This is a genomic window from Chroococcidiopsis sp. CCALA 051 (genome assembly GCF_003015105.1).
In the GTDB taxonomy this organism is placed as follows: domain Bacteria; phylum Cyanobacteriota; class Cyanobacteriia; order Cyanobacteriales; family Chroococcidiopsidaceae; genus Chroococcidiopsis; species Chroococcidiopsis thermalis.
In genome coordinates this window covers 1-56,314 of the sequence record NZ_PYCI01000027.1, presented here as the reverse complement: position 1 = coordinate 56,314, position 56,314 = coordinate 1, and the positions used below count along the sequence as shown (strand labels likewise).

At 44.0% G+C, this 56,314-nt stretch carries 60 protein-coding genes and 1 tRNA gene; 30 read left to right on the top strand and 31 right to left on the bottom strand.

Annotated elements, in window-relative coordinates:
- Positions 1-151: 151 nt before the first annotated feature.
- Both gndA and C7Y66_RS09130 read right to left on the bottom strand, forming a co-directional pair.
- Positions 152-1,648 (bottom strand): NADP-dependent phosphogluconate dehydrogenase, encoded by a 1,497-nt coding sequence (gene gndA, locus C7Y66_RS09135; protein ID WP_106545322.1) that lies wholly within the window; start codon positions 1,646-1,648, stop codon positions 152-154.
- A gap of 177 nt (positions 1,649-1,825) precedes the next feature.
- On the bottom strand, positions 1,826-4,036 hold the full coding sequence (locus C7Y66_RS09130) for a transglycosylase domain-containing protein (RefSeq protein WP_106545321.1): 2,211 nt from the start codon (positions 4,034-4,036) through the stop codon (positions 1,826-1,828).
- 184 nt (positions 4,037-4,220) lie between these two features.
- On the opposite strand from C7Y66_RS09130, the gene folK reads away from it, so the two are divergent.
- A complete protein-coding gene (gene folK, locus C7Y66_RS09125) occupies positions 4,221-4,739 on the top strand; it encodes a 2-amino-4-hydroxy-6-hydroxymethyldihydropteridine diphosphokinase (protein WP_199197328.1) in 519 nt (172 codons plus the stop codon).
- 158 nt (positions 4,740-4,897) lie between these two features.
- A complete protein-coding gene (locus C7Y66_RS09120) occupies positions 4,898-5,449 on the top strand; it encodes an NUDIX hydrolase (protein ID WP_015152449.1) in 552 nt (183 codons plus the stop codon).
- A 123-nt stretch (positions 5,450-5,572) separates the two neighbouring features.
- Here the strand turns inward: C7Y66_RS09120 and C7Y66_RS09115 are convergent, their stop codons facing one another.
- The 12 genes from C7Y66_RS09115 to C7Y66_RS09055 form a co-directional block, all read right to left on the bottom strand.
- Positions 5,573-6,241, bottom strand: coding sequence for a hypothetical protein (locus C7Y66_RS09115; protein WP_146149759.1), 669 nt, complete (start codon positions 6,239-6,241; stop codon positions 5,573-5,575).
- Between the two features lie 153 nt (positions 6,242-6,394).
- Positions 6,395-7,273, bottom strand: coding sequence for a serine/threonine-protein kinase (locus tag C7Y66_RS09110; protein ID WP_015152447.1), 879 nt, complete (start codon positions 7,271-7,273; stop codon positions 6,395-6,397).
- 458 nt (positions 7,274-7,731) lie between these two features.
- Positions 7,732-8,718, bottom strand: a complete 987-nt coding sequence (locus C7Y66_RS09105) for a tetratricopeptide repeat protein (RefSeq protein WP_106545319.1) — start codon at positions 8,716-8,718, stop codon at positions 7,732-7,734.
- A gap of 101 nt (positions 8,719-8,819) precedes the next feature.
- Complete coding sequence (locus tag C7Y66_RS09100; RefSeq protein ID WP_106545318.1) at positions 8,820-9,293, bottom strand: allophycocyanin; 474 nt, start codon at positions 9,291-9,293, stop codon at positions 8,820-8,822.
- Between the two features lie 160 nt (positions 9,294-9,453).
- Positions 9,454-9,936, bottom strand: coding sequence for a 2Fe-2S iron-sulfur cluster-binding protein (locus C7Y66_RS09095; protein ID WP_106171630.1), 483 nt, complete (start codon positions 9,934-9,936; stop codon positions 9,454-9,456).
- Between the two features lie 30 nt (positions 9,937-9,966).
- Positions 9,967-10,635 (bottom strand): V4R domain-containing protein, encoded by a 669-nt coding sequence (locus C7Y66_RS09090; protein ID WP_106545317.1) that lies wholly within the window; start codon positions 10,633-10,635, stop codon positions 9,967-9,969.
- A gap of 55 nt (positions 10,636-10,690) precedes the next feature.
- Positions 10,691-11,176, bottom strand: a complete 486-nt coding sequence (locus tag C7Y66_RS09085) for a hypothetical protein (RefSeq protein ID WP_015152442.1) — start codon at positions 11,174-11,176, stop codon at positions 10,691-10,693.
- A gap of 12 nt (positions 11,177-11,188) precedes the next feature.
- Positions 11,189-11,710, bottom strand: a complete 522-nt coding sequence (locus C7Y66_RS09080; protein WP_106217467.1) for a hypothetical protein — start codon at positions 11,708-11,710, stop codon at positions 11,189-11,191.
- Positions 11,707-12,429 (bottom strand): V4R domain-containing protein, encoded by a 723-nt coding sequence (locus tag C7Y66_RS09075; RefSeq protein ID WP_106217466.1) that lies wholly within the window; start codon positions 12,427-12,429, stop codon positions 11,707-11,709. Before C7Y66_RS09075 ends, C7Y66_RS09080 begins: the two co-directional genes overlap by 4 nt.
- Positions 12,430-12,912: 483 nt before the next feature.
- Positions 12,913-13,137 carry a DUF167 domain-containing protein gene (locus tag C7Y66_RS09070; protein ID WP_015152439.1) on the bottom strand — a complete coding sequence of 75 codons (225 nt, stop codon included), beginning with the start codon at positions 13,135-13,137 and terminating at the stop codon, positions 12,913-12,915.
- Between the two features lie 293 nt (positions 13,138-13,430).
- Positions 13,431-13,976 carry a DUF2231 domain-containing protein gene (locus tag C7Y66_RS09060; RefSeq protein ID WP_106166190.1) on the bottom strand — a complete coding sequence of 182 codons (546 nt, stop codon included), beginning with the start codon at positions 13,974-13,976 and terminating at the stop codon, positions 13,431-13,433.
- Positions 13,977-14,086: 110 nt separating this feature from the next.
- The gene (locus tag C7Y66_RS09055) at positions 14,087-14,827 is read right to left on the bottom strand and encodes a DUF2993 domain-containing protein (protein ID WP_106545316.1); all 741 of its coding nucleotides are present in this window, start codon (positions 14,825-14,827) and stop codon (positions 14,087-14,089) included.
- A 368-nt stretch (positions 14,828-15,195) separates the two neighbouring features.
- Here C7Y66_RS09055 and C7Y66_RS09050 point away from each other — a divergent pair, with 368 nt between their 5' ends.
- Complete coding sequence (locus C7Y66_RS09050) at positions 15,196-16,236, top strand: hemerythrin domain-containing protein (RefSeq protein ID WP_106545315.1); 1,041 nt, start codon at positions 15,196-15,198, stop codon at positions 16,234-16,236.
- A gap of 100 nt (positions 16,237-16,336) precedes the next feature.
- Here C7Y66_RS09050 and C7Y66_RS09045 read toward each other — a convergent pair.
- Positions 16,337-16,423, bottom strand: a tRNA-Ser gene (locus C7Y66_RS09045).
- Positions 16,424-16,552: 129 nt separating this feature from the next.
- Between C7Y66_RS09045 and C7Y66_RS09040 the strand changes: the two genes are divergently transcribed.
- Complete coding sequence (locus C7Y66_RS09040) at positions 16,553-16,915, top strand: 2Fe-2S iron-sulfur cluster-binding protein (protein ID WP_199197327.1); 363 nt, start codon at positions 16,553-16,555, stop codon at positions 16,913-16,915.
- 14 nt (positions 16,916-16,929) lie between these two features.
- Here the strand turns inward: C7Y66_RS09040 and C7Y66_RS32855 are convergent, their stop codons facing one another.
- On the bottom strand, positions 16,930-17,064 hold the full coding sequence (locus C7Y66_RS32855; RefSeq protein ID WP_255409948.1) for a hypothetical protein: 135 nt from the start codon (positions 17,062-17,064) through the stop codon (positions 16,930-16,932).
- 36 nt (positions 17,065-17,100) lie between these two features.
- On the opposite strand from C7Y66_RS32855, the gene C7Y66_RS09035 reads away from it, so the two are divergent.
- The 6 genes from C7Y66_RS09035 (at position 17,101) to C7Y66_RS09005 (ending at position 22,700) form a co-directional block, all read left to right on the top strand.
- Positions 17,101-17,490 carry a thermonuclease family protein gene (locus C7Y66_RS09035; RefSeq protein WP_199197326.1) on the top strand — a complete coding sequence of 130 codons (390 nt, stop codon included), beginning with the start codon at positions 17,101-17,103 and terminating at the stop codon, positions 17,488-17,490.
- A gap of 6 nt (positions 17,491-17,496) precedes the next feature.
- Complete coding sequence (locus C7Y66_RS09030) at positions 17,497-18,327, top strand: inositol monophosphatase family protein (RefSeq protein ID WP_106545313.1); 831 nt, start codon at positions 17,497-17,499, stop codon at positions 18,325-18,327.
- Between the two features lie 97 nt (positions 18,328-18,424).
- A complete protein-coding gene (locus C7Y66_RS09025; RefSeq protein WP_106545312.1) occupies positions 18,425-19,384 on the top strand; it encodes a J domain-containing protein in 960 nt (319 codons plus the stop codon).
- A 10-nt stretch (positions 19,385-19,394) separates the two neighbouring features.
- Complete coding sequence (locus tag C7Y66_RS09020) at positions 19,395-20,672, top strand: ATP phosphoribosyltransferase regulatory subunit (protein WP_106545311.1); 1,278 nt, start codon at positions 19,395-19,397, stop codon at positions 20,670-20,672.
- Positions 20,673-20,800: 128 nt separating this feature from the next.
- On the top strand, positions 20,801-21,796 hold the full coding sequence (locus tag C7Y66_RS09010) for an ROK family protein (protein ID WP_106545310.1): 996 nt from the start codon (positions 20,801-20,803) through the stop codon (positions 21,794-21,796).
- A 94-nt stretch (positions 21,797-21,890) separates the two neighbouring features.
- Positions 21,891-22,700, top strand: a complete 810-nt coding sequence (locus C7Y66_RS09005; protein WP_106545309.1) for a creatininase family protein — start codon at positions 21,891-21,893, stop codon at positions 22,698-22,700.
- Positions 22,701-22,789: 89 nt separating this feature from the next.
- On the opposite strand, the gene C7Y66_RS09000 is transcribed toward C7Y66_RS09005, so the two are convergent.
- The gene (locus tag C7Y66_RS09000; RefSeq protein WP_106545308.1) at positions 22,790-23,656 is read right to left on the bottom strand and encodes a 6-carboxytetrahydropterin synthase; all 867 of its coding nucleotides are present in this window, start codon (positions 23,654-23,656) and stop codon (positions 22,790-22,792) included.
- Positions 23,657-24,215: 559 nt separating this feature from the next.
- On the opposite strand from C7Y66_RS09000, the gene C7Y66_RS08995 reads away from it, so the two are divergent.
- Both C7Y66_RS08995 and C7Y66_RS08990 read left to right on the top strand, forming a co-directional pair.
- On the top strand, positions 24,216-25,439 hold the full coding sequence (locus C7Y66_RS08995; protein WP_106545307.1) for an MFS transporter: 1,224 nt from the start codon (positions 24,216-24,218) through the stop codon (positions 25,437-25,439).
- Between the two features lie 332 nt (positions 25,440-25,771).
- The gene (locus C7Y66_RS08990) at positions 25,772-26,200 is read left to right on the top strand and encodes a hypothetical protein (protein ID WP_015152426.1); all 429 of its coding nucleotides are present in this window, start codon (positions 25,772-25,774) and stop codon (positions 26,198-26,200) included.
- Between the two features lie 8 nt (positions 26,201-26,208).
- On the opposite strand, the gene C7Y66_RS08985 is transcribed toward C7Y66_RS08990, so the two are convergent.
- Positions 26,209-27,264 (bottom strand): potassium channel family protein, encoded by a 1,056-nt coding sequence (locus C7Y66_RS08985; protein WP_106545306.1) that lies wholly within the window; start codon positions 27,262-27,264, stop codon positions 26,209-26,211.
- Positions 27,265-27,757: 493 nt separating this feature from the next.
- On the opposite strand from C7Y66_RS08985, the gene C7Y66_RS08980 reads away from it, so the two are divergent.
- From C7Y66_RS08980 to C7Y66_RS08955, 6 genes are all read left to right on the top strand, one after another.
- Complete coding sequence (locus C7Y66_RS08980) at positions 27,758-27,997, top strand: hypothetical protein (protein WP_015152424.1); 240 nt, start codon at positions 27,758-27,760, stop codon at positions 27,995-27,997.
- Between the two features lie 59 nt (positions 27,998-28,056).
- Entirely contained in the window at positions 28,057-28,281 is a 225-nt protein-coding gene (locus C7Y66_RS08975) for a hypothetical protein (protein WP_106545305.1), read from the top strand.
- 306 nt (positions 28,282-28,587) lie between these two features.
- Positions 28,588-29,244 (top strand): phosphoribosyltransferase, encoded by a 657-nt coding sequence (locus C7Y66_RS08970; RefSeq protein ID WP_106545304.1) that lies wholly within the window; start codon positions 28,588-28,590, stop codon positions 29,242-29,244.
- Between the two features lie 128 nt (positions 29,245-29,372).
- Positions 29,373-31,424: an FAD-dependent oxidoreductase gene (locus C7Y66_RS08965; protein ID WP_106545303.1), complete on the top strand. Its 2,052-nt coding sequence runs from the start codon at positions 29,373-29,375 to the stop codon at positions 31,422-31,424.
- 187 nt (positions 31,425-31,611) lie between these two features.
- Positions 31,612-31,905, top strand: coding sequence for an ATP-dependent Clp protease adapter ClpS (clpS, locus tag C7Y66_RS08960; protein ID WP_233222595.1), 294 nt, complete (start codon positions 31,612-31,614; stop codon positions 31,903-31,905).
- Positions 31,906-31,958: 53 nt separating this feature from the next.
- Entirely contained in the window at positions 31,959-32,249 is a 291-nt protein-coding gene (locus C7Y66_RS08955; protein WP_106166181.1) for a DUF2103 domain-containing protein, read from the top strand.
- A 69-nt stretch (positions 32,250-32,318) separates the two neighbouring features.
- Here the strand turns inward: C7Y66_RS08955 and C7Y66_RS08950 are convergent, their stop codons facing one another.
- The 3 genes from C7Y66_RS08950 to miaA form a co-directional block, all read right to left on the bottom strand.
- Positions 32,319-32,642: a hypothetical protein gene (locus C7Y66_RS08950; protein WP_039717311.1), complete on the bottom strand. Its 324-nt coding sequence runs from the start codon at positions 32,640-32,642 to the stop codon at positions 32,319-32,321.
- A 224-nt stretch (positions 32,643-32,866) separates the two neighbouring features.
- Positions 32,867-33,451: a DUF2459 domain-containing protein gene (locus tag C7Y66_RS08945; protein WP_106545302.1), complete on the bottom strand. Its 585-nt coding sequence runs from the start codon at positions 33,449-33,451 to the stop codon at positions 32,867-32,869.
- Positions 33,452-33,454: 3 nt separating this feature from the next.
- Positions 33,455-34,423 carry a tRNA (adenosine(37)-N6)-dimethylallyltransferase MiaA gene (gene miaA / locus C7Y66_RS08940; protein WP_106545301.1) on the bottom strand — a complete coding sequence of 323 codons (969 nt, stop codon included), beginning with the start codon at positions 34,421-34,423 and terminating at the stop codon, positions 33,455-33,457.
- Positions 34,424-34,551: 128 nt separating this feature from the next.
- Here miaA and gyrB point away from each other — a divergent pair, with 128 nt between their 5' ends.
- From gyrB to lipA, 3 genes are all read left to right on the top strand, one after another.
- Entirely contained in the window at positions 34,552-36,489 is a 1,938-nt protein-coding gene (gyrB, locus tag C7Y66_RS08935; RefSeq protein WP_106545300.1) for a DNA topoisomerase (ATP-hydrolyzing) subunit B, read from the top strand.
- Between the two features lie 41 nt (positions 36,490-36,530).
- Entirely contained in the window at positions 36,531-37,430 is a 900-nt protein-coding gene (locus C7Y66_RS08930) for a tRNA (5-methylaminomethyl-2-thiouridine)(34)-methyltransferase MnmD (protein WP_106545299.1), read from the top strand.
- 105 nt (positions 37,431-37,535) lie between these two features.
- Positions 37,536-38,405 carry a lipoyl synthase gene (gene lipA / locus C7Y66_RS08925; protein ID WP_106545325.1) on the top strand — a complete coding sequence of 290 codons (870 nt, stop codon included), beginning with the start codon at positions 37,536-37,538 and terminating at the stop codon, positions 38,403-38,405.
- A 199-nt stretch (positions 38,406-38,604) separates the two neighbouring features.
- On the opposite strand, the gene C7Y66_RS08920 is transcribed toward lipA, so the two are convergent.
- Entirely contained in the window at positions 38,605-39,300 is a 696-nt protein-coding gene (locus tag C7Y66_RS08920; protein ID WP_015152412.1) for a TrkA family potassium uptake protein, read from the bottom strand.
- 140 nt (positions 39,301-39,440) lie between these two features.
- Positions 39,441-40,775 (bottom strand): TrkH family potassium uptake protein, encoded by a 1,335-nt coding sequence (locus C7Y66_RS08915; protein WP_015152411.1) that lies wholly within the window; start codon positions 40,773-40,775, stop codon positions 39,441-39,443.
- 131 nt (positions 40,776-40,906) lie between these two features.
- Between C7Y66_RS08915 and C7Y66_RS08910 the strand changes: the two genes are divergently transcribed.
- The 3 genes from C7Y66_RS08910 to psb35 all read left to right on the top strand — a co-directional run bounded on the left by C7Y66_RS08910 (position 40,907) and on the right by psb35 (position 43,156).
- A complete protein-coding gene (locus C7Y66_RS08910; RefSeq protein WP_106545298.1) occupies positions 40,907-41,758 on the top strand; it encodes a methyltransferase domain-containing protein in 852 nt (283 codons plus the stop codon).
- On the top strand, positions 41,758-42,780 hold the full coding sequence (locus C7Y66_RS08905) for a homogentisate phytyltransferase (protein WP_106545297.1): 1,023 nt from the start codon (positions 41,758-41,760) through the stop codon (positions 42,778-42,780). Before C7Y66_RS08910 ends, C7Y66_RS08905 begins: the two co-directional genes overlap by 1 nt.
- A 151-nt stretch (positions 42,781-42,931) precedes the next feature.
- Positions 42,932-43,156 (top strand): photosystem II assembly protein Psb35, encoded by a 225-nt coding sequence (psb35, locus tag C7Y66_RS08900; RefSeq protein ID WP_041462317.1) that lies wholly within the window; start codon positions 42,932-42,934, stop codon positions 43,154-43,156.
- Positions 43,157-43,331: 175 nt separating this feature from the next.
- On the opposite strand, the gene C7Y66_RS08895 is transcribed toward psb35, so the two are convergent.
- From C7Y66_RS08895 to miaB, 7 genes are all read right to left on the bottom strand, one after another.
- Positions 43,332-43,754, bottom strand: a complete 423-nt coding sequence (locus tag C7Y66_RS08895; RefSeq protein ID WP_015152407.1) for a TerB family tellurite resistance protein — start codon at positions 43,752-43,754, stop codon at positions 43,332-43,334.
- 64 nt (positions 43,755-43,818) lie between these two features.
- Positions 43,819-45,270 carry a 16S rRNA (cytosine(967)-C(5))-methyltransferase gene (locus C7Y66_RS08890; protein ID WP_106545296.1) on the bottom strand — a complete coding sequence of 484 codons (1,452 nt, stop codon included), beginning with the start codon at positions 45,268-45,270 and terminating at the stop codon, positions 43,819-43,821.
- A 104-nt stretch (positions 45,271-45,374) separates the two neighbouring features.
- On the bottom strand, positions 45,375-46,286 hold the full coding sequence (locus C7Y66_RS08885; protein ID WP_106545295.1) for an NADP-dependent oxidoreductase: 912 nt from the start codon (positions 46,284-46,286) through the stop codon (positions 45,375-45,377).
- Between the two features lie 34 nt (positions 46,287-46,320).
- The gene (locus C7Y66_RS08880) at positions 46,321-47,193 is read right to left on the bottom strand and encodes an oxidoreductase (RefSeq protein ID WP_106545294.1); all 873 of its coding nucleotides are present in this window, start codon (positions 47,191-47,193) and stop codon (positions 46,321-46,323) included.
- Positions 47,194-47,469: 276 nt separating this feature from the next.
- The gene (locus C7Y66_RS08875) at positions 47,470-47,865 is read right to left on the bottom strand and encodes a VOC family protein (RefSeq protein ID WP_106545293.1); all 396 of its coding nucleotides are present in this window, start codon (positions 47,863-47,865) and stop codon (positions 47,470-47,472) included.
- 100 nt (positions 47,866-47,965) lie between these two features.
- Complete coding sequence (locus C7Y66_RS08870; RefSeq protein WP_106545292.1) at positions 47,966-48,628, bottom strand: antibiotic biosynthesis monooxygenase; 663 nt, start codon at positions 48,626-48,628, stop codon at positions 47,966-47,968.
- A gap of 86 nt (positions 48,629-48,714) precedes the next feature.
- Positions 48,715-50,079, bottom strand: coding sequence for a tRNA (N6-isopentenyl adenosine(37)-C2)-methylthiotransferase MiaB (gene miaB / locus C7Y66_RS08865; protein WP_106545291.1), 1,365 nt, complete (start codon positions 50,077-50,079; stop codon positions 48,715-48,717).
- 211 nt (positions 50,080-50,290) lie between these two features.
- Between miaB and C7Y66_RS08860 the strand changes: the two genes are divergently transcribed.
- The 5 genes from C7Y66_RS08860 (at position 50,291) to C7Y66_RS08840 (ending at position 54,191) form a co-directional block, all read left to right on the top strand.
- Entirely contained in the window at positions 50,291-51,325 is a 1,035-nt protein-coding gene (locus C7Y66_RS08860; RefSeq protein WP_106545290.1) for a glycosyltransferase family 2 protein, read from the top strand.
- An 82-nt stretch (positions 51,326-51,407) separates the two neighbouring features.
- On the top strand, positions 51,408-51,590 hold the full coding sequence (locus tag C7Y66_RS08855; protein ID WP_106545289.1) for a DUF2281 domain-containing protein: 183 nt from the start codon (positions 51,408-51,410) through the stop codon (positions 51,588-51,590).
- On the top strand, positions 51,577-51,969 hold the full coding sequence (locus C7Y66_RS08850; RefSeq protein ID WP_106545288.1) for a type II toxin-antitoxin system death-on-curing family toxin: 393 nt from the start codon (positions 51,577-51,579) through the stop codon (positions 51,967-51,969). The genes C7Y66_RS08855 and C7Y66_RS08850 overlap by 14 nt, the downstream gene beginning before the upstream one ends.
- Before the next feature lie 118 nt (positions 51,970-52,087).
- Positions 52,088-53,593: a UbiD family decarboxylase gene (locus C7Y66_RS08845; protein ID WP_106545287.1), complete on the top strand. Its 1,506-nt coding sequence runs from the start codon at positions 52,088-52,090 to the stop codon at positions 53,591-53,593.
- Positions 53,594-53,960: 367 nt separating this feature from the next.
- Positions 53,961-54,191, top strand: coding sequence for a hypothetical protein (locus C7Y66_RS08840; RefSeq protein WP_199197325.1), 231 nt, complete (start codon positions 53,961-53,963; stop codon positions 54,189-54,191).
- Between the two features lie 125 nt (positions 54,192-54,316).
- Here C7Y66_RS08840 and C7Y66_RS08835 read toward each other — a convergent pair whose 3' ends face one another.
- The gene (locus C7Y66_RS08835) at positions 54,317-54,802 is read right to left on the bottom strand and encodes an allophycocyanin subunit alpha-B (RefSeq protein ID WP_015152396.1); all 486 of its coding nucleotides are present in this window, start codon (positions 54,800-54,802) and stop codon (positions 54,317-54,319) included.
- A 110-nt stretch (positions 54,803-54,912) separates the two neighbouring features.
- Between C7Y66_RS08835 and rlmD the strand changes: the two genes are divergently transcribed.
- Complete coding sequence (gene rlmD / locus C7Y66_RS08830) at positions 54,913-56,295, top strand: 23S rRNA (uracil(1939)-C(5))-methyltransferase RlmD (RefSeq protein ID WP_106545323.1); 1,383 nt, start codon at positions 54,913-54,915, stop codon at positions 56,293-56,295.
- Positions 56,296-56,314 lie beyond the last annotated feature (19 nt).

Sequence of the window (56,314 nt, the reverse complement as noted above, 5' to 3'; positions counted from 1 at the left end):
TCCTACAATCTTTATAATTGTGTAAAAAGATACCACCGCCGCTACAGGCACGGACGATACTACTATCCACGCCGTAATTCCGTGCAAATTAGAATTGGTTTTTAATCAATAATACTTAAAGGGTGCGTTATCAACGCACCCTTTATCTTTCCTAACGACTTCCCGTTGGTTGAGGAGTCGTCGGCTGATCTGCTTGTAGCGGTTCTGGGGTAGAAGTTTGTACTGATTCTTCGGAGAACTTCGTCCACTCGGTATGGAAGAAGCCTTCCTTATCAGTACGTTCGTAAGTGTGAGCGCCGAAGTAGTCGCGTTGAGCTTGCGTCAGGTTTTGGGGCAAGCGATCGCGTCTGTAGCTGTCAAAATAATCTAACGACGCACTAAATGCAGGTACGGGAATGCCGAGTTTCGCCGCCGCTGCTAAAACTTCCCGCCATGCATCTTGGCGATCGAGAATTGTTTGTTTAAACTCTGGAGCCAATAGCAAGTTGGGTAAGTTCGGATTTTCAATGAAAGCACTCTGAATTTTACCTAAAAATCCAGCGCGAATAATACAGCCACCTTTCCAAATTCGCGCCATTTCGCTCAAATTCAGGTCGTAAGAATACTCTTTGGAAGCTGTTGCCAACAGTGCCATTCCTTGAGCGTAAGAGCAGATTTTAGAACAATACAATGCATCCCGCACCATATTGACGAATGCCTTCGTATCACCCTGATACGTTCCTGTAGGACCAGGCAGCATTTGAGATGCAGCTACCCGCTCTTGCTTGTACGAGGACATAATCCGGGCGTTTACCGCTGCCGTAATTGTAGGAATACATACTCCAAATTCCAAAGCACTTTGCACCGTCCAGCGCCCCGTGCCTTTTTGTCCGGCAGAATCGAGAATCATATCGACCAAGTGATTTTTGGTGTCGGGGTCGATATAGCGAAAAATATCTGCGGTAATCTCAATTAGGTAGGAATTGAGTTCGTCGGTAGTATTCCACTCGGCAAAAATTTCGTGCAGTTGCCGATTATCCAAGCCCAAACCATCCTTGAGAAGGCTGTAGGCTTCGGCAATCAATTGCATATCGCCGTACTCAATGCCATTGTGAACCATTTTGACGTAATGACCTGCGCCCCCAGGACCGATATAAGTCACGCAGGGACCATCTTCTACTTGAGCGGCAATTTTATTAAAAATCGGTGACAAATATTCGTAGGAACTTTTCGTTCCCCCTGGCATTAAGCTAGGACCATTCAATGCCCCTTCTTCGCCTCCACTTACGCCCATACCGATAAAGCGGAAGCCTTCTGGTTCTAATTCGCGAGTGCGTCGCGCCGTATCGTCATACAGCGAGTTGCCCCCATCAATGATAATGTCGCCTTCATCCAACAAGGGTTTGAGCTGCTGAATTACTGCATCCACTGGCGCACCAGCTTTAACCATGATCAAAATCTTGCGGGGGCGTTCTAGCGCATTGACAAATTCTTCTAAAGAGTAGGTAGCGACGGCATTTTTGCCCTGCGCCCGCTCTGTCATGAATGCATTGGTTTTTTCGGGAGTGCGATTGTAAACTGCGATGGGAAAACCATTACGCTCGACATTTAGGGCAAGGTTTTCACCCATAACCGCTAGTCCAATCACACCAAAGCTTTGCTGTGCCATAAGATTCTACGCTAAGCTCTGCACTTTCCAAGGAGAGTTCCCCTTCAGTCTAGCTCGTCATGTTTTTTTGGACTCTTACAAATTCCTTAAACATCAGTTGTCAGTGAGGAGTGGTAATTGGTAATTGGTGGTTGGTAGTTGGCAAGAGAGCGCTGATAGCTGGTCACTGATAACTGGTCACTGGTCACTGTCAAGGGTTGGTTGGCGAGGAATGCGATTTTGACGCAAGCGATCCATGAGTCGATTGTAGCGTTGTGGGTCGGCAGTGGGGGTCTGACGCTGCAAACGCGATCGCCAGCGACTGTGGCGCAGTTCTTGGCTTTGTCGATCGCGTCTGCGTCTTCTGCGGGTAGGTTGGTAATTTTCTGAGTTTTCTCCTTGGCGTAGAGAACCACCTTCGCTATTTTGGTCGGTGATTTTGCCAATCGATATTCTTCTGGGTTTAACTGGTTGTCGTTTAATCGTAGGTTTGCGGTTGTCTAAGTTAGGTAAAGCGGCAAATTTCTCTACTTCCATGCCTTCCACGGCTTGCACCATAAACCGATTCCAGGCATAGGCTGCCGTACTGCTACTACCTGCCGTGGGTTGATTGTTATCGTTTCCTAACCACACTCCGGTTACGAGTTGGGGAATGTAGCCGACGAACCATAAATCGCGAGCTTTATCCGATGTCCCAGTTTTACCTGCAACAGAACGATCTACCAAAGCTGCCGCACCACCAGTTCCAGCAGTGATGACATTTCTTAACATCCAAGTTGCGATCGCCGCACTGTCTGGGTCTAAAACGCGCCGAGATGTAAACTTGGCATCGTAGATAATATTACCACTGCGATCGCGGATTCGCCGGATGCCATGAGCTTCTGTATGCATTCCCCCAGTTGCTAGGGAACCGTAGGCGCTGCTCAATTCCAACAAATTGACTTCTGCCGAACCTAAAGCTAGGGAATAGGCGGGGATCAAGGGGGATTTAATTCCCATCGATTGCGCGAGTTTAATTGTAGGGTCGAAGCCGACATCCATTAACACCTTGACTGCGACTACGTTAATTGAAGCAGCAAGAGCATCCCGCATCGACATTTCGCCCCGAAATCTCTCGCTGAAGTTTTTCGGTTCGTAACCATCGACTTTGAAGGGAGAGTCAAGGTATTGTTTGTAAGGAGAAAGACCGCTAGCGATCGCAGCTGTATAGACAAATCCTTTAAATGTCGATCCTGGTTGTCTTTGGGCTTGGGTGGCGCGATTGAACTGATGTTTGCCGAAATCCGTCCCTCCTACCATTGCCCTGACTTCGCCGTTACGGGGATCGATCGCCACTAGTGCTGCTTGCCCGAATCTTTGCCATTTCCCATTCTCGGTTACAGTTTTTAACACAACTGCTTCCGCTGCTTGCTGCCATTTGGGATTGAGGCTAGTTTCTACAGTCAGTCCGCCTGCTTTAAGGACATCCGCAGGAACGTATTTAGGTAGTTCTCGTTGAATGTAGGTAGTAAAGTAAGAAGCTTTAGCTTGAAGCCGTTTAGGAGAACTTGTTTTTACCGTTAAAGGTGCATTTTTCGCTGCCATCGCCTCAGATGCATGAATGACTCCATCCTCCTGCATCCGCTGCAATACCATGTTGCGCCGCCCAATTGCTGCCGATTTATTCACTGTAGGAGAATAAAAATTTGGTGCTGGCGCTAATCCGGCAATTGTTGCCATCTCAGATAGTGTCAGCTGGTTAACTGACTTGCTGAAATAAACCCAAGCCGCATCTGCTACGCCATAAGCCCCTTGTCCCAAATAAACTGAGTTGAGATAACGCTCTAAAATTTGGTCTTTACTTAAATTCTCCTCAATCTTCATGGCAACGCGGATCTCTTTCAGTTTGCGCCACAAACTCCGCTCTTGATTTAAAAAGAGAATTCGTGCTAATTGTTGGGTAATGGTACTACCACCCTCCACCAAATTAGCCGAACGCAAATTCGCCCAGACTGCCCTGAAAATTCCCTGGCGATCGAAACCGCGATGTTGATAAAAGCGCCTGTCTTCCGAAGCAATAAAAGCTTGAACTAGAGGTTTGGGAATTTGCTCTATTTTCAACGGTTCTCTAGTTGCAGGTCCTTGCTGCTGTAAAATTGTGCCGTCTCCAGCCGCGATCGTTAGCGTTTGACTCCGCACAGTAGCCAATAGTTCATTGGCTGGTGGTAGACTACCCTCTATAGATAACCAAACACTACTCAATGCCGCTAGCCCGCCGCCAAAACCCACAAGCAACCAAAACCAGAACCGAAAATAGAGGGGTTTGTAGCGAGATTTAATAGACGATTTCTGGGAACTACCTGAAGATCGCCCATGGTGGCGGTCGGAAAATTTTCCAGATGGACTTTGCCCTGTTGAATCTGGTTCCATCAGCTTTGGTTGCTCACTCCTCAAAATAGCGGATAAATCCGATCGCACCAACGCGATCGCGCGTAACTACTACGAATCCCATTTCAAAGCTATAACCGTCTTGCATATTTTAATCCCTGTTTAAGATTTGAGTCTTAAGTGACACACTATTAAACAGTTATCAGTTGTCAGTTATCAGCTATCAGTGACCAACTACCAACTACCAATTACCAATTACCAATTACCAATTACTAATTGCGCGATCGCCCTGGGAAGTAATCTTGGTGATTCTTTGGCTATTGTGGAGGCTGCTTTAGCAACTTTAGCCGGGATGCCTGAGATTGCGATCGCAGCAAAGTCTAGCTGGTATCGCACGAAAGCAGTGGGACCACCGCAGCCAGACTATATTAATGGTTGTGCAGTACTTCAGGTTCAACTGTCTCCCCAGGAATTGTTAGATATTCTACTGGCAACTGAAGCAAAATTTGGGCGCGTGCGCCAAGAACGTTGGGGCGCGAGGACGCTTGACATTGACCTGCTGTTGTACGACGATCTTATTCTCGATACTCCTAACCTTACCCTACCTCATCCCCGCATGAGAGAACGCGCTTTTGTTCTCGTCCCATTAGCAGAAATTGCTCCGAATTGGATCGATCCTGTATCCGGTAAAGCGATCGCCATGCTACTTCAAGCTGTAGACTGTACTGGAGTCAGTTATCCGTGAACAGTTATCAGTGAAAAATGGTAATTGGTAGTTGGTAGTTGGTTGACAGTTGACGGTTGTTAAGTGGTGCGTATTTTAAATGCAACTTGTGACTTGCGACTTGTGCTTGTCCCAATGCGTGAATTTTGAATTTTGAATTTTGTTCCCTACTCCCTCACATGATGCAAGAACCGCCACAATTGCTCAAACATCGCCTATTTTACCAAGGGCGTAAATTTAGTTTTGAAGTCAATCGCTATCGTTTACCTAACCAAGTTGAAGGCGATTGGGAATGCGTCCGTCACCCGGGAGGCGCTTTAGCTGTTCCTATTACTCCAGAAGGTAAATTAATTTTATTGTGGCAATATCGCTTTGCCACACAAGGCAGAATTTTAGAATTCCCTGCCGGGACTGTAGAGCCAAACGAAGAACCGTTTGACACGATTCAAAGAGAAATTGAGGAAGAGACAGGCTATCGCGCTCAAAAATGGCAAAAACTAGGACAATTCTTTCTTGCCCCTGGTTATTCTGATGAAATTATTTATAGTTTTTTAGCGCAAGATTTAGTTCCTTTGGATGCGCCTCCTAGTCAGGATGCGGACGAAGATATAGAAACAGTCTTCATGACACCCCAGGAATTTGAACAAGCCATTCTCGTCGGACAACCAATAGATGCTAAATCTATTGCTAGTTTTGTCCTAGCTAAACCGTTTTTATTTCCTTCCCAATAAATAACTTTGTGTTGGGGAGTCGGGAGTCGGGAGTGGGGTTTAGTGAGTGGCTTGTGGCTAGTGACTAGTGGAATCAGATTCAATTCTTGTCACTAGTCACGGATGACTGATAACTGTTAACTGTCAAACTTGTGCCGATCGCGGTTTTGCAGCAACCCAGTGAGAGTAAGAAGTAACTTGAGTAATTAATACCCCTTCCGGTAATTCACCAATTTTTTTATATTCAATTGTAGTTGTAAAGTCGCGGATGAACTGAGCGACTTGACAGACGTAACCAACGATCCATTCTTGTATCCAATTGAGTTGTTCGACATTGGCTACATCCTTTCCTTGTCCGGCAAAGGTGATTTTGCCAAACCGATCGAATTCAAATAAATTTAGCCATTCAAAATCAGGACGAGTTGATTTCCATGTGTTGATAGTCAACGTGCGCCCTATGTAATTGATACTATATTCATTCAATTGAACCAGGGCTTGAACTATATCTTCAATCTTGACAGCTACTCGCTTAAAACCTAATATCCATAAGATCTGGCGTTTAATCTCGCCTAGTCCTTGATAGTTATGGGGACTTTCTACAGAAATTCTTTGATGATTGGCTACTAACACTTCCAGTTTTTCAACTTTAGTAGAAATTTCAGTAGTATCGGCATAAAGAGTTTGTAAAAGTTGTTCGATAGTTTCTTCCAGATAAATTCCTCTTAAAAGCTTTTCTAAAGTTTCTTGTGTGTTGAAACAAAAACCAGCTTTTTGACTCAATATTTTTTTCAATTCCTCTTCGTTTTGCAGCAAGAGCTTACGAATATAATAACAAGTCGAGAATCCAGGTTTAACTAAGTAGCTCATGATATTAATTGATAGTAAAGATAACGTGATGTCGTCAAAAAATAAGTAAATTCTTAAACAAAAAATGTGGCGATCGCAATTTATTAGTTTATTGGTCTACTAGGCTTGTGTACTATTTAGGTAAGAGAATGAAGGAATATTAGAAGGTATATTTAGAGGAGGAATATTACCGTACGTTACTTTTTCTACTTCTATGGCTAATTGCACTGACTTCATCATCTCAGCTGCTGATGGAAACCGCTTGTTAGGGAATTTTTGCATGGCAGTGGAGATTGTAGAACGTAGTAAGAGCGGAACAGCGCTAGGAATTTCCACAGCTTGATTCATGTGAGCTGTCATCAATTCTCCTGGCATTCCTGAAAAAGGACGAAAACCCAAAACCAACTCGTACAGCATGACTCCAACTGCATAAAGATCTGACGCTGGAGAAGATTTACCATAAAATCTTTCTGGAGCCATATATGCAGGAGAACCAGTACAGATAATTTTATCTGTAGAAATTTCTTGACAAACTCTTGCTAAACCAAAATCAGAAATCCGAGCTAAGTAGCTAGTAGAACCTATACTAATTAAAATATTTTCTGGCTTAATATCGCAGTGAACGACACCACGAGTGTGTGCGTGTCCCAGTCCAGCAAGAATATCTGTAATAAATTTCAAACCGTGAATGAGATTAAAGTCATCGCTTTGCATGAAATTACGCAAAGTTCCGGCTTCGCAATAGTCCATAACCAGAAATCTTGCATTTTTTATATGTTCTATACCTTGGAAAGAAATAATGTTTGGATGCTGCAAGCTAGATAAGAAATGTAATTCTCGTAGAAACTTTTTCGTGGGAAACTTTTGTTGGTCGAGTTCTTTAAGTGCTACGGTTTTACCATTTTTTTTATCAATAGCACAGTAGACTCGTCCGAATTGCCCTTGTCCAACTAGCTTTAAAATATGATATTTGGAGGAAATTGGTAAAGTTTCACTCATAGTTTTTAGGATAAAAGTATCTTAATTTTTGTGTCGGTTGCAACGATTAGAGTGATATAATGCTTTGTATCAAATCTGTTATGACTGCTCTGCTATCTGCTAGTTTTAATTTTAGATATTAGTCTTTTAGCGGAGTTTCTATAAATGCTTGAAATACCAAAACAGGCTCGATCCACTGACTGACAGCTCAAAAATTGAAAATAACTGAGAATTGGGGTAATGTAACCCCAATTCATTTTGGTCAACTTTGCCTTAGTCAGGAGTTACGCACAAGAAAATCTGAGATCTCGATCCCCCCTGGTTCCCCCTTTTTTAAGGGGGGACTTTAAGCCTCCTTTTTTAAGGGGGTTTGGGGGATCGACTGCGTAAGTCCTGCTGAGTTTTGGACTAAACAAAGATGACGTTACATAAATCGGGCAGATTTCGTTACGGCGCGATCGCCTCCCAATTGACCTAAATTAAGAGAACAAAGACTCTAAGGCAATATCTTCAAACGATCCTGCCATTGAGCTTTCGTAAGCCACCTCTGTGAGCGCTTCTGCTTCACTAGGCGAATCTAAATCGTGAAACTTCTTGCCGAGGTCGCGAGCAATTTGATATTTATCAATCTCACCGCTCTCAAAGAATAGTCTGGCGGCTTCGCGTAAATCCCGTACTGCCGCTTTTTTGTCACCGAGATCGGCATGGGCAAGACCGCGACTTTGAAAAGCTTCTGCATATTGAGGATTAACTCGAATTGCTTCTGTAAAATCGCCAACTGCTGCTTCGCGATCGCCCAAGCGTTGGTAACTCAAACCGCGATTGAAGAAAGCATTAGCAGAAATCGGATTGATCCGCAAACTTTGAGTGCAAGTCTCGATATCGCGCAAAGCATCTACAGTTCTAGCAATCTTAGCTTGTTCGTTCATTAAACGGCTGTTTTGCTCCTGTACCAGCATATTAGTTTGTTGCTGGAGCTGCTCTAGCTGCTGGTTGAGCGTTTCTAGTTGCGTTTGTAACTGATTTTGAATGTTTGCGTCTTGCTGTTGGAGTTGAGCAAGAGTGCGATCGCTATTTTCTCGCGCTTGTTGCAAGTTATTATTTGTTAGCTGAAGGTGTTCGTCCAACAACTTAATTCCAGCTTGAGCTTCACCATGCTTTTTCTCTGTTTGTTGCTCAAATGTACCTAATTCTTCACTCAGTCTTTCCAGATTAGATTGAGTTTTTACCTGCTCTTGTAAAACTTGAGCGATCGTGGCTAGATTGTGTTGTTTTAAATGATCTAATAGTATCCGCCGATTGGTTAAATTGAGTGCGACAGTGACAGAGAGCGGAATTGCAGCAACTGCTGCCTGATTTAGCATGAAAGAAGCGATCGCGCCACCAATTGAACCAACGACCGACGCGATTTCTACCTTTTCTAACCAAGGATATTTATTTGCTGGTGCTGTGAAATTATCTTGCATAGTAACTTATTGTGAATTTTCAATTAAGGAAATGGTAAGGGGTAATGGGTAATGGGTAATAGTAATTGACTAACAACCAACTACCAATTACCAACTACCAGTTATGTTTTACCCAAAATCACTTGGTTGAGTCCTAAAACTGGAGATGCAAGCACTGCTTCTTCAGCAGATAGAAACTGTTTCATCAACTCGTTTAGTAATGGATAAGTGATGTTAGCAATATGTCCGTATTTATAAGCACGAACGATAGTTTGATACCAAAGCAAGCAACTTTCTCGCAGGCGATCGAGGTCGCTACTCAATACAGTTGTGGCTGTGTAACGTATTATATGTTTCAGATCGCGTTGGCAGGTTGAAACATTGAGTTTATTGTTACCTTGCCCAAACAGATTCTCGTTAGCAGCCCACTTTGCCTCCAACTGACTGAGAACTTCTGCCTCAGCAGCTTGAATTTTCTGATATGCACTTACACGAGAATCAAGAGACTCAATGTAATCTTTAAGAAACTGAAGTTCTTCTGAAGTAGCGTAGCGACCGTCCGCTTCTACGGTCAAGCGGGCTAACTGACTCAACATAAACTTTTCTACTCCTGGGCAATAATATTGACAACACTATTCGGTTTTAGCCTTGCTAGATATGAATTGCTGAAATTACTATTCTGCAATGTTTCTACAATCCAAAATCTGAAATTCAAAATCTGAAATCCAAAATCTAAAATCTAAAATGGTATGGTGCTTAGGTATCGCTGGCATGATTTAGATATTCGGTAACCTCACTACGAGTATCTTGAAGTTGAGTAATCATCGAACGGGTAACCAACTTACCTGCTTCCACGAGAATTCTACCGTCTAGAGGGTGAAGGATATTTTGTTCTGCCCGCGTGCCAATGAGAGACTCAATATCATCAATTGCACTGACATACGTACCAGAAGGTAATTCAACGACTACGCCTTCACCAATCACTAAAGCTTGACAAGCGAGGCGAGAATTATTGTTAGCAGAAGTAATGACCTCAATGGTACGCCGTTCGCGTCGGCTAGGTGAAGACAAGCCTTCCATGCCACTTTTGATGTAAACATGGCAGGTAGCACACATTCCTCGACCGCCACACTCATGTAACACATTCAGTTCATTTTTTAACAGAACAGATAGGATGTTGCCATTCGTTTGAATGGAAGTTTCTTCACCGATTGGTTCTAGTCTGACAGTCTTTGCCATGTTTTCCTAATTGGCTAATTGCTAATTACTTCATTGATTGGAACTATTGCAGAGTCGGTGCATGATAATTTCATGCTCTTGCTGTTCTTCTAACCAAGCATCAGCTGGTTTGATTCGTTGTGCTAAACCTAGAACAAAGTGATTGTACTCAGCTCCTAGAGATTCGCAGGTTGTTTGCAGACAGTGGAGTTCTCGACCTGTCAGTTGGCTGAAGAAAGCACGGAGGATACCTGCTTCAAAGTGACATACTGGTCGTTTGCTTTGGGGTGCTTGCTTGGCGTAGGGAGAATTCTGAGTTTTCACCACCAAAAATCCTTGTTGGTAGTAGCTCAAATCTAATTCAAAAGTTCCCCAGCCATGAGCTTTCCAACACTGTCTGAGACACTGGGTAAACTCAACCATCTCCATTTCGTTGATCGGCTTGGAGTAGTACTCGCTAACTTGTTCGATAAACCGAGCGTAGAAATTTTTGCCCCACCAGCGTCCGCAATTAGCAAGCACTACACCGGAAGCTTGACCTGTTTCTTGGTTAAGCGCGGTATAAATCGATTGAATCAGCGTGTCTGGAATTGCTATGAGGCGATCGCCGTGGCGATTTTCCAGTAAACCTGATTCAAAATCACCCTGAATGTAGGCATCAAAGGCAAAATAATTTCCTGGTAAGCGTTCGTCTTTGATTAAATCGGCGACAGTAATCATGATTTTGTCTGTTGCTTCTGCTTGTTTGATAGTGAGTTATGCTGACGAGTGATACTTATGCTGGCACTGTGGCTGCACTACAAGTTCCCATGACAGCTTGTTCCACTTGAGCTAAGAACGGTTGCAGCAGAGCCATTTGTTCCTCAGCCAAAATTTCTGGCAGGCGAGTTATGAGGAACTGATAAAGGGTTGTATCAATGCCTTGTGTTTGGTGAACTTGAATGATGTCCGTCAGCCATTCCAGCAAACGATGTTGGAGAAACATGGGATTATTCAACAGCATTGCCATTGCACAGTAACGTAGCGTTCCCAGCCAATTTTTTAAGGCGCGTTCGATAGTTTCTTGTTTGTGTTGGGGAAAAGCTACGAGCAGTTGGTCGGCGATCGGTTGAAAAATGGCAATTTCGTTATCCCGCAGCACTTCATAAACTTGCAAGCGTTGGGCAAAGGATGAAACATGATGCTTCAAAGCAACTATTTCTTCTAGCCTAAGATAGCGTTCTTCAGCATCATCAAGTATGGCTCTGATTTCTGGGTACATAAATTTGCAGCTTTAGAATAGATCTGATAAGTCTGAAAAGGTCGGTTCGGGAGCTAAAGGTGGCGGTAGCTTAGTCGCAGACTTGGGCAGAGTTCCAATTTCTGGATTCCCTTCCCAAGGAAGATACCCAAAACAATCTCTGACTCGTTGTTTCATTCGGGCATAGGGGTCTAGTTGTCCCCAGTTAACATCCTCAACTGGTCGCCCTTGCCAATTGCAATGGCTGAAGAATTTTTTGACGGAAAGCCGCAACCAAGCTGCATGAGGATTAGCGATGGGAGTAAAATGCTGTAGCGGCGATTGATTTTGTAGTGGCGCTGGAATCGGCGCATCGCTCTTAGCAGGCTGTTGTCCTCCTTCCCAACCGCAAAGCCGCAAGAATTGTTGAACTGTCAAGCATTCCCAAGAAGAGAGGAATTCCTCGCTAAGTTGATGTTGCGGGTAATCGGCATCCTCAATCTCTTGTCCGTCCCAGTTACAAGAGTGCAAAAATTGCTGTACCGATTGGCACAGCAAAGCATTTCGATTCCTCATCCTAACCGTTCTCCATGACGCAGCCGCTTTTCAATATCGCGAGCTGTAGCACCTTCGTTGTGCCAGAAGGCAGCAGCATCAATTCGGTCTTTTGTACCCAAGAGGAATTTACAGTATGTTTCTCCCATTGAGTAGCACTGAATTTCAATGCAACTCAAGGTTTTTTTAACGAGATCGCTGAAGAATCCAGCAAATAATCCCGCATAGATATGACAAACTGGTTTACCAACATCGCCCAACGTTCTAGCTACGGCAGAATCGAAGATGTTGACGAACATGAACCCGTTTTTATGGTCGCTCATATCGACTTCCCAGTTGCCCCAGCCTTGAGCGGTGAAGGGCCACCACCATGCTTCTAGCATGTACAGGGAATTGACTTCTTTGACGTTCTTGCCATATTCCTGCTCAAACCACTGTTGAAAGAATTTGGCATCCCTGATTCCCCACTCGAAGCCAATGTTGTACATCAAGACTGTAGAAGCACTACCGACTTCTTCTTCCAATCCCTCAATTAATCCTACGATGAAGTCTTCTGTGGCAAATAGATGGCGTTGGTCGTGCCAATCGGTGACAATGCCCGTGTTCGGTTGAAATTGGAAGTAGTCATCAAAGCTGTAATGGTCGTGCTTCTGGGGATACTTCTTCTTTAAGGAATATTCTGCTTGTGTACCTGGTTTTGAGTGAGTAGAAAAGAGCAAATTGTCGGACGAGATAACCATTTAAAAAATACTCCTATGCATGAAAAATCGGGTGATTCTTCCGTGTAGTTTCTAGCGCGAGGCTAACTTTTTATAGCGTTAAAGCCTACAAAGTTCCCTGTTTTACATATTTAACTTTTATATTTAACTGTGCGTCAGTTAGGCGAGCATCCTTGAATTCACTGATTTTTCTATTAATTTTCTGTAATATTAGGATGATTACGCGATCTTACGGAATACAGTTATCAGTTATTGTCGGGGTAGGTATGAAGCACAGCTTTACTCGCTAAGGCTGTCCATCTATTTGCTAAACCCGCCCGTACAGTTATCAGTTGTTAGTTGTCAGCGATCGCCTAATTTTGCTGTTTGGTGGAAGATGACTATACTTGCTGCATAATTATTTTTGTAAATTCTGTTTGTTGAGTGCTTCAATTAAAAGTATAGATTTTCGACGAAACTGTTTCTGCATTTGCATGGATATTTTTATTTATGATTTTAAATATTTCAATTCAAGTCAATTTCAATTAATTTTTGACGGGATACCAAGCCGGATTTAATTTTAATTCGAGTTTTTGGGATTTCAAATTTTTTAGCTAATAGTTGAATTAATTCTTGGTTAGCTTTACCATTTATGGGCGGAGATTTCAAATGAACCGTTAAACTGCCATCAGGTTCTTCTTTAATAGCTGGATGCTTTGAATTTGGTGTCACTTTAACTTTCTTATGCATTTTCTTTCGTCTCTAATTGCCGCAACCACAACCATCCTAAAAAACAGCCTAATATATACTAGGGAAAGTTCCACCAAGAAAAGATGGAGCCGAGTCATGCCTGCTCTAAGAGAGTAGAGCAGCTCTTTTCCAACAGAGAAGGAGGTCACAATAAAAGAAAGCCCATCGTAGAAACGACGAGCATTGAAATAGTTATGTATGTGGTTTGAGTAGAGTTCGGTAACATGGACTCAAAACTAAAGGTAAGCGGCGATCGCAAATATTAGCTTACCTCAAGAATAGATATTTGCTAACTATGGTTCCGAACGGCTACTGTTGCCAATTACAGCAATTTTATGTCGATAGATTAGCTCTGCGCCATACCAGCCGGACAGTCCTAAAAGTGTTGCAGTAATGAGTGAAAGTGTCAAGCCTGTAGGCAAAATAGCCCCTACTACATTGTTAAGCCGGAGTAAGAGATTAATACCCGTCAAGACAATAATAGTAATGTTGAGAACCAAATGCGCCAAACCAGCAGTACGCTTACGCACGCGATCGATTCTCAAGAAGTCCATCAAACCTGTCAGGGCTGCTGGTAAAGTCGTGGCAAACCCAGCCACTACTAACCAAAAAGATGCTCTTGCCCAGAAAGGGTCTTTATTCAACCAATAGACTGCATCAGTGACAGCCAATGCCAATAGAAAAGCGATCGGTAAGGTCACAAGCAATGGGTGGATCGGATGACCCAACACTGCCACTGTACTAGGTATACCAGGATCGCGGTATTCGCGCTCGTCATTCTCAATCAGGGCAGGAATGTCAGGATATGGTGGCGTTCCTGTTTTTTGTTGTGTGTCCATAAGAGTGAGTGGTTATGGGGAGCCAGTGCGTTGCGGGAGTTACCCCGTTATAGCAACTGACGTTTAGGGGTTAGGGGTTAGTGCTAACCCCTAATACCTCAAATTACAGGTTATGCTGATGGAATTTGCGTAACATTAGCCTCTGCAATTAGGGCGATCTTTCCTGCTTCGACCTGTAAATTTTTGATACGGAGGGAGATCCCTTCGAGGTCAAAGTTGCTCAGATTCAAAATTTCACTGGTTGCATCTACTAAAGCCTTAGTTAACTCTGGAGATTGTGCTTGTTCGTCTCCATATTGCACGTCTTTTAAGGTGACAGTTTGCCCTCCAGATGCAACTTCCGGTACGGCAGTAAAAGCTACTTGCTTTGTTTCGTTAGTTTCCTGCAAGCGGATGTTGGCATTCAGGGACACTTTTCCTTCACCTGGTAGTTGGAAATCTACCTGCTGCGGAACTACGGTCATCTGTTGCCCGTTAATCTCAATTTTTGTGGCTTGCAGTTGCTGACGGATGTACTCGGAGTTGAAAGCACGATTGATGTCTGCTGCTGTCAAAACCACGCGAGCCTTACCTTGGGTTGGTTGAGTAAGTTCGATTTTACCCATTGCCGCACTGAGGGGGTTAATGGCAACGCTATCCACCTGCATATCCATCTTTTCTACTCGCAGGTCTTTTTGCATCACCATTCCTTCACCTGCGATCTCCACCGAGTCTACTTGTCCTTGCAATGCTTTGAGCGGATCTGTTTTAATGTCTACATCTAACTTTTCTACTTCATCGAGTTGACTAGACAATCCGATTTCTGCTGCTTTATTCAGCGCTTGTTCTCCCAATCCTTGTTGTTCTGACATCCGAATCTTATACCCTTAGTTTGCTCCTCTTGAGTCAATCTAACGATTTGTCAAACGTTGTGTATCTGTCTTGTGGTGGAGGAGATTCTACATTGAGTCAACCTATATCAAAACGTCAGCAGATTTTTAGTCAATAGACAAATCTTCCTTAAACAAATTTTAATTTTTTTCTGCTTGAGAAAGCCTGACAAGAAATATCACCTATAAGCCGAATTAATTAGCTATCTCTGAGCCTTTTTCCACCTTTTGACTGGTTTTTTCTAACTATGCTACCGATCCATCAAAAGAAAGATGGAATCGGGCAATCTGCGTGACAACCTAAAAGATGTAGCCGATACATCCAAAAATATTGAGAGGAACTGGAAAAGATGGTCGTAACATTAGACGATACCAAGCGTTCTGCTATTGCGGTTAAACTAGCTGACGTGAAAGCTCTACAAGAGTTAATTATTTCTAACGAAGAAACACTGCTAGGACAAATCAACGATTCGGAAATTCAAAAGCGGCTTCAAGAAATGCTCGATTCCGATCGCAAGAACTTGGGCGTTATTGAGACTGTCATCGTACAATATGGCATTCAGGGAGAACCCAGAAAGGTTACACAAGAGCTAATCGAAAAGACCAAGCAAATGATGCAAGGGTCTGAATTGTCTTTGTATGACAAGTTCGCTCAGCACGAACTGCTCAAACACGGACAAGCAATGACTGGTGTCATGCTGCACAAAGCTGCTCAAGTCGTAGGTGCAGATGTCGATATAGCGTTCGGTCCTTTGAATACAGTTAACTTTGAAAACAGAGCGCACCAAGAACAACTCAAAGGGATCTTAGAGCAAGTTGGGACTCGCGAGCTGACTGGCAAGGATGCAGACCAAGGGCTGTGGGCGCGCGTACAAGATGCGGTTGCGGCTTTCTCTGGCGTAGTCGGTAGTGCCGTTACCCAAACTTCTGATAAGAAGGATATGAACGTCCAAGATCTGATTCGTGCAGATCACAGCAAAGTGAATACACTGTTCACCGAGTTGTTGCAGAGTGACAATCCTCAGAAGATCCAAGAGTACTTCGGTCAAATTTACAAAGATCTGTTGGCTCATTCGATCGCAGAAGAGGAAGTAGTCTATCCTAGAGTGCGTGCTTTCTATCCAGAAGACAAAGTTCAAGAACTCTACAGCGAGCAAGCTGAATTCAGAACCAAATTAGATGAGATTAAAGCGATCGATCCTTCTAATTCGCAGTTCAAAGATAAAGTTAAGCAACTGATGGATGCTGTGGGCGATCACATTCGTCAAGAAGAGTTCGACATGTTTACCGCAATTCGTAACAACCTCAGTAGCGACCAAAGCGAGCAAATGGCTAGCGACTTCAAAGCTGCTAAAGCCAAAGCGCAACAAGAAATGGGCGTTGTCAGCTAGGCTGATGCGGTAAGACCACAGATTAATTTTAGTGGAACGTAAATTTAGTAGGGGCGCACAAATATGCGCCCCTACTTTTAATCGACGTATGACATTTCAACGGAGAGGGTGGGATTCGAACCCACGTTGAAGTTGCCCCCAAACAGCATTTCCAGTGCTGCGCCTTCAACCACTCGGCCACCTCTCCAGGTGTCGCGATCTCCCATCATACAATAGAAAAGAATATTTTCAAACCAATCTAAAATCGTGTCACTTGCTCTAACGGATGAAACCTCCGCAAGGCAGTGGCTCCAAAATCTAAAATTCAAAATTGCTTATGACACATACAATTCGGATACACGATCGCGCCAACGATACAATTCATACTGTCGAAGTCCCCGCAGACCAATACATTTTGCGATCGGCAGAACAACAAGGGGTAGAATTACCATTTTCTTGCCGTAATGGTGCTTGTACGACTTGCGCTGTTAGAGTGTTATCGGGAGAAGTGTATCAGCCAGAGGCAATGGGACTTTCACCAGAATTACGCGATCGCGGTTATGCTCTGTTATGTGTTAGTTATGCTCGTTCTGACATGGAAGTAGAAACCCAAGACGAAGATGAAGTTTATGAACTGCAATTTGGGCGTTATTTTGCCAAAGGTAGAGTTAGGTCGGGATTACCTTTGGATGAGGAATAGTCATCAGTTATCAGTTAGTGAGTAGTAGTTTCTCCCGTGTCTTCCTTGTCTCCCTTGTCTTTCTCCCACTCTTGTTTATTCAGGGTTGTCAGTTTCGTGCGATCGATAACGGAATGCCAGCGCAGGTTGTGCGTGTAGTCAGCGGACAAACTCTAGAAGCCATAAGTAGAGGGAAGGCTTTCAAAGTGAGACTTGCGGGAATTGAAGCCCCAGATATCCAGCAACAGCCTTGGGGACACGCAGCTAAACAGCAGCTAGAAGCAACGGTCAACAGCAAGACAGTTACCTTAGAACTTGACGGACAGCCAGATAAATTTGGGCGACAGTGGGCTTATGTGTGGCAAAATGGCAAATTGTTGAACGAGCAACTACTGAAAGAGGGATACGTTTTGTGGGATGGGCGATCGCGCGATCGTAAGTATGACGAGCGCTTGGAAAAAGCACAAGCCTGGGCAAGAATCATGGGGCGTGGCGTGTGGGATGTGAAACAACCAATGCGGCAAACCCCGACTGAATTTCGGCAAATGGCGGGAGTTGGGAGTCGGGAGTGGGGACAAGGGGGACAGGGGGAATAAATACAAATGACAAACGATCGACAACTCCGAATCTTCCTAGATGTTGCTACAGAAGCCGCCTTAGCTGCAGGTGCGGTTTTGCTGAGCTATTTAGGTAAGTTAGAAGAAGTTAGAGAAAAAGGACGGGGTGGAGATTTAGTAACTGCTGCCGATAAAGCATCAGAAGTGGTAGTTTTAGAAGTCTTACAGCGGCATTTTCCCGATCATGCCATTCTAGCGGAAGAATCGGGCAAGCAGGGGAATGCAGACAGCGAATTTTGTTGGGCGATCGATCCTTTAGATGGAACGACAAATTTCGCGCATCAATATCCTTGTTTCGCCGTGTCAATTGGGTTATTAGTGGCTGGCGTTCCACAGGTTGGAGTCATTTTCGATCCTTATCGTGATGAATTGTTCCGAGGGGCAAAAGGGGCGATCGCGACCTGTAACCGCAAACCTATAAGCGTTTCAACCACAGCCGAACTGAGTAAGTGTCTTCTGGTAACTGGTTTCGCCTACGATCGCCGCGAAACAGCTGATAATAACTATGCCGAATTCTGTCATTTGACTCATCTGACTCAAGGAGTCAGGCGCAGCGGCGCAGCAGCTTTAGACTTAGCTTATGTTGCCAGCGGGCGCATCGATGGCTACTGGGAACGGGGAATTTCTCTGTGGGATATTGCTGCTGGAATTGCCATTCTCAAAGCAGCAGGGGGTCAAGTCAGTGCCTATGATGGTAGCCCAATCGACCTAGCAACTGGCAGGATTTTAGCCACGAATGGACTAATTCATTCAAGTCTCAGCCAAGAATTACTTCAAGTGCCACCACTCTCAACTTGGAGTCATTATAATCCCTAGCCACAATCTGGGAATTATTAGATTGGTGGTGATAATTAAACCACGCTAATACCACATTCCAGCGATCGTGCAATAGGCAGAGGTGAGACAAAAACATATGTCTTTTAAGATTGATGGCGGATTATTTTTATTTGACTTCACAGATTGCCATGCAATTTTGGGCGTTCCAATTGATGCCGACTTTAAAGAAATTCGCAAACGCTATTTGATTATTGCTCGCTGCTTACATCCCGATACTTGCACGGCTAAAAGTATTTCAGATAAACAAGCGGCAAATCATATTCTGTCTAAGCTTGTCAATCCCGCTTATAAAAAATTATCCCAGGATTACAGTCGTGTTGAATACATGGTGATGCTGCGGGAGATGGGCAAGCGGTTAGCTCAGGAAACAACCAGCATTTCGCTCAAAAACGAACTATCGATCCAGCTTCAACACAGCACAGATATCGACCAAGTCTATCAAAAAGCGATCGCTGAAGTGACAAAACAACAGTATGAATCTCTCGAAAGAATTATCCCTATAATTAGTCAAATCAGCGAATTAAACCTAGTCTACTTAGGGCGTAAAGGTGGTACTGGATTTATGGTTGCTAGAACGACTGTGCCATCTGTGGTTCCCAACCAACATTCTCGACCGGCAGCATCTTCGCCTCCCCCAACTGAGCCAGAGTCACCTCCATCGCCAGCTGAACCCTATCTTCGTCGCGCCCAGTCTTTAATGGAAAAGAATCTCTTCGCCCCAGCGAGTGTAGAGCTAAAAGATGCGCTGAAGCTAGAGCCAAATAATAGTCGCTGTCATAGCTTAATTGGCACGGTTTATTTGAAGCAGAATCAGGCTACTATGGCTAAGGTACATATTAACAAAGCCCTACAATTAGACCCTAAAGATCCGATCGCCCTAGAAGGAAAACAACTGTTAGATCGGCTGGCAAGTAAAGCTGGCACTCAAACAGCCAGTTCTGATAAAACTGCATCTAAAACTGCGTCGAAAAAACCATCAGAACCATCTGGAAGTGGGGGAATGTTTGGCGGTCTATTTGGAGGCAAGAAAAAATAAACAAAAATCAATGGTCTACCAATCACCTGCGGGAGCAAGAGATTTATTACCCTTAGATGTGGCTCAGAAACACTGGGTCGAAGCACGGTTGCAGCAGGTATTTCATCGTTGGGGCTATCACCGCATCATTACTTCAACTCTCGAACGGTTAGATACGCTGATGGCTGGAGGAGCAATTCAGCGATCGACGGTGATCCAAGTTCAGGATCGCGAGGAAGAATTGGGGTTGCGTCCAGAATTGACAGCCTCGATCGCTCGCACTGCTGTAACTCGGATGGCAGGAGCGACCTTTCCGCAACGCCTCTACTACAACGCTAACGTCTTTTGCCGCACGCCCGATAGCAGTCACAACCGCCAGTTGGAGTTTTATCAAACTGGGGTGGAGTTGCTGGGTAGCGAAGGATTGCTGGCTGATGCTGAGGTGTTATTACTGCTGGCTGAGTGCTTGAATGAATTGGGTTTACACAACTGGCAGCTGATTCTGGGCGAAGCGGAAATTACCCAATCATTATTAGCTTCTTTCCCCGCATCTGGGCGCGATCGCGTTCGACAGGCGATCGCTCACCTCGATCGCGTCACGCTCGAAACTCTACCTTTAAGCGAAGATCTACGAGCTAGAGCTTTAATGATGCTCGATTTGCGCGGACATCCCGCAGATGTATTGCAAAAAGTCACAAAATTAAGTTTAGATGCACCACAACAAGCAGCTTTACACCGACTCAAATCGCTAGTTGAGATTTTGGATCGATGCTTTAGTGTAGACTCAAACCAAAACTCGCAAAACTTTCCAATCATTCTAGATTTGAGCATGATTCGCACCTTTGACTATTACACGGGGATCGTGTTTGAAGTCATCGGCAATGCAGCGATCGACAATCCAACAGCTCAACCGCAAATTTTAGGGCAAGGAGGTCGTTACGACCAACTTTTGGGACTGTATCATCCTCAAGGTAAAACGATTCCGGGGGTTGGCTTTGTCCTCAACACGGAAGATTTACAACAAGCCTTGCTGTCTGCCGATCGCTTACCGCAAGCTACACCCGCTAGTGATTGGCTCGTTGTCGCTCGATCGCCAGCAGCTTACGCGGCTGCTTTTGCCTATGCAGAAAAGTTACGCTGTACTCCTGGGTTGCGAGTCGAAATGGACTTAGGCGATCGCCAACCAGAGGAAATCCGCACCTACGCCCGCCAGCGCCGCATCCAACAAATTGCTTGGCTCAAAGATGACGGTTCCGCTGAGATTGAAACGCTGAAGAGGGAGCAGGGACGAGCTGGGAGCAGGGAGTAGGGAGGACAAGGGAGACAAGGGGGACAAGGGAGACAAGGGGGACAAGGGAGCAGAGGGACAGAGAAGAATTCACCAATCACCAATTACCAATTACCAACTACCAACTACCAATTACCAATTACCACTCAATGAATCTAATTCTGGCGCTAGATTTTGGTGGAACTAAACACGCGGCGGCGGTGGTAGCTTCAGGAGAAAAACACCAGTTGAGTGACAAAAGGGTTTTTTCACCGCCAAATCCTCATGCTCAATCCGATCTAGAGATAATGTTGAGTCTGGCACGGGAACTGTTAGCAGGTAGAGAACCAACAGCGATCGGTGTCAGCTTTGGTGGACCTGTGGATGCTGCAAGCGGTAAAGTCAGACTGTCGCACCACGTCAGCGGATGGGAGAATATACCTTTACAGGAGATCCTAGAGCGAGAATTTGGCGCTCCTGCCAGTGTGGACAACGATGCTAATGTTGCAGCTTTGGGCGAACATCGCTATGGTGCGGGGATGGGTTATAACAGTTTGCTCTATATTACTGTCAGCACGGGTGTAGGTGGAGGCTGGATTCTCAACGATCGCCCTTGGCGGGGAATAGAAGGAATGGCAGGGGAGATCGGGCATGTAGTCGTCGATCCCGCTGGTCCTGTTTGTTTGTGCGGTAAGCGCGGATGCTTAGAACGATTGGCTTCGGGTCCCTACATCGCCCAACAGACCAGGGATCGGTTAAACTTACATCCAGATCAAGGTAAGGTGTTGCGATCGCTTTGCCACGACAAATTAAATGAGATTACCGGACTAATGGTGAGTCAAGCCGCTACCCAAGGAGATGAAATTGCGATCGAGGCATTAGAAACAGCTGGTTGGGCTTTGGGAGTAGCAATTGGCAACGTTGCCAACCTCATCAATCCCCAACTGTTTATTTTAGGTGGTAGCGTCACCAAAGCAGGCGATCGCTTTTGGAATGCTATCCACCACATAGCGCGAGCCACAGCATTACCCGAAGTCCACTTCGAGATCGTCCCCGCCGCCTTGGGAGATAAAGCACCACTTTGGGGTGCAGTCGCTTTAGCAGAAGATGTACTGATGAGGGAGCAGGGACGAGCTGGGAGCAGAGAGCAGGGGGAAGAGAGCTGAGGGAGCAAGACAATTCACGCATTCACCCATTCACGCATGAATTCCGAATTCCGAATTCCGAATTCTCCCAACACCCTTTCTTCACTGATAACTGATGCACGGCTACATTTCCCCGAATCGATTTTTTCCCTATCTTTCTTGGGCTGACGTTCAAAAGATGCCGGATAAAGAAAATGTCGTCATCATTCAACCTGTAGGGGCGATCGAACAACACGGACCCCATTTACCATTAATTGTGGACGCTGCAATTGGTATGGCAGTTTTAGGCAAGGCATTGTCTCAATTAAGCGATCGCATTCCCGCTTATGCCCTACCACCCTTGTACTACGGTAAATCGAACGAACATTGGCATTTTCCTGGCACGATTACCCTAAGTGCGTCAACTTTACTTGCGACTTTAATTGAAGTTGCTGAAAGTATTTACCGTGCCGGATTTCGCAAATTCGTGTTGATGAATTCTCACGGCGGACAACCCCAAATTATGGAAATTGCCGCACGGGATTTGCACGTCAAATATGCAGATTTTCTCGTATTTCCCCTCTTTACTTGGCGGGTTCCCCACATTGCCGGAGAGTTACTTTCCGATCGCGAGAAAGAGTTTGGGATTCATGCCGGTGATGCTGAAACTAGTGTGATGCTGTCGATTTTACCAGAACAAGTCAAAATGGAAGCGGCTGTGACAGAATACCCTCACGGCTTACCTGAAGATAGTCTGCTTTCAATGGAAGGGAAATTACCTTTTGCTTGGGCAACCCGCGATCTGACGCAGACAGGAATTTTAGGCGATCCGACCGTAGCGACAAAAGAAAAAGGCGATCGCATCCTTGCCTCGGTCGCTGATGGTTGGGTTCGAGTCATTGCAGACATCTATGCCTTTCAGCAACCACAAGCTTGGAAGCAGTAAACGGTTAGCAAGCGATTGTCAAGATAGATAGCGATCGAGATGCTTTGATTTAGATCGAGCGCGATCGCTACCATTTCTACTTCTACGACTTAAACTTGGGCTAACGCTGGTTCTCTAGTTGCGCTCTTGATTGAATCAGCTGGAGTACAGTAGACTTCGCAAGAATTATTTGGACTTTCAATCAACTTGACCTTGTGTAGTTCTGCGCCTAACTCTCGCACTGGCTGTTGCAGCACATTTGAGATATATACGGCGATATTTTCTGCCGTAGGCACGACTTTGGCAAAGTAGGCAATATCTTTGTTGAGAAAAGTATGGTCGAGTGGTTCAATAACCAAGTCTTCGATCGCTTGGTTCAATGCACTCAAATCTACAATCATGCCCGTACGAGGGTGAATTTTCCCCTTTACAGTCACTTCTAAGTGGTAATTGTGACCGTGACCGTTAGGACGAGCGCATTTTCCGTAAATTTCTGTATTCTCTTGTTGGTTGAGATCGGGATGAGCTAACCGATGAGCGGCGCTAAAATGAGTGCTAATAGTTAAGTATGCTTCCATGCCATTTCCTTGATATTCTGCCCAAAGTTGAGGATGTTCAAATAACTGAATTTTGACTATCGGTAAGTGTGAGGCAAGCTTTTGCCAGATGACGCGGGCGATATTTTCCGTTGTTGGCAATGTTTGCTGAAATTCTTGCCAAACGTCATTGAGATAGGAAAAATCTAGCTGGCTAGTCACTTCTCGCTTAATTACGTGCTTGACATCAGACAGGTTTAAAACCATGCCATATTCATCTAACTCTCCGAGAAGAGAAACAAATAAGACGTAGTTGTGTCCGTGACCTGGAAAGCGGGAACATAAGCCAAATTGTTGCTGGTTCTCTGTTTCGCTCAGCTCTGGCAACCAATAGCGATGGCTGGCGGAAAATTGAGCGCGGCGGTTAACTATACATTGCATGAGCGCACAGGGAGCAGTATGTAAAATTTCGTAAACTTAACACTTTTACTAGAATAGACCAATTGCTACCGCGATAGCAATGAGTTGGTAGTTGGTAATTGGTAGTTGGTAATTGGTAGTTGGTAATTGGTGAGTTTTATATTCTGAGATATAAACGGACGATTGGATTTAAAGTAAATCATAATAATTTCAATTTTTGGCTCAATAATTTGAGTAATATGAGTCGATTGATTACTTTTTAGTTTTCTGAAAAGTTATTTTTTGGAAAAATATTTAACTCATTCATTAAATGAAATAATTTTTATAGCCGCGGGAGAAAAGAGGGATGACGGTACAGCTAAAGAATAAAATCGCGATCGCCCACAATAGAAATAGCCTCGTTGATAGATCGACTTTAACAATTGAGCATCAAAACCTTGAGCGTTGCCAAATTTTTTACATAAAATAGTGCATCTAGCCGGAAAAAGCTTTGGTGAGTTTGTGTCTTTAAATATTGCAGGTTGTTAAATTTTATGTTCTTGAATTTTATCTAACGACTGAGACACAAAGGATATAGAGCATGGAAAAACAGGAGGAAGATCTATCCGTACAAGTATTGTGGTTGCAAGTATGGGGATTGGCAGGATTGCAAGGGGCGATCGCACTAACTTGGTTGATTTATAGCGTGTATTTGCCTAAATTGCTGGAAGAATCTTACTTTCCCGCCCCTGTTAGTTCTGCTCTACTTGTGGTTGGAAATGGATTGGCAGTGGTACTAGAACCTTTGATGGGAGGCTTATCCGATCGCGATAAACAGCAGTTTGGTAGCCGTTTTCCGCTCATAGCAGCAGGGATCGTTTTGGCATCAACTCTATTTATAGCAATTCCGACTGTGGTTGTTTTCGGCAAGGGTGTAGGTGAATTTCGTTGGGTGTCAATCGTGGTATCGGTAGCTTGGACTCTGGCAATGATAATATTTCACAGCCCAGCAATATCTTTACTAAGAAATTATGCCCCTCCAGAGGGATTAGTGCTAGCTAATAGTTTGTTAGTTCTCGTAGCCGGATTATTGACAGCTTTTAGACCAGTTGCTCACAATTTAGTGTTAAATTTAGATACTATTTTTGCTTTTGCGATTGGTTCGTTTTCATTGCTAGGTGCGGCAGCTATTTTAAGATATGTCAATTTGCCAGAAACGTTGGCAAGGGCAAATTTAACCGTTAGAGCAGCAATAGAACACAAAAGCACAGACAATCCACCACTCAAAATCGCTTTAAGTTTAATTTTTTTAAGTGGGATGGCGATCGCTTGGGGAACGCAGTTTTTGACAGTTACTTTGTCCAAAATGCTGATGCTACGATTGGAAATAAATAACGTGAATTGGTTGATGGTAGGAGTAGGAATTATGCTGGCACTTGCAGCTCCGCCAACTGCTGATTGGACGCTGCGGATAGATAATCGACGTGCTATATGTATAGGTGCGATCGCGACTGCTATCTTATTACAAATTGCAGTATTTATTCCCAGTTGGTTGACTTTGATTCTTGCCATCCTCGGGTTACTAGTTGCTTTTAATCTTGTACTGAATGGTGCAATTCCTTTTGTCCTGATGTTAGTAGCACCGCATCAAGCTGGAATTGGTGTAGGGATGTACTTCGGTGGTATAGCTGGGGCAGAAAGTCTATCAGGATTGCTCCTTCCCCCAGAGCAAAGCGTTATCCCTTCTGTAGGAGCCATTGGTGGGGCGATCGCTTTTCTGTGCTTGGCTGCCTGCGTAAGAGTTAGTGGCAGGTGGCGAATCTAAAGTTTCTTCAATATTCATAAATTCTTTGTTTGAAAACATATAGTTTCGCTAGCAATTTTTTATAATATTGGTAATAAATTTGAAACAGTCTTTTCATTCAAACGCCTCGCTTTAGGAAAAACTCAAGTTTGTGGGGTAACAATTTAGTTTGGCTATAACTTTAGTTTAGCTATAACTTTAGTTTGGCTATAGCTTGGTAAGGTATCATCCTTGTTTGAAAAAAAACATTTGATAGCAAAGCGATACGAAGTACAGATAACTGATTTGAATACTCCTCAATCTTGACGAACAACTGAAATTAAAATAATTCCTTCACTTGAGAGGAGAATTTTATGGTTGGCTTCAACTTGAAAAAATCCGGTCAAAAAACATTAAAAAAATCTCAGACAAACACAGCTAAGATATACCAGCCATTCGAGAGCGCAATTTTAACTGTTAATCCAGGCGATCGCATTGCTAAAGAGCCACAAACTTTGGTGGACAAAGCTAAACAAATTGCTGTAGATGCACCTGATATTACAGGTGACTGGATTAAGGTTCCAACTTATTTTATTTTTGAATATCCGAATGGTGAAAAAAAAGCATTACATCATGTCAAAGATGCCAAAGAAATTTCTGATGCAATTCGTCTAGCTCGATTTGAAGAAGATGAAAATCTAATTATAGAACCACACAAACCGCATAATGTTAACTTAATCCCTTTCATTCTGGTAGTGCTATTAGTTCTATTTACTATTCCCATACTGATCGGAATATTTTAGGTAGCACGTTATAAGTCTACTGCTAAATAATTGCTGAGGGTTGTTAAAAGGGGTTGCCATTTCCGCCGCAAAGCAACGTATAATTCTTCACCTGCTTCTCGATCTGTTGCTGTTTCTATACCCTCAGCACTCAATCTTTCCACTGCATCATAATATCTTTTTCGCCAGACTAGTTCCATTTGGCGATCGCATTTTATCCGGTGTTTGGGTAGAATCGATTGAGATAGCTCGGAGAGAATATGCGTACTGCCACCCCACAATTCTGCTACTGCTGTAGAGTGTAATAGAGAACGATATTTTTCAGCATTTAATGCGCTTTTAATCAGGCTTGCCGTGTCTATTGCTAAGAGTATGACTCGCGGTAGAGTATAATATGTTTCGCGAAAGCGGAAATAAATCAGTACTGGATAGGAATGTTGTAGCTCTAGTAACTCAATCAAATCTCTCGCCATATTAGAAAGATCCTGCTGAATCCCACTGAGTTCGCCACTAGCTCCCAGTCTTGCTAATAACTCTGCTGCATCCCCCGTGCCATCGGTGCGATGGTATAAGCTGAGAGCAAATGTATTGCGGGTAATTAAAGCATTATAGACTGAGAGTAAGTAGGTAATTGTAATTGTAAAACTAGAAAATCCCAGTGCTGCTTCTAATAAAGTTAGTAATCGATAAGTAGCTGTTTTTGGAACTAGATCGCCTGTTCCTAAAGTAGTGAAAGAAAAGCCGCTATAGTAGAGTGCGGTAATAAAATCAGTGGGCGTTTTTCCTTCACTAGCTTGAATTGCCGAACCTAATTCGGGGAAAATAATTAAAGCAAATCCACTCATAAGTGAAGCCGCCCACACTGCTAAAATAGCAACTATCATAATAGAACCACTATGAGCAAGTAGGCGATCGCTTTTGCTAGGAATGACTTGCGTTACTAGGCGCAAAAAACACCATATTCCTCGGTTCAAAGGCATACTAACAACACTACTACCGAGGCGATGAAAAAGTACAGTTAGATAAATGTCTAAAAGAGTTAAAATAATTATCCCCGTACCAGCCAATTGTATTAATAAATCCATTCCCTATCGTTTTTATCAACTTTGCTACCATTAGTTGTTCGTAACTAATCGTACTGCATTTTACAGTATTTCACTCCGACTGTACTCTTTCTAGAGGATTAAATTTGCATGTTAAAAGAGAAGGATAAATACATCAAACTTTTTAAACTTGGTAGCATAACTATAAAATTAAATTATGCGATCGCCGATCTAGTTAACTGACTTCCTGCAGTTTGGATAGAGCTTAATCATTGAGTAAAGTTTACAAATACTAATAATTGTTATCGATTGAACGTGTTGCTAAAGCATAAAACTCATCCTTTCGGCTACGTTCTTGTGTTGATATTTTTGAACTAGAGATAGATTGAGATTAGCTTCATTTGAATTAGAACTAAATATATCAGTTTCGTCAGAGTAACTACTAAATTTTTTGCTCAATTTTTTACAAATTTGTCAAAACTTTAGTTGTAAGAGTTACAGAATAGAGATTTTTATCAGTCAGGAGGTTAGAAGAATGGCTGGTCAAATGTGTTGGTTTCCTTGCTTAGGTGCTGAAAGCGAAAAGATTTTATATCTACGGCGATCGCCAGATAAACCTTGGCAACCTTATACGAGTTGTCCTGAATATTCTGTTCCTGACTACAAAATAGATGGCGGCTCAAAAGGATGGGCAACTTATCAAAAATTACATAAAGCAGGTTGGCAATTAATTTCTACAGCTCAAGCTCAGAGGACAAACCTAGCAATTCGATAAGCTCTGCTATGAATTCACGATCGCCGTCCAATTGAATAATCAAAATCTTAGGAAAGAATATGAAAAGTAAACTTTGGGTAGAGCATCATTCGCTACCAAAATTCAGTCGCGAGCGCGTAGTTCGATTTATCGGTGGTAGTGGTAAAATCAAGCAATATAAACCTACTGCTGGAAGCTGGTCTTATACTGTTGAAATGGATATGGGAACCCCGCCAGATATGGGCAGAATAGGTTTTGAAACGACAGTCTTATTAGATGAGGCAGATATTCAAGGAGTAGAGTAAAATCAGAGCTAGATTTCTTCCCTACACTTTTATGTTGGGCTGAATATTCTTCTGAAAGCTCGCCTTAAAACAGATAGAATCAGTTGTTGTGTGAAGACAAAAAAACTCATACTTTTGGTTAAAGACAGAAGCACTTTCAGTCTTTTACGGTAAAAATGTAATAAAAGAAGGTTCATCGCGCTCGACCTGTAGCTAGAGTAGACAGCAAATACAGAACGCAAAAGCGAATGGTAAATCTTGGAGCCGCAAATAGAAATAAATAACTCCTAAGCTAATAAATATGCAGCTTCAGGACAGGAGAATGCTATGTTATTCCAAAATCGAACTACAGCAGGTCAAGCCCTAGCCGATCGATTGCTAGCCTATGCTAACCGTAACGATGTATTAGTACTAGGATTGCCTAGAGGTGGTGTACCAGTCGCCTTCGAGGTAGCACAAGCATTACACGCACCCTTAGATGTGTTTTTGGTACGTAAGCTGGGTGTCCCCGGGCAAGAAGAATTGGCAATGGGGGCGATCGCCTCTGGTGGTGTGAGAGTGCTGAACTACGATATTATTGAAGCGTTGCACTTATCTGAAGCAGAAATCGATCGCGTTACAGCCAGACAGCAACAGGAATTAGAGCGACGGGAACGGCTCTATCGGCAAAATCTTTCTTTTCCCCAATTCCGCGATCGCACAGTCATTTTAGTAGATGATGGTCTGGCAACAGGAGCAACCATGCGGGCAGCTGTGAAAGCAATACAATTACAGCAACCTGCGGCAATTGTCATCGCCGTGCCAGTTGCTTCTCCTGAAACTCAGCAAGAATTAGCCACTCAAGTCGATGAAATTGTCTGTGTAGAAACGCCCGCACCTTTTTACAGTGTTGGTTCTTGGTACGCTGAGTTTCCCCAAACTACTGATACTCAAGTGCGCGAACTATTGCAACAAGCTGGCACAGTCGCTAGAAATGTATCGTAGTACTTTAATTGTTAGCTGAGCGATCGCTACCTAGTTTACTTTCACTTACAAAAAACTTGTCACCTCAGCCGTGCAGTGCTAACGTCGATAAGCCAGTTAGCTTTTGGTAGCAAGCCAACTCCAAACTTATGCAGCGCAGACGCTTAGCGGCTTTTATCAGTCTTGTTTTAGCCTCCTTTACTCCACCCCTCATCCCTTTTTCCGTCCTCTCCGCACCACCTAAAACCCCCAACCAAACGGTAGAATGCGAAATTCTCGTTACGGGTGCAGGACTTGCAGGTGTCGCCACTGCATACGAGGGATTGCTAGCAGGACGGACTGTCTGCATGACTGAAATTACCGATTGGATGGGAGGACAAATTTCGACTCAGGGAACTTCTGCCTTGGACGAACGCAGAACCCAACGGTTGCAGTTATTTTTCTCCCGTGGTTATTTAGAACTAAGAAAACGCATTGCCGATAAATATAATGGCAATTTAAACCCTGGTGATTGCTGGGTGAGCGATTCTTGCTTCCTGCCTCACGACGGTCACGAAATTCTTTATGATATGTTGCAGGATGCGGCAAAAAAGGGTCGCGGTCAGCTGAAATGGTTTCCTGCCACTGTGGTGAAGCAACTAGAAATTAGCCGCGCTGGATCGGAGCAAACTATTCAAGGCGCGATCGCAATTCAACATCGTCCTGCTGCTGGCGTGCCACCTCTCAATACCCTACCTCTATCTCAAACAATTGAAGACTCCTATCGCTACGAAAATTCAGCTCGGTTGAATAAGGAAATTTTGCGGTTTGTACCTTTGGAAAGGAGCGAGGAGCGAGGGGTGAGGAGTGAGGGAGTATCTAAGTGGTATGTGGTGGATGCAACGGAGACGGGAGAATTAATTGCTTTGGCAGATGTCCCTTATCGTCTGGGGATTGATGCCCGTTCTTATTTAGAACCTTCTGCCTCTAGTACGACTAACGATCCCTACTGTACTCAAGGCTTTACTTATACTTTTGCGATGGAGGCGACTAAAGACCCTATAGGTCACAACATTCCTCCATTTTACTCTCAATATTCTGCTTATTATAGTTACGAACTGCCCCGCTTAGCAAGCTTTCCTCTAGTATTTACCTACCGTCGCATTTGGAGTCCGAAAGACGGCGAACCCATGTCATTCGGAGGAATTAATTTTGAAGCCCCCGTACCAGATGATATATCAATGCAGAATTGGACGTGGGGCAACGATTACCGTCCTGGTACTGCTGTCGATAATTTAATCTATACTCGCGCTCAGTTACAGGCAAGCGGTCAACTCCTACCTGGAAATTGGCTGGGAGGACTGAGAACAGAAAGCTTGCGTAAAGCGGAAGAACACGCGATCGGTTACTTTTATTGGTTGGTGACGGGTACAACCGATTCGCAACTGGGGGACGGGGTGAAACAACCCCAACCAAACAATCGCTATTTATCTGGACTAGATTCGCCGATGGGAACGGTACACGGCTTGTCTAAGTATCCTTATATGCGGGAAGGACGACGGATTATTGGTAGACCGAGTTGGGGACAGCCAGAAGGCTTTACCGTTTGGGAAATTGATATTTCTCGCCGCAACTACAATGACGATTACTACCGTCAGACCTTATCCCCCCAGATGTATCGCCGTTTGAAAATCGCTTTGGCAGGACTGGAAACCATCAATGCGATCGCCAGTACTAAGCCACCCGAACAAATTGCCCGACGGACTCGTTCCACAATCTTTCCCGACTCAGTAGGGATCGGTCACTATGCGATCGACTTTCATCCTTGCATGACCAAAAGTCCCCCCGAACTTCCAGGAAACACCGAACGAGAAGGGGAACGCCAAGGTGCGGGTGAAGCCTATCCCTTCCAAATTCCCTTACGGGCGATGATTCCTCAAAAGATCGAGAATTTACTCGTAGCTGGAAAAAGTATTGCTACCAGTCATATCGCCTCTGCTGCTTATCGGGTGCATTCCTTTGAATGGTCTGTAGGCGCAGCCGCCGGAACCACTGCTGCTTTTAGCTTAGAAAAAGCGATCGCTCCTTATCAACTCGTAGACGACTTACCCAGACGAGAACCCCTACTCGAACAGCTACAATATCGCCTCCAGCAAAACAATAATCCTACCGCTTTCCCAGATACATCCATTTTCAATCTAGATTGGGATGATTGGCGGTGAACAGTTGTCAGTTATCAGTGACTAGTGACTAGTGACTAGTGGCTGGTGACTAGATATGAAAAGATAGTCGCTCACCAATTACCCATCACCAACAACCAACCATTCCTTGCTATCTTGAGAGAATGTATTTTTGTGAAGTTCTGTCTGTCGTGCTATGAACAGGGTAGTTTCTACAACAGTTTACGGGATGGCAACAGCACCGACGATCGCACCTGAGAAATCGTCTAAAGTCGTCAGCAAGCTATATCCTAATTACAAGGTAATCGTGTTGGATGACGATTTCAATACGTTTCAGCATGTAGCTGAGTGTTTGATGAAGTATATACCAGGTATGACGGGCGATCGCGCTTGGGAATTAACCAATCAAGTTCACTACGAAGGTCAGGCGATCGTTTGGGTGGGACCGCAAGAACAAGCAGAACTTTATCATCAGCAACTTCGGCGTGCTGGCTTAACTATGGCTCCTCTGGAAGCAGCTTAGGACAATTAATGATTAAATATTAAAATGAAATATTAAAACTTATTAACCTAATTATGAGTAATGCCAACGGCAGGCTGGTCTGGAATCACTCAACCCACATCTCAGGCTTAATTCCAGTGTTAGAACGCCTGACTCGCATTGATGGAATTCAAACAATTACCCCTGGAGTCATTGGACGGGTAAAAGGTCACTCTCCCAAAATGCAACTTCGTATTTCCGTGCCGATTCGTGGTGGATTTAAACTCATAGCACGCCAAGGCAAGACTGTACAAGAAGTATTCATCCTGACAACTCTCAGCCAGGATGAATTAGTAACAGCAGTGACGAATGTTTTGAAATCGTGAGTGGTAGTTGGTAATGGGTAGTGGGTAGTGGGTTGACAGTTAACAGTTAACAGTTAACTGTCAACTGATTTACTCTTCTACTTGTCGCACGGCAAATCGATGTAGGGGTAGACAGAGAATACAGGCAAAGGTGAGAAAATAAGATAAAGCCGCAGTAAGCTTTAAACTCATTAACAAAACTTCCCAATCTGGTAAGGTAATTTTTTGTAATCCCAAACAGATGCAGTAAAGCAACCAGTAAGTAAAGCTCATCTGCAATAGATTTTGCTCTGCTTCTTCTAGCTCGTTTACCTCTGCTGAATTAGCTCCTGAAAGCAATAGCAGACCAGCAATACAGGCAATGGCAGATATAAAAGCGATCGCGTCTGAAAAGTTTAAATTTTGTATCTGCATATATGTATATCCAAAACTTTCAATTCCCATCAGTCTAAAGGAATAGTGTTTCGGTATACAAAATCAGTTACAAACTGCAACAGAAATAGGTAGTTTGATTAAAATCTTGTAATAAATGTAAATCAGTCATTGGTCATTAGTCATTGGTCATTTGTCATTAGTCATTTGTTGTTGGTTGTTAGTTGTTGCTCAACAGTCACTGGTAACTGGTCACTGGTCACTGGTCACTGGTCACTGATTTGAAAGTTTGCCCATAAGACAAAACCTTCAACGCGACAGCCTAAATCTTGCAGCCAGCGAACTAGTTCATGATTGCTATTGTGTATTACGGTATAAGTGCGATCGTAGGGAACTAGGGTCATTCCCGTGTAAGAATTTTTGATTTGCAGAGTAGCGAGGCGATCGAAATATGAATTTAAAACCTTTAACAAGCGATCGACTTTTGCTTTTTCTACAGTAATGCTCAGCAAAGAACTATCTTTTTGAGTAGCTAATAAATCGAAGCGATCGCAGTTTTTTAACTTGCGTCCTAAAGCTCCTTGAGTTGGTAAAAATAATGCTGCTGCTCCGGTCAACCAATCTTGTTGATTTAAAGCAAAATATCTCCAGTCACCATAGGCATATTCCAGACATTTATCGCGATTAATAGGTAGAATTAATCTTCCGTGAAAGCCATAATCAACGAGATAAATACTAACTGGATTAATGAGATTAGCAGGAGGTATAATAGTAGCAGGAGAAAAAATCCATCCTCCAAGGATAACGCTGGTAATTGCTAAGACAAAAAAAGCAAAGCGGCGTGTTTTCACATTTTAGAATCGCGTGTTTTCTTTCAGATTTAGTTGAGCCATAAAATCCTGAATTCGCTGCCACACTCGTTCTACTAAATCGGGACTGTCAGCATTAAACCATTCAATTTGAGGATATGCTCGAAACCAAGTTCGCTGTCGTTTAGCAAATTGTCGCGTATGCAATACAGTTAATTCTTTTGCTTCCTCTAGGGAGATATCTCCAGCTAAATATTGCTTGAACTCTTGATATCCTAGCGTATTGAGTAAAGGTAAATCCATGCGGTATTTTTGACACAAATACTCAACTTCAGCCACCAACCCATCAGCTACCATTTGTTCTGTACGCTGAGAAATTCGCTGAGTCAAGGCATTCGATTCACAGTCCAAACCAATTTGTAAAATTGGATAACAGGGGGGATCTTCTCCCTGTTGTGCCGAGATTGGACGACCAGTAACGTAAAATACCTCCAAAGCTCTGACAGTTCGAGTGGGATCGTTAGGATGAATTTTAGTTGCAGCTACCGGATCGACTTGTTGTAACATGGCGTAAAGCTGCTTTTGACCCAAAGATAGAAGTTGCGATCGCAATTCTGGCTGTGGTGCTACTCTAGGAATCTTCATTCCCCGCACGATAGAACGGATGTACAACCCAGTCCCCCCGACTAATAGGGGAAGTAGGGGCGCACAGCTGTGCGCCCCTACTTCCGAATTCTCAATCAACTCGCGTGCTTGTTCCTGATACTCCGCCACGGTGAAAGTTTCAGTGGGATCGCAAATGTCAATTAAATAGTGAGGTATGAGTTGTTGCTGGCTAGGAGTAGGTTTAGCCGTGCCAAGATTAAATTCGCGATAAACTTGACGCGAATCGGCACTGATAATGACAGAATTAAGTCTTTGAGCGATAGTTATTGCCAACCCTGATTTACCCGTGGCGGTTGCTCCACAGATTGTAATCAAGCCAAATCTATGCGAAATATCAGTTTGGTACATCCCCTAGATAAATTGCTCTTTAGAATGCCCTAGAGCCGTCTTTAAGCCTATTGTGTTAGAATTTTGGTACGATCTCTTATTTTAGATATCATTGGTTAATTTAACCTCATTATCGGAGACTCCCTTGCATGACGAGCAGCTACAGCGCCGAGCAAATTCAAGTTTTGGAAGGTCTGGAACCCGTCCGCAAACGACCAGGGATGTACATTGGGACGACGGGACCGAGGGGACTCCACCATTTAGTATACGAGGTGGTAGACAACTCCATTGATGAGGCTCTAGCAGGATACTGCACTCACATAGAAATCGACTTAAATGCTGACGGTTCGGTACAAGTGGTCGATGACGGTCGTGGCATTCCTACCGACACCCATCCGCAAACGGGGAAATCGGCATTAGAAACCGTGATGACAGTATTACACGCTGGAGGTAAATTTGGCGGTGGTGGTTACAAAGTTTCTGGTGGTTTGCACGGAGTTGGGATTTCTGTCGTTAACGCGCTATCGGAATGGGTAGAAGTTACGGTTTGGCGGGATAAAAAGGTACATACTCAACGCTACGAACGGGGCGTACCGATGGGAGAACTGCAAACCAAGTCTTTTAAAGAAGCAAAGACTGGAACTGGAGTTAGGTTCAAACCCGACGCAGAAATTTTTACAGTTGGCACGGAATTTGACTATATCACGCTGGCTGGTCGCTTGCGAGAGTTAGCGTATCTAAACGCAGGGGTAAGAATAACTTTTACCGACCACCGTTTAGAACTACTCAAAAGCCAAGAACCGAAAGTTGAGACTTACGAATACAAAGGTGGTATTCGCGAGTACGTCAGCTACATTAACAACGACAAGCAAGCTTTACACGAAGAAATTATCTTCGTACAAGGGGAACGCAGCAACGTCCAAGTTGAAGTCGCTTTGCAGTGGTGTACGGATGCTTATACCGATAACTTGTTAGGCTTTGCCAACAACATCCGCACGGTGGATGGCGGGACGCATTTAGAAGGGTTGAAGACAGTTTTGACGCGGACGCTCAACGCGATCGCCCGCAAGCGAAATAAAATCAAAGACAACGAACCCAATCTCACTGGCGAACACGTCCGCGAAGGATTGACAGCGGTAATTTCTGTCAAAGTGCCAGATCCAGAATTTGAAGGGCAAACCAAAACTAAACTTGGCAATACAGAAGTACGAGGGATCGTTGACTCGTTAGTAGGAGAAGTGCTGACGGAATATCTAGAATTTCGTCCTAGCGTTGCTGATTCGATTTTAGATAAAGCAATTCAAGCGTTTAAAGCTGCTGAAGCCGCCCGCCATGCACGGGAATTGGTGCGCCGCAAATCGGTGCTAGAATCTTCACCTCTACCAGGAAAATTAGCAGATTGTAGTTCTAGAGATCCTGGTGAATCGGAAATCTTCATTGTGGAGGGAGATTCAGCGGGTGGGAGTGCCAAACAAGGGCGCGATCGCCGCAACCAAGCCATCTTGCCTTTACGCGGTAAAATTCTCAATATCGAGAAAACCGACGATGCCAAAATCTACAAAAATACCGAGATCCAGGCGTTGATTACTGCTTTAGGCTTGGGCGTAAAGGGAGAAGAATTCGATTCATCCCAATTGCGCTATCACAAGATCGTAATTATGACAGATGCTGACGTGGATGGAGCGCACATCAGAACTTTGTTGCTAACATTCTTCTATCGCTATCAGCGACAACTGATCGAGCAAGGGTTTATCTACATTGCTTGTCCGCCACTATATAAACTAGAACGCGGACGCAATCACTACTATTGTTATAGCGATCGCGAACTGCAACAAAAAATCGCTGAATTCCCTGCTAATGCCAACTACACGATCCAGCGGTTCAAAGGTTTGGGTGAAATGATGCCAGACCAATTGTGGGACACTACCATGAATAATGAAACCCGCACCCTCAAACGAGTAGAGATCGAAGACGCAGCCGAAGCCGACCGGATCTTTACCGTATTAATGGGCGATCGCGTTGCCCCTCGACGCGAATTCATCGAAACTTATGGTTCTCGCCTCAACTTGGTAGAGTTGGATATTTAGGGTATGGGGGACAAGGGAGACAAGGAAGACAAGGAGGACAAGTGAGCAATTCTAGCCACCAGCCACTAGCCACCAGCCACTCCTCCTACTCCCCCCAAATCACAGCCGATGGTTCTTACACGTTTTTCTCAGCCGAATTTGGCGAAGCGTATCACAGTCAGTTTGGGGCGCGTCAAGAAGCTGAGTTTAAGTTTGTGGAACCGACACAACTACGGCAAAAGGCGCGACAACAAAAATCTTTACGATTATTAGATGTATGTTACGGACTGGGTTACAATACCGCTGCTGCTTTAGCAGCTATCTGGGAAGAGAATCCTAATTGTGAAATAGAAGTTGCAGGATTGGAGTTAGATCCAACAGTACCCCAAGCGGCGATCGCCCACAATCTCCTCGATAGCTGGTCGCCGCTCTTACCCCAATTAACCCAATTAGCCACAACTCATCAAGTTACGACAGATCGCCTGCAAGCAAAATTACTACTTGGCGATGCTAGGCAAAGTATTCAAACATTACAAGCATCTGGTTTTCAGGCAGATGCGATTTTTCTCGACCCGTTTTCTCCGCCTACCTGTCCTCAATTGTGGACGGTGGAATTTTTAGGGTACGTGGCTCGATGTATGCATAAGAGTGGTATTTTGGCAACTTATTCCTGTGCTGCATCCGTGCGAGCGGCTTTACAAACAGCAGGATTGAAAATTGGTTCCACATCACCCGTAGGTAGGCGATCGCCTGGTACTGTAGCTAGTTGGCATGATTCTGGCTTACCCCCGCTGTCTCAGGAAGAACGAGAGCATTTACAGACTCGTGCGGCAATCCCCTATCGCGATCCTCAGTTGTGCGATCCAGCAGAGATAATTTGTCAACGACGAGTTCAAGAGCAACAAACCAGTTGCTTAGAACCAACTTCCCGCTGGCGCAAGCGAAAAAGTAGAGACGTTTAGCAAGTCAGTGACCAACTACCAATTATCAATTATCAACTACCAACTACCAACTACCACTCCCTAACTTGATAAAATCTAGACTAGGAACCTTAGTTGAAGTTAATTGTGACTGTTAAGCCAGAGTGGTTACGGGTAAAAGCGCCGCAGTGGCAGCGCGTCGGTAAAGTTAAAGACATTTTGCGGGATTTAGCCCTCAATACTGTCTGCGAAGAAGCCTCATGTCCTAATATTGGTGAGTGTTTTAATGCAGGTACGGCAACATTTTTGATTATGGGACCAGCTTGTACCCGTGCCTGTCCTTACTGCGATATTGATTTTGAGAAAAAACCTAAACCCCTAGACCCCACAGAACCACAACGCCTAGCTGAAGCAGTTCGGCGGCTGCGGCTCAATCATGTCGTGATCACTTCCGTAAATAGAGACGATTTATCGGATGGGGGTGCATCTCAGTTCGTCGGCTGTATTCAAGCGATTCGTGAGGTATCGCCTCAAACTACGATTGAGGTTTTGATTCCCGATTTATGTGCGAATTGGGATGCTTTGGCAATAATTTTACAGGCGCAACCAGAAGTCTTAAATCACAATACAGAAACCGTTCCCCGCCTGTATCGGCGAGTACGTCCCCAAGGAGACTACGATCGCTCCTTAGAATTGTTAAGGCGATCGCGTACTTTAGCTGCTTCTGTCTACACCAAATCTGGTCTGATGGTAGGACTGGGAGAAACCGATGCTGAAATTCGCCAGGTGATGCAAGATCTACGGGCTGTCAATTGCGATATCCTCACGCTAGGACAATATCTTCAACCTAGCCAAAAGCATTTAAAAATAGATAGTTTTATTGCGCCAGAACAATTTGATGCTTGGCGGAAGTATGGTGAATCTTTGGGTTTCCTGCAAGTGGTTTCTTCACCCCTCACCCGTAGTTCCTATCATGCCGAACAAGTGCGGGAGTTAATGCAGCGTTATCCTCGCTAAAAAGCGATCGCGCGTCTCTACAAATAAAAACCAAAAAAAACCCTCCCGTCGTGGTGCGGAAGGGTTACCTTGAAGTGTGGTGTGAGGAGCAGACATAGAGTCTACTTACAAACATGCTAATGAGTGAATGTGACAAAAAAGTGACACAGAAATGGCGATCGCATGAAAAAAATTATGACATCTATAGATGCAAGCCAAGTTAAATTGGCAAGCGATTAATATCCCTATTACAACCAATTACAACCATAGCAGAACCCTTCTCTAAGCGTTTTCTAGGATCGGGGTTGATTTCAAATTTGCCATCTTGACTCACCGCTAGCAAGTTTAAACCATAGCGGTTGCGAATTTGTAGATCGCCGATTGTTTTGCCATGAAATTCGTCAGGTACGATGACTTCAACAATGCTATTATCTGGGTCAAGGTCGAAGCGATCGAGAATAGCTGGTTTGGTGAGCGATCGCGCTAACTCGCATCCTGCTTCATACTCAGGAAAGACAACGTGATCCGCGCCAACGCGATGTAACAATTTGCAATGAACCCCTGAAGATGCTTTTGCCACAATATGCGGTACGCCACCTTCTTTCAAGTTCAGCGTCGTAATAATACTTTCTTGTATATAGTTACCAATCGCAACAATGACCGTATCAAACTCGTAAATTCCCGCTTCTTTTAACGCTACAGAGTCAGTAGAATCAAGTTGTACGGCGTGAGCTGCAATATGTTCGCTCATGACCTGATTGACGTTTTTCTCATCAATGTCCGTTGCTAATACCTCATAACCCAACCGATGTAGAGTAGAGCAGACAGCACGCCCAAACCGTCCTAAGCCAATGACCGCAAACTGGTGGTTATCTTTGCGGAGACTGCGAAAAAAACCTAAAGACGACAGATTCACACGCTTATACCTTTGCTTCAATCAACCTTACTTCTTATGTGAAGTAAAGTTACTAAATCGTTCCAACTCAAATATATACCTTTACCACTCGAAAACAGCATATTTGCTTAAATCTCTTGGTATATCTCGTTCGTAGCGATTTAACCTACAAGTAAATTTTCTTCGGGATAGTGGATAGCAGTAGGGCGAGGATCTCCTAGTACGGCTCCTATGAGTAACAAAATACCTACCCGTCCGATAAACATGGTGGCGATTAAGACTAACTTAGCCGCAGCAGAGACATTGGCGGTGATTCCTGTCGAAAGTCCTACAGTAGCAAAAGCAGATACGACTTCAAACAAGATTTGAATAAAATCTATGTTCGGGTCAGTCAAGGATATCAAAATTGTTGCTAGTATTACCGTGGCGATCGAACCAACTAGTACGCCAACAGCTTTTAAAATCAGGTTAAGTGGAATTTGACGCTCGTAGAGTAGCACATCCTCTTTCCCTTGTAGAATTGCCTTGGTACAACTAGTTAACACGCGCAAAGTTGTCGTTTTTATACCTCCACCCGTACCACCTGGACTTGCACCAATAAACATAAAAGCAATAGTAAGAAATAAGCCAGCATTAGTCATTTTGCCAATATCAATTGTGTTAAATCCAGCCGTTCTGGGAGTCACAGACTGAAACCAAGCAGCTAATATTTTATTTTGCCAACTGAGATTACCGAAAGTATTGGGATTTCTCGACTCAATTAAAAAGAAAGCAACCGTACCTGCAATCAATAAAATCAAACTCGTGCTAATTGCTACTTTTAAATCTAGCGAAAACACGACTCTTTCTGACTTGCGTTGGAGGCGATCGCGCAAATAGATATAAATTTGAAAAAGAACTCCGTATCCAATACCGCCAAAGATAATTAATCCTGTGACGACTAAATTTAATAAAATTGACGATTGAAAACCGATAAAACTATCTTTAAATAAACTGAAACCAGCATTGTTCCAAGAGTTTACGCTATGAAAAATAGCTAACCAAAGGGCGCGATCGAGTCCATATTGAGGTGTGAAAACTGGTAAAAGTAGAAAGATTCCTGTAATTTCAAAAATCAGGGTTACGCCAATAATCGAACGGATTAAATCGGCACTATTAGATAAGCCTGTTCGGTCGAGTGCTTGTTGGATTGCCACTTTATCGCGCAACCCAAATTTCACTCCAATCAAAACTAATAAAAAAGTGGTAGCTGTCATGTAACCCAAACCACCAATTTGCACTAAAGCAACCAAAATCACCTGTCCAAAAAATGAGAAATAAGTTCCCACATCTACTACAGATAGCCCAGTGACGCAAACAGCAGAAGTAGACGTAAACAGCGCCACAATTGGGTTAGTCCAATCACCGCTACTAGAAGAAAAAGGTATCATCAGCAGCAGCGTTCCAACAGCGATCACCGCTAAAAATCCTAAAGAAATAGTTCGAGGAACAGTCATTATTTTTGGTAATTGGTAATGGGTAATTGTTAGTTGGTAGTTAGCAAGAGGAATTAATTCCGAATTCCGAATTCCGAATTCCGAATTCTTTATGGTAGGCTAATTGCGGGTTACGTTAATACTGAGTTGTGATGAGTGCGACACTTTACGAGCGGATTGGGCAATTTTACGATTCCTCCTCTAGTTTGTGGGAACAGGTGTGGGGGGAACACATGCATCATGGCTACTATGGCACAGATGGAAAACAGAGAAAAGAGCGGCGACAGGCACAAATCGATCTGATTGAAGAACTGCTGCAATGGGCAGATATAGAGCAAGCACAGCATATCCTCGATGTCGGTTGTGGTATAGGTGGTAGTTCGCTTTATTTAGCCCAAAAGTTTGATGCTCAAGCCACGGGAATTACTCTCAGCTCGTTTCAAGCGAATCGAGCGACTCAACGCGCTCAAGCGATGGGTTTGAGTCAAAAAGCCGAATTTTTAGTTGCAAATGCTCAGAATATGCCTTTTGCGGATAACAGCTTTGACTTTGTTTGGGCATTAGAAAGCGGCGAACATATGCCCGATAAAGTTAAGTTCATGCAAGAGTGCTACCGCGTGCTGCAACCTGGGGGAAAGCTAGTCATGGTGACTTGGTGTCATCGCCCTACGGATGCTAAGTCAGGAGGTATTCTGACGGCAGACGAGCAAAAGCATCTGAACGAGATTTACCAGGTGTATCACTTACCTTACACGATCGCCTTACCGGAATATGAAGCGATCGCCCGCAATCTTAATTTAAACAGCATCCGTACCGCAGATTGGTCAACTGCCGTAGCGCCGTTTTGGGATGTAGTCATCGATTCCGCTCTTAATCCCACGGCAATATTAGGTTTAATTTTATCTGGGTGGGAAACAATTCAAGCAGCACTGTCTCTGGGGCTGATGCAGCGGGGCTACCAGCGTGGTTTAATTCGATTTGGCTTGTTGTGTGGGATTAAGTAATGAAACGTACCGTCAAGACGCAGAGAACGCCGACAGTAAGGCGATTAAATTTGGCTGAGTGGCTTTACGCTTTTTGGAAGTTCTCGCGTCCCCACACCATTATCGGTACGAGTTTGAGCGTCTTAGGAATGTATTTAATTGCCTTTGATGCGCAGATCGCTCTTTCCCAACTCCCGACTGATGTAGGGGCGGGTTTTGCCGATAGTTCTCTCATCGAACGCATGGTTCATTGGCTAAACCCGCCCCTACAGCCACTGTTATTGGCGTGGATTGCTTGTCTGTGCGGCAATATTTATATTGTTGGCTTAAATCAACTAGAAGATGTTGAAATTGACAAAATTAATAAACCCCATTTACCAATAGCATCTGGTGAGTTTTCACAGCGTACAGGTCAAATTTTGATAGCCCTAACGGGAATTTTGGCGCTGGTATTAGCTGGGGCTGCTGGATGGTATTTATTTGGCATGATAGCAATAAGTTTAGCAATTGGAACAGCTTATTCTTTACCACCAATCCGTTTAAAAAGATTTCCTTTTTGGGCGGCTTTATGCATTTTTTCTGTTAGGGGAGCAATAGTTAATTTAGGGTTATTTCTACATTTCAACTGGTTATGGCAAGGAATTTTAGGAATTCCTAGCTCGGTTTGGACGCTAACTTTATTTATTGTGGTATTTACCTTTGCGATCGCAATTTTTAAAGACATTCCCGATTTGGAAGGCGATCGCCAGTATCACATTACAACTTTCACCATCGCTTTAGGGAAAGAAAAAGTTTTTAACCTAGCACTTTGGGTAATAACTACATGTTATATAGGTATAATAATTGCCGGAATTCTAGGACTTCCCTCAGTTAACTCAACTTTTCTCATCAGTACCCACTTATTACTCTTAGCTTTGCTATGGTGGCGCAGCCGTCAAGTAAACTTACAAGATAAAAGCGCGATCGCCAGTTGCTATCAATTCATTTGGAAACTCTTCTTCTTAGAATATATTTTGTTTCCGGTAGCTTGTTTGTTGGGTTAGTTAGGTAATGGGTAATTGGTGGTTGATAACTGGTCACTAGTCGCTGGTCACCGATCGCTGTTTGCTGCTTCTTTCCTGGGGAGGATGGAAATGGTACTCTGTTTGTATAGGGTCTAAACAGTAGTATTAGCAATTTGAGGAAATTATGACTATGCAGATATTAATGCAAGCAGCAGCAGATGCGGCAGTAAATCAGCCCCACTTTCCAATCTCTGCAACTCTAGTATATGTAGTTGGTTTTATTGCTGCTGCGACAATTGGTTCAGTTGCTTGGTACAATTCCAAGCGTCCTGTAGGTTGGGAAGATAAAGAGCGTCCCAGCGTAGTCCCAGAAGTGAAAAAAGAAGAAACTCCTGGAGTTGGCGAACCAAAGTAAAAGTCAAAGGTCAAAAGTCAAAGGTCAAAAGTCAGTGTAGAGACGTTATATGTAATGTCTGTACAGAGTTATTAGTTATCAGCGATTAGTGACTGGTGAGGAGTGACTAGATCGAGAATTCAGCTACTAACCACCGATCGCTAGCCACTAGCCACTCATAACAAATGACTAATGACTAATTTTGAGTCTCTACCCAACGACGGTAGAGATTTTGGATTGCGTGAATTGCGGAATTGTGCATGGAATGATGCTCTGTTTCTTCTGAATGAGAAGACTCTATTTTGTTAAGCAATTGAGCTTCTTCTACGGCAACGTCGCCATCACTATAAATTAAGCCGCTAATAGCTTCAATCAAACTTTGGTAAGCTGTTTCACTAGGGCGATCGCCTAAATATGCTTGAATCCATTCATAACATTCTGTAGGCTGTACTGTTCGGAGTTCGTTGAGTAAAGGTCGAATCTCTGGATCGTCAGCCAAATTTTTTGCTTGAGCGACTTGCTGAAGATATTTTCTTTCCTCTGGTTGAATTTTGCCGTCCAACCAAGCAGCACCGATCAAGATTTTCATTAAATTTTTGGTATTAGAATTATTAGTCATTTTTGGTAATTAGTAGTTGGTTAGTCTTGTTTCTCTTTTCCAGTCACTAGCCACCAGCCACTAGTCACTGCTCCCTTCTCTTCAATCGAACCATAAAAAAGCCATCCATTTGATGCTGATGGGGAAATACTTTTAGCCAACCTGCGGTAGTGGAAAATGGAGTTGCAGGAGAATTGGGTGGAAGAGGATCGATTTGCCATTGGGAATGGCTTGATAAAAACCATTCCACTACTCTTTCATTTTCTAAAGGATGAAGAGTGCAAGTGGCGTAGACAAGAATACCACCAGGTTTCACCCAGGTAGCCGTGCGATCGAGTAGTTCTTTTTGTAGGTTAGCAAGTTCTTGTACTGATGCGGGTGTTTGTCGCCAACGAGCATCGGCGTGGCGGTGCAAAGTTCCCAATCCAGAACAGGGAGCATCGAGCAACACGCGATCGGCTATATTCGTAAATTGAGTCAGAGAACGGCTATCGCCGGGACAAATTTTGATCGATCGCAATTGTAAGCGTTCGGCATTTGTTTTAAGCTTATTCAAACGAGATGTGGTGCGATCGCAAGCCCAAATTGTTCCACGATCTTGCATTAATTCGGCTATGTGAGTTGTCTTACCTCCAGGTGCAGCACAAGCATCAATGACAACTTCCCCTGCTTGCGGATCGAGTACGTGACTTACAAGTTGAGCGCTACTATCTTGGACAGTCCACCATCCCGCACTATATCCAGGTAAATTCTGAATTGCACCAATACTTCCAGTCAACCTCAAAGCTTGGGGTAGATGGGGAAGCCGAGTTACAGATACCCCTGCTGCTTGCAACTGCGTTTCTACTTCTTCGATAGAAGTTTGTAAAGTATTAACTCGTAGATCGATCGCTGGCGGTTGATTAAACCATTCACATAGTTGTTCTGTTTCTACCAAACCTAACTGTTCCAACCACAATTCAATGATCCAATTAGGGTAACTGTGTAGAATTCCTAGTCTTTCAACTGGATCTTCTGGTAATGGGTAATGGGTAATGGGTAATGGGTAGTTGGTAGTTGGTTGTTTTTCCCCCTTGTCCCCCAAGTCTTCCTTGTCCCCCTTGTCCCCATTTTGAATTTTGAATTTTGAATTTTGAATTTTGTCCCCGACTCCCGACTCCCGTAAAAACTGACGCAAAATCCCATTGACAAACCCCTTCAATCCGGCAAAACCATTAGTTTTCGCCAATTCCACTGTCGTATTGACAGCGGCAGAAGAGGGAATTTGAGTCAGATAGCACAGCTGGTATAAGCCGAGGTGGAGAATTGTGCGTAAGTCGGGGGGTTGTTGATGAGATTTTTTTTTGGCTAAGCGATCGATCAGAGCATCGAGCGATCGCATTCTTCTGACGCTACCGTAAACTAATTCTGTTACCAAACGGCGATCGTTAGGATTTAAATTCGATTGACTGAGTACCCGATCTAAGGCTACGTCTGCATAAGCATCGCGATGTACTGCCTTGAGAGCGATAAAAGCTAGTTGGCGAGGATTTTCCATGCCCGATTGTAAGTTGGCTCGATCGAATACACCAACTCATTCAAGTATAGGTACTAGATAGCGTTTGCCTTGGCGATCGGAGAAAAATTTAGCGCTTTCTTCCTTTAGTCAACCCGCAGCACGATTTTACCGCGCGTCCGTCCGCTTTGGCTTAACTGGTGTGCTTGTGCGGTTTCGCTCAAGGGTAGTACGGTTTCGACATACGGTTTAACTTGCCCTGAGTCGATGAAAGTAGTAATTTCATCTAATTGCGCCGCATTTGGTTGTACGTGGGTAATCGCAACCCGCACGCCTGTACTTTCTGGTGGTGAACCGACAATTGAAACGAGTATCCCATCTGGTTTGAGAACTTTGAGCGATCGCGATCGCGTTTCACCACCAATTGTATCTAGAACCACATCGAGATCGCGCACGACATCTTCAAATGGTGTTGCCTGATAATCTATGACTTCGTCTACTCCCAATTTGCGGATAAATTCAGTATTACGAGTAGAAGTCGTACCGATAACACGCGCACCCTTGGCTTTTGCTAATTGCACGGCGATCGAGCCGACTCCACCAGATGCGGCATGAATCAGAATTTTTTGTCCTGCCTCTAAGTGCGCCGTATCAAACATTGCCTGCCAGGATGTCAGCGCTGCCACTGGTAAAGCTGCTGCTTGAATAAAGTCGATACTTTTGGGTTTTAGCGTGACTTCCGATTCTCTAGCAGCAATGTATTCAGCATACGTACCTTCCCGCCGCAAGCTAGCGTAGCCGTACACTTCATCTCCTGGCTTCAGTCGCCGTACTGCATCACCAACAGACTCCACAACTCCCGCAACATCAGCACCGAGAATATGGGGTAAATTGAAGGTTTTGCCCACATATCCCTCGCGAATCTTCCAATCTACAGGATTTATTCCTGCTGCATAGATCCGAATTAAAACTTCATCTGCTGCGGGTTGAGGTAGCGGTGCGTCTTCGTACTTCAAGACATCTACGCCACCATAAGCGTGCATCCGAATTGCTTTCATAAGTTGTATGGAGTATGGAGTGGATATAGAACAGTTAACCTCCAATCGCGCCGACAGCTGCCCCTTCATAAGCCGTATTCACGGCTACGTCTTTCCAAGCCTCCATCTCTGCCTTGACTGATTCTAGTTTTGTTTCAATTGCATCCACGGCATCTGCACCTAAAGCGAGTCGTAAAGGTGGGTTGTCGCTATTTACGGCTTGAATCATTGCCTCTGCTGCTTTGACGGGATCGCCTGGTTGCTTGCCATCCATATCTTGCAGCCACTGGCGGAAACCACCAACTATAGGTTCGTAGTCGGCAATTTGAGTATCGGCTAAAACGAGCGATCGCCCGTTAAAATCCGTCCTGAACGCCCCTGGTTCGACAATGATAATTTTAATCCCTAACGCCTCTACTTCCTTGACAAGTGCTTCAGACAAGGCTTCTAGAGCAAACTTAGTCGCGCAATAGATCCCAGCGCCAGGAAAAGACACGAAACCACCCACCGAAGAAAGGTTGAGAATGTAGCCGCTGCGGTGCTGTCGCATCGAGGGTAGCACTGCTCGCATCATGTTCAGCGCCCCAAAAACATTCGTTTCAAACTGGCGGCGAGTTGCTTCATCGCTGAGTTCTTCCAACGCCCCCATCGTACCGTAGCCAGCATTATTTACCAGTACGTCAATGCCTCCGAATTTAGCGATCGCCTTTTCTACTGCTGCCTTGACTTGTTCTGGCTGAGTCACGTCTAGCTGCACTGCTAGAGCGCGATCGGGATATTTTGTTTGAATATCTTCAACATGTTGGGGATTTCGTGCCGTTACCACGACTTTCTCGCCCCGATCTAATACTGCTTGGGCGATCGCTCTCCCGAACCCACTAGAACTACCTGTAATCAACCACACGCGAGAATTTTGCACAGATGTCATAAAACTCTCCAATTGCTGAATTGGTTTACTCTATTGCGCGATCGAATTGTTCAGTTGTACGTTTTGGTTTGAAAAGTCTAAATTCACTCAATTCGTTCGATACAGCTAGTTAAAAACAAGAAAATGACACTGATTTCTTAATGCGCCACTTCTTTCATTTCCATTTTATTTTTCAACTGCTAGCTGCTCGCTCTGTAGTTCCACATGCATAATCCAAGGTAAAACAAGGAGAGCTAGATTGTCAACTCAATCGCTTCCCTATCGATCGCAAGGGAATTAAATCATATATTGATAAATTCCAATTAAGTTTCCATCAGGATCGCGTATATAAGCAGTTTTGAGATCGTAACTAGGATTAGCCATTGGCTCTCTAGTAAATTTAATTCCCTTTTGTTTTAATTCGTGACAAACTGTTTCTACATCGGCAACCACAAAAACTAACACGGCACGATCTTGACATTCTGCGTGAAGTGGGAGGCGCTCGCTACCAATTATTTCTGCCATTTCTCGCCGCTGCGATATTGCTAATTTCATATCTCCAGCGGCAAATTCAGCGTACCCTTCCTGAGTAGCATCTACTATTACCTTAAATTCCAAAATATCCCGATAAAAAGCAAAACAAGCTTTCAGATCGGTAACTAAAAGTCTAGTGTAAGAGGTACGAACTTGCATAATTCAGTTATCAGTTGTCAGTTGTTAGTGTAGAGACGTTACATTTAACGTCTGTAGAAAGTTATCAGTTATCAGCAATCGCTCTATGAGATTTTGACTTTTAACTTTTAACTTTTGACTTTTGTTCCTTGGTTTCGGTGAAAACGACTTCGTACAGGTGAAATTCGTTTTCTGATAAACCTTGCCAATATTCCCGCACGGGGGCAAACTTTGGTTCTTTGACTAGTAGTTCAAAATTATCGAGAGTTTGCCAAAATCCATAATTCATCGTGCGCGTTCCGTCAAGCGAACGGTGAAAATTTGCAGATAATAGATCGGGGTGTTCTAACGCAATTGTGACGTTTTCTCGCTCTAGCTCTATCAAGCGAGACTGATTTTCTGGCTTCATTCTAAATTCTCCCAGGTGAATTAAGCGCCCTGGAGAAATTGTGAGGTCTGCCGATTCCGGTAAAGAAATCGTTACCTCGTATACACGGGAATCTAGTAAATGAAAATTGGCTAATTTAGCTGCTCCCCGCGCTTGTATTTCAGAGTTATTGAGGAAAGCTTTGTAATCTTCTAGAGTTTTCCACTGAGCGTAGTTTAGGACTCTGATACCGTCTAAACTTTTGTGGAGACTCGATGAAACAAAACCAGGTTGGTGCTTTACATCTGCCTCCACGAATTCCACAATTGTATTTATTAGTTCCTGCTGTTGTTCTGGTTCTACAGCAAAAATAATGATGACTGTAATAACCTCGTTGTGTTTGGCAATAGAAGGCATTTTTAAACCTCTACTCAGCTACAGCAATCCTCAATCGATCGCACCTTCGGTTACAGTCAGCTTTTTACACTGATAACTGTCAACTGTCAACTAACTACCAATTGACGCGCCTCTATCGGTTCTCCTGTCAAACTGAAAGCCCGTACTTCGGTAATTTTGACTGTAACTAATTGCCCCTTAAGCTGGATAATATCGCCATCAAAAAACGTCAAACGATTTCCTCTGGTTCTTCCCATCACTTGTTGAGGATTTTTGGGGTTTTGGTCTTCTACTAAAACTTCCTCAACTCTACCTAAATAACGTTGCGATCGCGCTTGGGCTGTGGTGGCAACTAAATGATTTAATCTTTGCAGGCGATCGCTCTTGACTTCTTCACTTAATTGTGCATCCCATAAAGCAGCGGGAGTCCCGGGACGTGGGGAATAAGCGGCTGTATTCAAATGGTCGAAACCAATATCTGCCACTAATTTGAGTGTATTTTCAAACTGCGCTTCAGTTTCCCCAGGAAAGCCGACAATCGCATCAGCGCTAATTGAAGCATCGGGCATCAGTTGCCGAATTTTATCGATAATCCGCCGATATTTTTCGTGGGTGTAACCCCGTGACATCCGTTTGAGGACTTCGTTATCGCCCGATTGGAAGGGAATGTGAAAATGCTCGCATACCTTGGGTAACTCCGCACAAGCACGAATTAATCGTTCGGTGAAATAACGCGGGTGACTGGTAGCAAAACGGAGGCGATCGACTCCTGGTACGTCGTGGACGTAGTAGAGTAAATCTGTCAGCGTGTGTAAGTGTCTGCCTTCTGGGGTTGTTCCTGGTAAGTCGCGCCCATAAGCATCGATATTTTGACCGAGTAAGGTAATTTCTTTATATCCCTGTTTGCCCAACTCTACCATCTCGGCTTTAATCGCCTCCGGCGTGCGAGACTGTTCTACACCACGCACGTTGGGAACCACGCAGTAAGTACAGCGTTCGTTGCAACCGTAGATAACGTTAACCCAAGCTGTTACGGTACTATCGCGGCGCGGTTTCGTAATATCTTCGACAATTTGAATCGGTTCTGTTGCTACAACTTGATTGCCGTCGAATACCTGTTCTAATAATTCTCCTAAACGATTGGCGTGTTGGGGTCCCATGACGAGATCGATTTCCGGTACTCGTCGCAGCAGTGTTTCGCCTTCCTGCTGTGCTACGCAACCAGCAACAACTATTGTCAAGTCTGCTTGTTCCTGCTTGCGCTTCGCCTGTCTGCCTAAGTAGGAATAAACTTTTTGCTCGGCGTTGTCCCGAATCGTGCAAGTATTGTAGAGGAGTAAACTTGCTTCATTTGGGTCTTCTGACCACTCGAAGCCCATATCCTCAAGGATGCCAGCCATGCGTTCGGAGTCAGCCTTGTTCATCTGGCAGCCAAAAGTCGTGATGTGATAGCGGCGGTTAGGAGCGATCATTACGTGCAGACAAGTTCGGATTTAGCTTTACATTTACCCATTATAGATTTTTGAACTATAGATTTTTGCACGGATTTTTACGGTTCTAGCTCGACTCGCAGCTAAGCCGCAAGCTATTTTAGTAAAAAATATTACTGCAAGGAAGTTTTTCTTACGCAACATTACCGTATGATAAATCTTACTACCCCTAAATTGGGTGCAAAGCTCAAAGATGACAAAAGTTTCTGTTATTGTTTTGGTTTACAAGAGTGAGCCATATATTGCAGCGACAATTCATTCAGTGTTGGCACAGACTTACAAAAACTTTGAAATTCTAGTCATTGATGACGGTTCGCCCGATCGCAGTGTACAAATCTGTCAGCAATTTGACGATCCGAGAATTAGAATTCTTCGTCAAGAAAATCGCGGCGTACCAGCGGCGAGAAACACGGGAATTCGTCATGCAAAAGGAGAATATATCGCCTTTTTAGATGGAGACGATTTGTGGTTGCCAGAAAAATTAGAAAAACAAATCGCACATTTAGAATTATCTCCTTTTGTAGGCATGAGTTTTTGTCGTTCTAGTTTTATCGATGAACATGGTAAGTGTTTAGGAACTTATCAAATGCCAAAACTAAAAGGAATTAACTTATCATATCTAATTCGTTGTAATCCAATTGGAAATGGTTCGGCAGGAGTCATACGTCGCAAAGTTCTAGAAGATATCAAATTTACGCATCAGCAGCATGGCAATTTTGAAGACTGTTATTTTGACGAACAATTCAGGATATCGGGGGGAGAAACTGATTTTTTACTAAGGATTCTGATTCAAACTCAATGGAGAATTGAAGGTATTCCCGCAGCTTTGACGCTATATAGAGTCAATTCTGGAGGAATGACGGCAAACTTACTGAAGCGGTTAGAATCTGCCAGCCAAGAAATTGAAAAAACTCGTTTGTACGCCCCAGAATTAAACTTGCATTGGCGGGGAGTAATAAAATCTTATTACATCAGGTATTTAGCCCGCAGTGCCGTCCGGTTTCGGAAAGGAAAAACAGCTGTTAAATTAATTCATCTAGCTTTAGCTAATTATTGGAAATTAATATTTGAGGAACCCTATAGAACTCTCTCAACCCTAATAGCCGCTTACTTGCTTCTGCTACTACCACAAAAATTATATAATCGAATTGAGACTTTAGTTGTCAAAGCGATCGGCACTATCCAAGAACGAAAAATTAGACAAGATACGTTCAATATTCGTAATTGAGGAGAAGACAAGGAGGACAAGGGAGACAAGGGAGAAAAGCGCCAATTACCAATTACCAATTACCAATTACTCAAATTGCAAGATGAATACTAAAGAGCAGATTGTACAAGAAATTGATTCCCTCAGCGAACCTCAGTTGCAGGAAGCCCTAGAATTAATTCGTACTTTGAAACAAAAGCCGACTTTAGAAGGCAAGGCATTCAAAGCATATTTAGAAACTGAAGAAAAGTGGTCAGGAGTGTATCGTCGTCTTGCAGATTCCTGAGTTTGTACCAAAAGCAGATGTACTAGCCATTCATCAACGTCAAGTTGAAAGATTCGGTGGACTTGATGGGATTAGAGATGAGGGATTGCTAGATTCAGCATTAGCACAGCCTCAAGCTACTTTTTTTGGACAATTATTGCATCCAACTATTTCTACACAAGCTGCGGCTTACTTGTATCACCTTGCTAAAAATCATCCGTTCCTAGACGGTAACAAGCGAACTGCTTTTGCTAATACGATCGCATTTTTGGGAATGAATGGCTACGAACTTAACATGGGTGAAGAAGCAGCCTATAATCTTGTCATACAAGTAGCTCAAGGTGAAATTAGTAAAGAAGAACTTACCTTACTATTGAAACAACACATACAGCCACAGTAGGCGATCGCCAGATATTTCTCGCTCGATTTGTCATATTTTCTCATAATTATAAATAATAGTGGGAGGTGCGATCGCAGACAAACAGACAACCACTCACCACTCACTACTCACTTTCCATATGAGAAATTTGCGGGGATTCATCAAACTTCTAGAAGAAAGAGGACAATTGCGGCGAATTACCGCATTAGTCGATCCCGATTTAGAAATTGCCGAGATTTCTAACCGGATGTTACAACAAGGTGGTCCTGGTTTATTGTTCGAGAACGTCAAAGGTTCGCCCCATCCCGTAGCAGTTAACTTGATGGGGACGGTAGAAAGGATCTGCTGGGCGATGAACATGCAGACACCCCAAGAATTAGAAGAACTGGGGAAAAAGCTGAGTATGCTGCAACAGCCAAAACCACCGAAGAAGATTTCTCAAGCGGTAGAGTTTGGCAAGGTGTTATTTGATGTTGTCAAAGCAAAACCAGGAAGAGACTTTTTTCCCACTTGTCAGCAAGTCGTGATTCAAGGCGACGAACTCGATTTAAATAAACTTCCCCTAATCCGTCCCTATCCAGGAGATGCAGGCAAAATTATCACGCTGGGTTTAGTCATTACCAAAGATTGCGAGACAGGTACGCCTAACGTCGGCGTGTATCGCTTGCAATTACAATCGCGTAACACGATGACCGTACATTGGTTATCGGTACGGGGTGGGGCAAGACATTTGCGTAAAGCCGCAGAAAAAGGTAAGAAATTAGAAATTGCGATCGCCCTTGGTGTAGATCCTTTAATTATCATGGCGGCGGCTACTCCTATCCCTGTAGATTTATCGGAATGGCTGTTTGCTGGACTTTATAGCGGTTCTGGCGTGAACTTAGCGAAGTGCAAAACCGTAGATTTAGAAGTTCCCGCCGACTCCGAATTTGTTTTAGAAGGAACTATTACCCCAGGGGAAGTTTTACCCGATGGTCCTTTCGGCGATCATATGGGTTATTACGGTGGATTGGAAGATTCGCCCTTGGTGCGTTTCCACTGCATGACTCACCGCCAAGATCCAATCTATTTGACCACATTTAGCGGTCGTCCGCCGAAAGAAGAAGCAATGATGGCGATCGCGCTCAATCGGATCTATACTCCTATTCTGCGGCAACAAGTTTCTGAAATTGTCGATTTCTTCCTCCCAATGGAAGCTTTAAGCTACAAAGCCGCGATTATCTCCATTGATAAAGCTTACCCTGGGCAAGCGCGGCGGGCAGCTCTAGCTTTTTGGAGTGCCTTACCCCAATTTACTTATACTAAATTCGTGATTGTGGTGGATAAAGACATTAACATCCGCGATCCGCGTCAGGTAGTATGGGCAATTAGTTCTAAAGTTGACCCTACCAGAGACGTGTTTATTTTGCCAAATACCCCCTTTGATACCCTCGATTTTGCCAGCGAGAAAATTGGTTTAGGGGGACGGATGGGAATTGATGCAACTACCAAAATTCCCCCTGAAACAGAACACGAATGGGGCGCACCTTTGGAATCAGATCCTAATGTAGCGGCAATGGTAGAAAGGCGTTGGAGTGAATACGGTTTGGCAGATTTGCAACTAGGAGAAGTCGATCCAAATTTGTTTGGTTACGACATGCGTTAAATCGGTTTCGTAGGGGCGCACAGCTGTGCGCCCCTACAAATTAGGGTACAGATTGCGATCGTTAAATTGAATTCAATCAAAATTTTTATTGGAAAAAGCGATCGTAATCATAGCTTGTCGTAATCTAAAGGCTGTGCTAATCCTTCGGCAATTTCTTGTTTAGCCTGTTTAGCAGCAGCAATCAATTTGGGTTGAGTTTTCTCGACTAAACTATCCCACTTAAGCTCATCTTCTGAAAGCTAGGAAGTATCTACAACTAATAGTTAGGATGAGCATTGCCCATACGATCTTTACTTCTCATCACTAGAGAAATCTATCCATTTCTTTGCGCCTTTGCGTCTTTGCGTGACATTAATAGCTTAAATCTATGCAAGTAGAAAATATGTCTGAGGAATTTAAATCGCAACTTCAGCAAATGACAAACGAGGAACTGATAGACTTTGCCCTAGAACACGTAGGAGAAGAACACGACAGCATTCGCAAAGCTGCTTTACAAGAACACTACTTGAGAATAAAAAACGATCCTAATACAGTCACCGCTCCACCAGGAGACATCGAAATCTTAAAATTATACCTATCGCGACTCCAAAACAAATAAAAAAAGTTTCCCCACCACTTGCTAGCAACCTGACATAAAACCTGCCACAGTCACTACCAAGAGTGGGGAGACATTTGCTGATATTAAACCAAAACAAATTTGAGCTACTTTAGCAAACTCAAAAACTATGACATCGCCTGAATGATATAGTCAAAATAAGGTGCTGCTTCTGCTGCTTCTTCCGCACTCAATAGAGACAAAGAAGCATTCTTCAAACAGCGAATTGACTCAACCATACCAGGAACGGGAACGCCCAGAGAATTATACATTTCTCTGACACCGACCAAACCGATCTTTTCAATTGGCTCTTTATCCCCAGCTAGCACGCCGTAGGTAATTAGGCGCAGATACCAGCCGTAGTCCCGCAGACACAACGCCCGCTGACGTTCGCCGTAGGCATTTCCACCAGGGGCGATAAAGTCAGGACGTTTTTGCCACAACTTTTTACTTGCTTCCTGAACGATTTTCTTTTCGTTTTCGGCTAGGGTTGCGGCGATGCGCATCCGCTGTATGCCTGTTTGCAAAAAGTTTTTAATGTTTTCGAGTTCGCCAGCGCTGGGATAGCGCAGCTCATCATCGGCTTTGAGAATAACTTGGCTTACTACACTCATGATTATAGGTAATGAGTCAGAATATCATTTGTAGTTTAGCGATTTCATGTCCCCCAAATAAAGGGATCTTTTCAGTTATGTCTGTTACAAGGGGACAAAATTTACAAAACATGATCGATCGCACTCCCGATCGCTGGCAACAAGGCGACTTGGTAGAAGTAACCATTACCGATTTAAATGATAGTGGTGATGGGGTAGGGCGTGTCAACAGTAGGGTTGTTTTCATTCCCGATACTACCCCAGGCGATCGCGCTTTGGTACGTCTGATTCGTGTGAAGCCGCAATACGCCTACGGTAAACTCCAAGAACTCCTTGAATCTTCTGGCGATCGCATTCGTCCGCGCTGCATCGTAGCTGATAAATGCGGCGGCTGTCAGTGGCAGCATATCGCCTACGAACATCAACTGGAAGCCAAGCGCCATCAAGTTATCCAGACATTAGAACGCATCGGCGGCTTTGTTAATCCTCCTGTCGATGCCGTTTTAACAGGAAATACCGATCTCGGTTATCGTAATAAAGCTACATATCCTTTAGGACAATCGGCTACAGGACAAATCCAAGCAGGCTACTACCAAAAAGGCAGCCATCATTTAATTAACCTAAATCAATGTCCCGTACAAGATCCTCGCCTCAACCCTCTGCTAGCAGAAGTCAAACAAGACATTCAACAGCGGGGATGGCGGGTATATGACGAAAAACACCACAGAGGACAAGTACGCCATTTAGCCTTACGAATCGGTCGCCGTACGGGAGAAATGCTGCTAACTCTAGTAGTAAAAGATTGGGACTTACCTGGAATTGAAACCCAGGCGCAAGAATGGTTAAATAGGTATCCGCAGCTAGTCGGAGTCTCGTTAAATCGCCAAAGCGATCGCACCAACGTTATTTTTGGCAGTGAAACCCGATGTATTGCCGGACACCCGTATCTACTAGAAATTTTTGCGGATTTAAAGTTTCATGTGCTACCCGATACATTCTTTCAAGTGTATACGGAGGTGGCTGAGGCACTCTTGCAGGAAATTACTCAACACCTGAATTTACAAGGTGACGAAATCTTAGTAGATGCATATTGTGGCATTGGCACGTTAACCTTACCCCTAGCCCAAAAAGTGCGACAGGCAATTGGCATAGAAGTTCAATCCGCCGCTGTCGAACAAGCCCAAAACAACGCCCGACTCAACCAGATTACCAACACTACATTTCAAGTCGGAGAAGTCGAAAAACTGCTTCCCCAACTCGAAACCACTCCAGATATTGTACTGCTCGATCCACCCCGCCAAGGATGCGATCGCGCCGTCATCGAAACCCTGCTGCAAACCCAGCCGCAGCGGATCGTCTACGTCAGTTGTAAAGCCGCCACCCTTGCCCGCGATTTAAAATTACTCTGTCAAAATGGCAAATACCGCCTTACCAGAGTCCAACCAGCCGACTTTTTCCCCCAAACCGCCCATGTGGAGTGTGCAGCCTTCTTGGAGAGGGAGAGTGGGGTGTAGGGTGTGGGGAATTGGTAGT

Excerpts from the sequence above, each read along its gene's own strand:
- C7Y66_RS08885 (WP_106545295.1), bottom strand. The coding sequence starts at position 46,286 with ATGAAAGCAATTCGGATGCACGCTTATGGTGGCGTAGATGTCTTGAAG.
- rlmD (WP_106545323.1), top strand. The coding sequence starts at position 54,913 with ATGATCGATCGCACTCCCGATCGCTGGCAACAAGGCGACTTGGTAGAA.
- C7Y66_RS09090 (WP_106545317.1), bottom strand. The coding sequence starts at position 10,635 with ATGATTACTGTCGCCGATTTAATCAAAGACGAACGCTTACCAGGAAAT.
- C7Y66_RS08860 (WP_106545290.1), top strand. The coding sequence starts at position 50,291 with ATGACAAAAGTTTCTGTTATTGTTTTGGTTTACAAGAGTGAGCCATAT.
- C7Y66_RS09095 (WP_106171630.1), bottom strand. The coding sequence starts at position 9,936 with ATGGCAAAGACTGTCAGACTAGAACCAATCGGTGAAGAAACTTCCATT.
- psb35 (WP_041462317.1), top strand. The coding sequence starts at position 42,932 with ATGCAGATATTAATGCAAGCAGCAGCAGATGCGGCAGTAAATCAGCCC.
- C7Y66_RS09105 (WP_106545319.1), bottom strand. The coding sequence starts at position 8,718 with ATGCAAGATAATTTCACAGCACCAGCAAATAAATATCCTTGGTTAGAA.
- C7Y66_RS08870 (WP_106545292.1), bottom strand. The coding sequence starts at position 48,628 with ATGCCTTCTATTGCCAAACACAACGAGGTTATTACAGTCATCATTATT.
- C7Y66_RS08970 (WP_106545304.1), top strand. The coding sequence starts at position 28,588 with ATGTTATTCCAAAATCGAACTACAGCAGGTCAAGCCCTAGCCGATCGA.
- C7Y66_RS09120 (WP_015152449.1), top strand. The coding sequence starts at position 4,898 with ATGATGCAAGAACCGCCACAATTGCTCAAACATCGCCTATTTTACCAA.
- C7Y66_RS09025 (WP_106545312.1), top strand. The coding sequence starts at position 18,425 with ATGTCTTTTAAGATTGATGGCGGATTATTTTTATTTGACTTCACAGAT.
- C7Y66_RS09030 (WP_106545313.1), top strand. The coding sequence starts at position 17,497 with ATGACAAACGATCGACAACTCCGAATCTTCCTAGATGTTGCTACAGAA.
- C7Y66_RS08840 (WP_199197325.1), top strand. The coding sequence starts at position 53,961 with ATGCAAGTAGAAAATATGTCTGAGGAATTTAAATCGCAACTTCAGCAA.
- C7Y66_RS08895 (WP_015152407.1), bottom strand. The coding sequence starts at position 43,754 with ATGACTAATAATTCTAATACCAAAAATTTAATGAAAATCTTGATCGGT.
- C7Y66_RS08835 (WP_015152396.1), bottom strand. The coding sequence starts at position 54,802 with ATGAGTGTAGTAAGCCAAGTTATTCTCAAAGCCGATGATGAGCTGCGC.
- C7Y66_RS08990 (WP_015152426.1), top strand. The coding sequence starts at position 25,772 with ATGGTTGGCTTCAACTTGAAAAAATCCGGTCAAAAAACATTAAAAAAA.
- C7Y66_RS09005 (WP_106545309.1), top strand. The coding sequence starts at position 21,891 with ATGCACGGCTACATTTCCCCGAATCGATTTTTTCCCTATCTTTCTTGG.
- gndA (WP_106545322.1), bottom strand. The coding sequence starts at position 1,648 with ATGGCACAGCAAAGCTTTGGTGTGATTGGACTAGCGGTTATGGGTGAA.
- C7Y66_RS08845 (WP_106545287.1), top strand. The coding sequence starts at position 52,088 with ATGAGAAATTTGCGGGGATTCATCAAACTTCTAGAAGAAAGAGGACAA.
- C7Y66_RS09100 (WP_106545318.1), bottom strand. The coding sequence starts at position 9,293 with ATGTTGAGTCAGTTAGCCCGCTTGACCGTAGAAGCGGACGGTCGCTAC.
- C7Y66_RS09020 (WP_106545311.1), top strand. The coding sequence starts at position 19,395 with ATGGTCTACCAATCACCTGCGGGAGCAAGAGATTTATTACCCTTAGAT.
- C7Y66_RS09000 (WP_106545308.1), bottom strand. The coding sequence starts at position 23,656 with ATGCAATGTATAGTTAACCGCCGCGCTCAATTTTCCGCCAGCCATCGC.
- miaB (WP_106545291.1), bottom strand. The coding sequence starts at position 50,079 with ATGATCGCTCCTAACCGCCGCTATCACATCACGACTTTTGGCTGCCAG.
- C7Y66_RS08965 (WP_106545303.1), top strand. The coding sequence starts at position 29,373 with ATGCAGCGCAGACGCTTAGCGGCTTTTATCAGTCTTGTTTTAGCCTCC.
- C7Y66_RS08880 (WP_106545294.1), bottom strand. The coding sequence starts at position 47,193 with ATGACATCTGTGCAAAATTCTCGCGTGTGGTTGATTACAGGTAGTTCT.
- C7Y66_RS09110 (WP_015152447.1), bottom strand. The coding sequence starts at position 7,273 with ATGAGTGAAACTTTACCAATTTCCTCCAAATATCATATTTTAAAGCTA.
- C7Y66_RS08980 (WP_015152424.1), top strand. The coding sequence starts at position 27,758 with ATGGCTGGTCAAATGTGTTGGTTTCCTTGCTTAGGTGCTGAAAGCGAA.
- C7Y66_RS09055 (WP_106545316.1), bottom strand. The coding sequence starts at position 14,827 with ATGTCAGAACAACAAGGATTGGGAGAACAAGCGCTGAATAAAGCAGCA.
- C7Y66_RS09080 (WP_106217467.1), bottom strand. The coding sequence starts at position 11,710 with ATGAGGAATCGAAATGCTTTGCTGTGCCAATCGGTACAGCAATTTTTG.
- C7Y66_RS09085 (WP_015152442.1), bottom strand. The coding sequence starts at position 11,176 with ATGTACCCAGAAATCAGAGCCATACTTGATGATGCTGAAGAACGCTAT.
- C7Y66_RS09060 (WP_106166190.1), bottom strand. The coding sequence starts at position 13,976 with ATGGACACACAACAAAAAACAGGAACGCCACCATATCCTGACATTCCT.
- C7Y66_RS09050 (WP_106545315.1), top strand. The coding sequence starts at position 15,196 with ATGGTCGTAACATTAGACGATACCAAGCGTTCTGCTATTGCGGTTAAA.
- C7Y66_RS08950 (WP_039717311.1), bottom strand. The coding sequence starts at position 32,642 with ATGCAGATACAAAATTTAAACTTTTCAGACGCGATCGCTTTTATATCT.
- C7Y66_RS08985 (WP_106545306.1), bottom strand. The coding sequence starts at position 27,264 with ATGGATTTATTAATACAATTGGCTGGTACGGGGATAATTATTTTAACT.
- C7Y66_RS09040 (WP_199197327.1), top strand. The coding sequence starts at position 16,553 with ATGACACATACAATTCGGATACACGATCGCGCCAACGATACAATTCAT.
- clpS (WP_233222595.1), top strand. The coding sequence starts at position 31,612 with ATGGCAACAGCACCGACGATCGCACCTGAGAAATCGTCTAAAGTCGTC.
- C7Y66_RS08995 (WP_106545307.1), top strand. The coding sequence starts at position 24,216 with ATGGAAAAACAGGAGGAAGATCTATCCGTACAAGTATTGTGGTTGCAA.
- gyrB (WP_106545300.1), top strand. The coding sequence starts at position 34,552 with ATGACGAGCAGCTACAGCGCCGAGCAAATTCAAGTTTTGGAAGGTCTG.
- C7Y66_RS08955 (WP_106166181.1), top strand. The coding sequence starts at position 31,959 with ATGAGTAATGCCAACGGCAGGCTGGTCTGGAATCACTCAACCCACATC.
- C7Y66_RS09070 (WP_015152439.1), bottom strand. The coding sequence starts at position 13,137 with ATGCATAAGAAAGTTAAAGTGACACCAAATTCAAAGCATCCAGCTATT.
- C7Y66_RS08905 (WP_106545297.1), top strand. The coding sequence starts at position 41,758 with ATGAAACGTACCGTCAAGACGCAGAGAACGCCGACAGTAAGGCGATTA.
- C7Y66_RS08975 (WP_106545305.1), top strand. The coding sequence starts at position 28,057 with ATGAAAAGTAAACTTTGGGTAGAGCATCATTCGCTACCAAAATTCAGT.
- C7Y66_RS08915 (WP_015152411.1), bottom strand. The coding sequence starts at position 40,775 with ATGACTGTTCCTCGAACTATTTCTTTAGGATTTTTAGCGGTGATCGCT.
- C7Y66_RS09130 (WP_106545321.1), bottom strand. The coding sequence starts at position 4,036 with ATGGAACCAGATTCAACAGGGCAAAGTCCATCTGGAAAATTTTCCGAC.
- C7Y66_RS09010 (WP_106545310.1), top strand. The coding sequence starts at position 20,801 with ATGAATCTAATTCTGGCGCTAGATTTTGGTGGAACTAAACACGCGGCG.
- miaA (WP_106545301.1), bottom strand. The coding sequence starts at position 34,423 with ATGTACCAAACTGATATTTCGCATAGATTTGGCTTGATTACAATCTGT.
- C7Y66_RS08890 (WP_106545296.1), bottom strand. The coding sequence starts at position 45,270 with ATGGAAAATCCTCGCCAACTAGCTTTTATCGCTCTCAAGGCAGTACAT.
- C7Y66_RS08855 (WP_106545289.1), top strand. The coding sequence starts at position 51,408 with ATGAATACTAAAGAGCAGATTGTACAAGAAATTGATTCCCTCAGCGAA.
- C7Y66_RS09075 (WP_106217466.1), bottom strand. The coding sequence starts at position 12,429 with ATGGTTATCTCGTCCGACAATTTGCTCTTTTCTACTCACTCAAAACCA.
- C7Y66_RS08875 (WP_106545293.1), bottom strand. The coding sequence starts at position 47,865 with ATGCAAGTTCGTACCTCTTACACTAGACTTTTAGTTACCGATCTGAAA.
- C7Y66_RS08910 (WP_106545298.1), top strand. The coding sequence starts at position 40,907 with ATGAGTGCGACACTTTACGAGCGGATTGGGCAATTTTACGATTCCTCC.